This window comes from Fluviispira multicolorata (assembly GCF_009208585.1).
Taxonomy (GTDB): domain Bacteria; phylum Bdellovibrionota_B; class Oligoflexia; order Silvanigrellales; family Silvanigrellaceae; genus Silvanigrella; species Silvanigrella multicolorata.
The window spans coordinates 115,344-173,014 of the sequence record NZ_WFLN01000008.1 but is presented as its reverse complement, the minus strand read 5'-3'; the positions used below and the strand labels follow the sequence as shown (position 1 = coordinate 173,014).

Annotated in this window: 53 protein-coding genes, 2 tRNA genes and 2 pseudogenes (2 of these 57 cut by a window edge); 27 read left to right on the top strand and 30 right to left on the bottom strand. The window is 31.3% G+C overall.

What is annotated here, in order from left to right; all coding sequences use genetic code 11:
* On the bottom strand, nucleotides 1-1,851 hold the 5' portion of the coding sequence (locus tag GCL57_RS11625; RefSeq protein WP_152213520.1) for a TonB-dependent receptor. The gene continues 303 nt to the left of window position 1, outside the view; 1,851 of the gene's 2,154 nt are visible here — the first part of the coding sequence; the start codon lies at nucleotides 1,849-1,851; its stop codon lies off the left edge, out of view.
* A gap of 264 nt (nucleotides 1,852-2,115) precedes the next feature.
* A complete protein-coding gene (locus GCL57_RS11620) occupies nucleotides 2,116-2,349 on the bottom strand; it encodes a hypothetical protein (protein ID WP_152213519.1) in 234 nt (77 codons plus the stop codon).
* A 259-nt stretch (nucleotides 2,350-2,608) separates the two neighbouring features.
* Between GCL57_RS11620 and GCL57_RS11615 the strand changes: the two genes are divergently transcribed.
* The 3 genes from GCL57_RS11615 (at nucleotide 2,609) to GCL57_RS11605 (ending at nucleotide 6,490) form a co-directional block, all read left to right on the top strand.
* On the top strand, nucleotides 2,609-4,177 hold the full coding sequence (locus GCL57_RS11615; protein WP_161597735.1) for an aminotransferase-like domain-containing protein: 1,569 nt from the start codon (nucleotides 2,609-2,611) through the stop codon (nucleotides 4,175-4,177).
* The gene (locus tag GCL57_RS11610; RefSeq protein ID WP_161597734.1) at nucleotides 4,174-5,382 is read left to right on the top strand and encodes a coproporphyrinogen-III oxidase family protein; all 1,209 of its coding nucleotides are present in this window, start codon (nucleotides 4,174-4,176) and stop codon (nucleotides 5,380-5,382) included. Before GCL57_RS11615 ends, GCL57_RS11610 begins: the two co-directional genes overlap by 4 nt.
* A gap of 70 nt (nucleotides 5,383-5,452) precedes the next feature.
* Entirely contained in the window at nucleotides 5,453-6,490 is a 1,038-nt protein-coding gene (locus GCL57_RS11605; protein WP_152213516.1) for a hypothetical protein, read from the top strand.
* Here the strand turns inward: GCL57_RS11605 and GCL57_RS11600 are convergent.
* Nucleotides 6,487-7,443: a hypothetical protein gene (locus tag GCL57_RS11600; RefSeq protein WP_152213515.1), complete on the bottom strand. Its 957-nt coding sequence runs from the start codon at nucleotides 7,441-7,443 to the stop codon at nucleotides 6,487-6,489. The genes GCL57_RS11605 and GCL57_RS11600 overlap by 4 nt on opposite strands.
* Before the next feature lie 267 nt (nucleotides 7,444-7,710).
* Between GCL57_RS11600 and hxpB the strand changes: the two genes are divergently transcribed.
* Nucleotides 7,711-8,370, top strand: a complete 660-nt coding sequence (hxpB, locus tag GCL57_RS11595) for a hexitol phosphatase HxpB (RefSeq protein WP_152213514.1) — start codon at nucleotides 7,711-7,713, stop codon at nucleotides 8,368-8,370.
* Here hxpB and GCL57_RS11590 read toward each other — a convergent pair.
* The 7 genes from GCL57_RS11590 to dut all read right to left on the bottom strand — a co-directional run bounded on the left by GCL57_RS11590 (nucleotide 8,351) and on the right by dut (nucleotide 12,772).
* The gene (locus GCL57_RS11590) at nucleotides 8,351-8,932 is read right to left on the bottom strand and encodes a hypothetical protein (protein WP_152213513.1); all 582 of its coding nucleotides are present in this window, start codon (nucleotides 8,930-8,932) and stop codon (nucleotides 8,351-8,353) included. The two genes, hxpB and GCL57_RS11590, sit on opposite strands and share 20 nt — an antisense overlap.
* Nucleotides 8,932-10,005: a type I phosphomannose isomerase catalytic subunit gene (locus GCL57_RS11585; protein WP_152213512.1), complete on the bottom strand. Its 1,074-nt coding sequence runs from the start codon at nucleotides 10,003-10,005 to the stop codon at nucleotides 8,932-8,934. The genes GCL57_RS11590 and GCL57_RS11585 overlap by 1 nt, the downstream gene beginning before the upstream one ends.
* Nucleotides 10,002-10,913 (bottom strand): J domain-containing protein, encoded by a 912-nt coding sequence (locus GCL57_RS11580; protein WP_152213511.1) that lies wholly within the window; start codon nucleotides 10,911-10,913, stop codon nucleotides 10,002-10,004. The genes GCL57_RS11585 and GCL57_RS11580 overlap by 4 nt, the downstream gene beginning before the upstream one ends.
* A gap of 16 nt (nucleotides 10,914-10,929) precedes the next feature.
* Entirely contained in the window at nucleotides 10,930-11,430 is a 501-nt protein-coding gene (locus GCL57_RS11575; RefSeq protein WP_152213510.1) for a type II 3-dehydroquinate dehydratase, read from the bottom strand.
* Nucleotides 11,431-11,445: 15 nt separating this feature from the next.
* Nucleotides 11,446-11,685 carry a hypothetical protein gene (locus GCL57_RS11570; protein ID WP_152213509.1) on the bottom strand — a complete coding sequence of 80 codons (240 nt, stop codon included), beginning with the start codon at nucleotides 11,683-11,685 and terminating at the stop codon, nucleotides 11,446-11,448.
* Between the two features lie 189 nt (nucleotides 11,686-11,874).
* On the bottom strand, nucleotides 11,875-12,213 hold the full coding sequence (locus tag GCL57_RS11565; RefSeq protein WP_152213508.1) for a hypothetical protein: 339 nt from the start codon (nucleotides 12,211-12,213) through the stop codon (nucleotides 11,875-11,877).
* Nucleotides 12,214-12,316: 103 nt separating this feature from the next.
* Nucleotides 12,317-12,772, bottom strand: coding sequence for a dUTP diphosphatase (dut, locus tag GCL57_RS11560; RefSeq protein WP_152213507.1), 456 nt, complete (start codon nucleotides 12,770-12,772; stop codon nucleotides 12,317-12,319).
* A gap of 89 nt (nucleotides 12,773-12,861) precedes the next feature.
* Here dut and GCL57_RS11555 point away from each other — a divergent pair.
* A tRNA-Trp gene (locus tag GCL57_RS11555) sits at nucleotides 12,862-12,937 on the top strand.
* A gap of 154 nt (nucleotides 12,938-13,091) precedes the next feature.
* On the top strand, nucleotides 13,092-13,796 hold the full coding sequence (locus tag GCL57_RS11550) for a substrate-binding periplasmic protein (protein ID WP_161597733.1): 705 nt from the start codon (nucleotides 13,092-13,094) through the stop codon (nucleotides 13,794-13,796).
* A gap of 1 nt (nucleotide 13,797) precedes the next feature.
* Here the strand turns inward: GCL57_RS11550 and GCL57_RS11545 are convergent, their stop codons facing one another.
* Nucleotides 13,798-14,067 (bottom strand): (2Fe-2S)-binding protein, encoded by a 270-nt coding sequence (locus GCL57_RS11545; RefSeq protein WP_152213505.1) that lies wholly within the window; start codon nucleotides 14,065-14,067, stop codon nucleotides 13,798-13,800.
* Entirely contained in the window at nucleotides 14,064-14,891 is an 828-nt protein-coding gene (gene panB / locus GCL57_RS11540; RefSeq protein ID WP_281349663.1) for a 3-methyl-2-oxobutanoate hydroxymethyltransferase, read from the bottom strand. Before panB ends, GCL57_RS11545 begins: the two co-directional genes overlap by 4 nt.
* A 118-nt stretch (nucleotides 14,892-15,009) precedes the next feature.
* On the opposite strand from panB, the gene htpX reads away from it, so the two are divergent.
* The 5 genes from htpX to GCL57_RS11515 all read left to right on the top strand — a co-directional run bounded on the left by htpX (nucleotide 15,010) and on the right by GCL57_RS11515 (nucleotide 20,170).
* The gene (gene htpX, locus GCL57_RS11535; RefSeq protein ID WP_152213503.1) at nucleotides 15,010-15,909 is read left to right on the top strand and encodes a protease HtpX; all 900 of its coding nucleotides are present in this window, start codon (nucleotides 15,010-15,012) and stop codon (nucleotides 15,907-15,909) included.
* A 97-nt stretch (nucleotides 15,910-16,006) separates the two neighbouring features.
* Complete coding sequence (locus tag GCL57_RS11530; protein ID WP_152213502.1) at nucleotides 16,007-17,128, top strand: hypothetical protein; 1,122 nt, start codon at nucleotides 16,007-16,009, stop codon at nucleotides 17,126-17,128.
* Nucleotides 17,125-17,847, top strand: a complete 723-nt coding sequence (locus GCL57_RS11525) for a hypothetical protein (protein ID WP_152213501.1) — start codon at nucleotides 17,125-17,127, stop codon at nucleotides 17,845-17,847. Before GCL57_RS11530 ends, GCL57_RS11525 begins: the two co-directional genes overlap by 4 nt.
* Before the next feature lie 83 nt (nucleotides 17,848-17,930).
* Nucleotides 17,931-18,758 (top strand): nitrilase-related carbon-nitrogen hydrolase, encoded by an 828-nt coding sequence (locus GCL57_RS11520; RefSeq protein ID WP_152213500.1) that lies wholly within the window; start codon nucleotides 17,931-17,933, stop codon nucleotides 18,756-18,758.
* A 2-nt stretch (nucleotides 18,759-18,760) separates the two neighbouring features.
* Nucleotides 18,761-20,170, top strand: coding sequence for a DHA2 family efflux MFS transporter permease subunit (locus GCL57_RS11515; RefSeq protein WP_152213499.1), 1,410 nt, complete (start codon nucleotides 18,761-18,763; stop codon nucleotides 20,168-20,170).
* 3 nt (nucleotides 20,171-20,173) lie between these two features.
* Here GCL57_RS11515 and GCL57_RS11510 read toward each other — a convergent pair whose 3' ends face one another.
* Genes GCL57_RS11510 through GCL57_RS11500 form a run of 3 tightly spaced genes read right to left on the bottom strand, consistent with a single transcriptional unit; the run spans nucleotide 20,174 to nucleotide 21,746 of the window.
* Entirely contained in the window at nucleotides 20,174-21,160 is a 987-nt protein-coding gene (locus GCL57_RS11510) for a YeiH family protein (RefSeq protein WP_161597731.1), read from the bottom strand.
* A gap of 18 nt (nucleotides 21,161-21,178) precedes the next feature.
* The gene (locus tag GCL57_RS11505; RefSeq protein WP_152213497.1) at nucleotides 21,179-21,424 is read right to left on the bottom strand and encodes a DUF6952 family protein; all 246 of its coding nucleotides are present in this window, start codon (nucleotides 21,422-21,424) and stop codon (nucleotides 21,179-21,181) included.
* 1 nt (nucleotide 21,425) lies between these two features.
* A complete protein-coding gene (locus GCL57_RS11500; RefSeq protein ID WP_152213496.1) occupies nucleotides 21,426-21,746 on the bottom strand; it encodes a thioredoxin family protein in 321 nt (106 codons plus the stop codon).
* A 217-nt stretch (nucleotides 21,747-21,963) separates the two neighbouring features.
* On the opposite strand from GCL57_RS11500, the gene GCL57_RS11495 reads away from it, so the two are divergent.
* The 3 genes from GCL57_RS11495 to GCL57_RS11485 all read left to right on the top strand — a co-directional run bounded on the left by GCL57_RS11495 (nucleotide 21,964) and on the right by GCL57_RS11485 (nucleotide 24,722).
* Nucleotides 21,964-22,046 (top strand) — tRNA-Leu (locus GCL57_RS11495).
* Nucleotides 22,047-22,225: 179 nt separating this feature from the next.
* Complete coding sequence (rny, locus tag GCL57_RS11490; protein WP_161597730.1) at nucleotides 22,226-23,800, top strand: ribonuclease Y; 1,575 nt, start codon at nucleotides 22,226-22,228, stop codon at nucleotides 23,798-23,800.
* Nucleotides 23,790-24,722 carry a TIGR00282 family metallophosphoesterase gene (locus tag GCL57_RS11485; RefSeq protein ID WP_152213494.1) on the top strand — a complete coding sequence of 311 codons (933 nt, stop codon included), beginning with the start codon at nucleotides 23,790-23,792 and terminating at the stop codon, nucleotides 24,720-24,722. The genes rny and GCL57_RS11485 overlap by 11 nt, the downstream gene beginning before the upstream one ends.
* On the opposite strand, the gene GCL57_RS11480 is transcribed toward GCL57_RS11485, so the two are convergent.
* Nucleotides 24,719-26,572, bottom strand: a complete 1,854-nt coding sequence (locus GCL57_RS11480; protein WP_152213493.1) for a hypothetical protein — start codon at nucleotides 26,570-26,572, stop codon at nucleotides 24,719-24,721. The two genes, GCL57_RS11485 and GCL57_RS11480, sit on opposite strands and share 4 nt — an antisense overlap.
* A 78-nt stretch (nucleotides 26,573-26,650) precedes the next feature.
* Here GCL57_RS11480 and GCL57_RS11475 point away from each other — a divergent pair, with 78 nt between their 5' ends.
* The 6 genes from GCL57_RS11475 to GCL57_RS11450 all read left to right on the top strand — a co-directional run bounded on the left by GCL57_RS11475 (nucleotide 26,651) and on the right by GCL57_RS11450 (nucleotide 33,934).
* Nucleotides 26,651-27,394: a hypothetical protein gene (locus tag GCL57_RS11475; RefSeq protein ID WP_152213492.1), complete on the top strand. Its 744-nt coding sequence runs from the start codon at nucleotides 26,651-26,653 to the stop codon at nucleotides 27,392-27,394.
* Between the two features lie 55 nt (nucleotides 27,395-27,449).
* On the top strand, nucleotides 27,450-28,967 hold the full coding sequence (gene rfaE2 / locus GCL57_RS11470; protein ID WP_152213491.1) for a D-glycero-beta-D-manno-heptose 1-phosphate adenylyltransferase: 1,518 nt from the start codon (nucleotides 27,450-27,452) through the stop codon (nucleotides 28,965-28,967).
* 94 nt (nucleotides 28,968-29,061) lie between these two features.
* On the top strand, nucleotides 29,062-29,436 hold the full coding sequence (locus GCL57_RS11465; RefSeq protein ID WP_152213490.1) for a RidA family protein: 375 nt from the start codon (nucleotides 29,062-29,064) through the stop codon (nucleotides 29,434-29,436).
* A 185-nt stretch (nucleotides 29,437-29,621) separates the two neighbouring features.
* On the top strand, nucleotides 29,622-30,500 hold the full coding sequence (locus GCL57_RS11460) for a hypothetical protein (protein WP_152213489.1): 879 nt from the start codon (nucleotides 29,622-29,624) through the stop codon (nucleotides 30,498-30,500).
* Between the two features lie 252 nt (nucleotides 30,501-30,752).
* Nucleotides 30,753-32,273, top strand: coding sequence for an ABC transporter substrate-binding protein (locus tag GCL57_RS11455; RefSeq protein WP_152213488.1), 1,521 nt, complete (start codon nucleotides 30,753-30,755; stop codon nucleotides 32,271-32,273).
* An 8-nt stretch (nucleotides 32,274-32,281) separates the two neighbouring features.
* A complete protein-coding gene (locus GCL57_RS11450; protein ID WP_152213487.1) occupies nucleotides 32,282-33,934 on the top strand; it encodes an ATP-binding protein in 1,653 nt (550 codons plus the stop codon).
* Here GCL57_RS11450 and GCL57_RS11445 read toward each other — a convergent pair.
* Nucleotides 33,926-34,486, bottom strand: coding sequence for a hypothetical protein (locus tag GCL57_RS11445; protein ID WP_152213486.1), 561 nt, complete (start codon nucleotides 34,484-34,486; stop codon nucleotides 33,926-33,928). The genes GCL57_RS11450 and GCL57_RS11445 overlap by 9 nt on opposite strands.
* 312 nt (nucleotides 34,487-34,798) lie before the next feature.
* Between GCL57_RS11445 and GCL57_RS11440 the strand changes: the two genes are divergently transcribed.
* Nucleotides 34,799-36,319 (top strand): ABC transporter substrate-binding protein, encoded by a 1,521-nt coding sequence (locus GCL57_RS11440; RefSeq protein ID WP_161597729.1) that lies wholly within the window; start codon nucleotides 34,799-34,801, stop codon nucleotides 36,317-36,319.
* A 16-nt stretch (nucleotides 36,320-36,335) separates the two neighbouring features.
* On the opposite strand, the gene GCL57_RS11435 is transcribed toward GCL57_RS11440, so the two are convergent.
* The 5 genes and pseudogenes from GCL57_RS11435 to GCL57_RS15085 form a co-directional block, all read right to left on the bottom strand.
* Nucleotides 36,336-37,634, bottom strand: coding sequence for a lanthionine synthetase C family protein (locus tag GCL57_RS11435; protein ID WP_152213484.1), 1,299 nt, complete (start codon nucleotides 37,632-37,634; stop codon nucleotides 36,336-36,338).
* A gap of 25 nt (nucleotides 37,635-37,659) precedes the next feature.
* Nucleotides 37,660-38,178, bottom strand: a pseudogene (locus GCL57_RS15215) (thiopeptide-type bacteriocin biosynthesis protein).
* A 44-nt stretch (nucleotides 38,179-38,222) separates the two neighbouring features.
* On the bottom strand, nucleotides 38,223-39,380 hold the full coding sequence (locus GCL57_RS11425) for a thiopeptide-type bacteriocin biosynthesis protein (RefSeq protein ID WP_152213483.1): 1,158 nt from the start codon (nucleotides 39,378-39,380) through the stop codon (nucleotides 38,223-38,225).
* A 39-nt stretch (nucleotides 39,381-39,419) separates the two neighbouring features.
* A pseudogene (locus GCL57_RS11415) lies at nucleotides 39,420-40,649 on the bottom strand (lantibiotic dehydratase).
* 184 nt (nucleotides 40,650-40,833) lie between these two features.
* Nucleotides 40,834-40,959, bottom strand: coding sequence for a hypothetical protein (locus GCL57_RS15085; protein ID WP_281349661.1), 126 nt, complete (start codon nucleotides 40,957-40,959; stop codon nucleotides 40,834-40,836).
* A gap of 264 nt (nucleotides 40,960-41,223) precedes the next feature.
* Between GCL57_RS15085 and GCL57_RS11410 the strand changes: the two genes are divergently transcribed.
* Nucleotides 41,224-42,060 (top strand): substrate-binding periplasmic protein, encoded by an 837-nt coding sequence (locus tag GCL57_RS11410; protein WP_152213480.1) that lies wholly within the window; start codon nucleotides 41,224-41,226, stop codon nucleotides 42,058-42,060.
* 28 nt (nucleotides 42,061-42,088) lie between these two features.
* On the opposite strand, the gene GCL57_RS11405 is transcribed toward GCL57_RS11410, so the two are convergent.
* From GCL57_RS11405 to GCL57_RS11370, 8 genes are all read right to left on the bottom strand, one after another.
* Complete coding sequence (locus tag GCL57_RS11405; RefSeq protein WP_152213479.1) at nucleotides 42,089-43,147, bottom strand: squalene/phytoene synthase family protein; 1,059 nt, start codon at nucleotides 43,145-43,147, stop codon at nucleotides 42,089-42,091.
* A gap of 12 nt (nucleotides 43,148-43,159) precedes the next feature.
* Nucleotides 43,160-44,608, bottom strand: a complete 1,449-nt coding sequence (locus tag GCL57_RS11400; RefSeq protein WP_152213478.1) for a CRTAC1 family protein — start codon at nucleotides 44,606-44,608, stop codon at nucleotides 43,160-43,162.
* 6 nt (nucleotides 44,609-44,614) lie between these two features.
* Nucleotides 44,615-45,583, bottom strand: coding sequence for an aldo/keto reductase (locus GCL57_RS11395; protein WP_152213477.1), 969 nt, complete (start codon nucleotides 45,581-45,583; stop codon nucleotides 44,615-44,617).
* Between the two features lie 48 nt (nucleotides 45,584-45,631).
* The gene (locus tag GCL57_RS11390; protein WP_161597728.1) at nucleotides 45,632-46,702 is read right to left on the bottom strand and encodes an AI-2E family transporter; all 1,071 of its coding nucleotides are present in this window, start codon (nucleotides 46,700-46,702) and stop codon (nucleotides 45,632-45,634) included.
* A 51-nt stretch (nucleotides 46,703-46,753) separates the two neighbouring features.
* On the bottom strand, nucleotides 46,754-49,819 hold the full coding sequence (locus GCL57_RS11385) for an NAD-glutamate dehydrogenase domain-containing protein (protein WP_152213475.1): 3,066 nt from the start codon (nucleotides 49,817-49,819) through the stop codon (nucleotides 46,754-46,756).
* Between the two features lie 161 nt (nucleotides 49,820-49,980).
* The gene (cydB, locus tag GCL57_RS11380) at nucleotides 49,981-50,997 is read right to left on the bottom strand and encodes a cytochrome d ubiquinol oxidase subunit II (RefSeq protein WP_152213474.1); all 1,017 of its coding nucleotides are present in this window, start codon (nucleotides 50,995-50,997) and stop codon (nucleotides 49,981-49,983) included.
* Between the two features lie 17 nt (nucleotides 50,998-51,014).
* Complete coding sequence (locus tag GCL57_RS11375) at nucleotides 51,015-52,367, bottom strand: cytochrome ubiquinol oxidase subunit I (RefSeq protein WP_152213473.1); 1,353 nt, start codon at nucleotides 52,365-52,367, stop codon at nucleotides 51,015-51,017.
* Nucleotides 52,368-52,473: 106 nt separating this feature from the next.
* On the bottom strand, nucleotides 52,474-53,463 hold the full coding sequence (locus GCL57_RS11370) for an NUDIX domain-containing protein (RefSeq protein WP_161597727.1): 990 nt from the start codon (nucleotides 53,461-53,463) through the stop codon (nucleotides 52,474-52,476).
* Nucleotides 53,464-53,569: 106 nt separating this feature from the next.
* Between GCL57_RS11370 and GCL57_RS11365 the strand changes: the two genes are divergently transcribed.
* From GCL57_RS11365 to GCL57_RS11345, 5 genes are all read left to right on the top strand, one after another.
* Nucleotides 53,570-53,929, top strand: a complete 360-nt coding sequence (locus tag GCL57_RS11365) for a cyclic di-GMP-binding domain-containing protein, MshE-related (RefSeq protein ID WP_152213471.1) — start codon at nucleotides 53,570-53,572, stop codon at nucleotides 53,927-53,929.
* Complete coding sequence (gene rimM, locus GCL57_RS11360) at nucleotides 53,926-54,486, top strand: ribosome maturation factor RimM (protein ID WP_152213470.1); 561 nt, start codon at nucleotides 53,926-53,928, stop codon at nucleotides 54,484-54,486. Before GCL57_RS11365 ends, rimM begins: the two co-directional genes overlap by 4 nt.
* Entirely contained in the window at nucleotides 54,483-55,229 is a 747-nt protein-coding gene (gene trmD / locus GCL57_RS11355; RefSeq protein ID WP_152213469.1) for a tRNA (guanosine(37)-N1)-methyltransferase TrmD, read from the top strand. Before rimM ends, trmD begins: the two co-directional genes overlap by 4 nt.
* A 96-nt stretch (nucleotides 55,230-55,325) precedes the next feature.
* Complete coding sequence (gene aspS / locus GCL57_RS11350; RefSeq protein ID WP_152213468.1) at nucleotides 55,326-57,137, top strand: aspartate--tRNA ligase; 1,812 nt, start codon at nucleotides 55,326-55,328, stop codon at nucleotides 57,135-57,137.
* A 28-nt stretch (nucleotides 57,138-57,165) separates the two neighbouring features.
* Nucleotides 57,166-57,671, top strand: the 5' portion of a protein-coding gene (locus GCL57_RS11345; protein ID WP_152213467.1) for a type 2 periplasmic-binding domain-containing protein. It continues 280 nt past the right edge of the window; only the first 506 of its 786 coding nucleotides appear in the window; it begins with the start codon at nucleotides 57,166-57,168; its stop codon lies off the right edge, out of view.

The following is a 57,671-nucleotide window of genomic DNA, read 5'->3' as shown; positions in this document are numbered from 1 at the left end:
ACTAAAAATATGGCCAAGTGAAATATTTTCGATGGAAGTCGATGCATTAAAATAGTGACGAGCAGAACGTGGAACATCAGTTTCTTCACCATTTTTATGCATTTTTGCGAGTAAATATTGGTAAGAAAAACCTATATTCCAAAATTTTGTAAGATAATAATCTGTGTATAAAAACATGCCATTACGTGAACTGTCTTCTATGTTATCGTATTGAAAAGTTGTCTGTGAAATTGCTTTTAAAAAAATAAGATCGGTATCTTTTGCATAAAAATAACCAATCTCTCCAATTGGAAAATTAAAACCTGTTTCTACTTTTTGACTGCTTTCAGGAACCAAATTAACATTTGGAATAACTCCATCAGGTGAACCGTAAACTTCAGATAAATAAGGTCTGCGCTGTGATTTTACGTAGCGAATATAATGGACCATTTCATAAAATTTATTTTGCAACGAAAAAGTATAACCCGAAACTGGTTTTTCGCGATCACTTTTTTGCAGCGAAGAAGAACTGTCTACACTAGGATAACTCTCAACCATATTAGCATTTGCACCAGCAAAAGAAATCCATGCATTGACATTGCTTGAAAATATCCACTGTTCGGTTATTGGAAAGATAACTGCTTCAAATAAAGCAGAACGAACTTCAGTTCTATTTACATTTACATGACTGTTCATTTGAGAAGAACTATTTGGCACTGTTGTATTCGTCTCTTGTTCAGAACGGTTAAAATCTAAAGAAACACCTGTTTGCTCATGACTTATTAAATTTGACGGTAAAATAAGAAATGTTTTAACTTGTACAGAAGTATTTGTTGAATTAGCCGCCTGCGATGCAAAATTAGAATTGCTATTAAAATTTTTATTATCAGCGGTGTTGTATAAAAAACCGATTTGATTGTTCCACTGTAAGCCATTTTCAGCAAATATTTTTTCTGAACTCAAAGTCGTTAACAAAAGATTTCGATTGAGCCTTTGCGTACCTGCTTGAGACCCCACTTCGGCAGGCACACCTTTATTTTGAAGCCCAAAAGCCAAATCAAATTTAATTTTTCCAAAAAATTCATTATAACTTGAAAGACCAATACCGCCGCTCGTTTTAGAAAAATCATTATTCTGTAATTTTTCATAGGTTCCAATATCTGCACTTAAAGAAGAATTGTTATTATTAAAGACCGAATAATTTTCTTGGCTTGTTATATAATCTAAAGTAGAAAATATTTCTGTATGCTTACTGATCTTAATAGAATGAATGACCGATGCCTCTTTATATCCAAAAGATCCAATGCGAGTTGATAATTTAAATAAATTTGTAAAGGCATTTTTCCCGTAATAAAAGCAACTGATACGTCGACATGATTTTATATTTATATCACCACCAATTCCCATAGAACTTAACCAAAAAGGAGGAGCGTCGGGATAAACATTTAACTGTCCAACAAATGTATTTGGTAAAAGACTTAAATTTTGTTCACCACTTCCTGCTCCAGTAAGGACAAATCCATTGAAATAGTACGTAGGTTCAAAAGCACGTGAGCCTCGTAAGCGCACACGCAAGGCACCTGCTTCTCCACCAAAATGCTCTACCTGAGCAGATGTTACTTTATCTGTGAGATCTGCAATACTTTTTGGCGATGGAGCACTTCCCGGTAAAGTTTGTACTGAAACATTTTCTTGATTGACATTTAAACTGGCAGGATTCTCAACTGAGTCTTTAGCTGTTTGATTTTTACTTTTAGAATCACTTGTTTTTTCATTCTTTTCAGTATCTGAGATAACTGGAATTGACATTGAATTTTGTGCATAAATAAAATTCGGAAACACTCCGCACAATACGCCTATTATTTTATACATTTTTCATATTCTTTTTACAGTAAGATCCTTTCGAATCTCGATCTATAAACACTTACAAAGAGTGTATGATGGTAGGTCATCGAACTTAAAAGTAATTTATACTCATAAATGTAAGGAATCATGTTTTCTGCAAAAACCATCAACGAACAAAAATTGTCATGATTTAATAGTATTGTCAAATTATTAAAAAAAATATTCGATAAGAAAGTAAGGTCATAAAAAATTATAATTAAATTATTTAAATCAAATATTATAATTCTTTATTCATTTTAAAAATTTAATAACTCTTCTCACAGCCCCTGTGAATGCTAATTTATTAACTGTATCTTTAGCTAATTTTGCATTTTTTGGACTCTCTGATTTAAAATTGCAATGAGTACTTCCATCAAACCGTGCTTGCCCGTCTGACACTCCTTCAATTCGCTCCCAATTTGATGCTTCATTAAAACTATTCTTTATATAAAAAGAATGAAGATCGTAAATATTTTTGTCTTTCATAAAATTCTCCTTCAAAAAAAATCTCTAAAATTGAAATAAAGAGTCAATTTTGATTCATTTATTGGAGACTCATAATTTCAACTTTATATTAATTTTAATTTCGGTTGAGAGTTAGATACAGCTTAGCTCAGGATCATTGAACTGTACCTATGACTTTATTGCAACTGTACTGGTTAATAATTCACAAATATGCTACAAAGACTTCGTTCTAAGCAAGTATGATTTAAAATATTCCCTACAATTTATGAGGTTTAGAGTAATGGTTGCTTTTCAAAAGGTTCAAATTGATCGAATTAAAAAACAATCTTTTTCTGACCAAATAGCCGAACAATTTGAAGCCGCTATTAAAAGCGGTACACTTTTAATTGGAACAAAATTACCTAGTATCAGAGATTTGTCGGTTCAACTTAAAATAAATAAAATTGGCGTTATCACAGCATATGAGAAACTGAGTGATCATGGTTATATATCTCCAAAACAGGGAAGTGGCTATTTTGTAACTTATAAAGTAAAAAGAAATTACAAAACAGACATAAAATCATTCAATGAAATATTAGAAAATAAAAATTTTAATACATCTAATTTTGATTTTTTATCTGAAAAAAAACCAAACCTATTAGAAAAATCTTCTGCTTTAAGTCAGCTACAGATTAAAGAGTGCTTACCAAAAATAATACCATTTACAAATTCATTTAGTGAAGGAATTACATATCTTGGTAATGGAGAACCAGCAAAAGCCTTGGGTTTAATGGAAGACTTAAGAGCCATTTCACGTTTTGTTTTATCAAGCACACACACCGCTATTTTTTCTTATCCATCTTCACAAGGTCTTCCAAGTTTGAGGGAAGTTCTTGCTTTTGAGCTCGAACAATTAGGCATGCCCGTCTTAAATGCATCGCAAATTCTTATTTCAAATGGAGCATTGCATGCCTTAAATATTGTTCTTGATACTTACTTAATGCCTGGCGATAACATTGCCATTGAAGTGCCAAACTTTGCTATTCTCTTTCCTATTCTGACAAACAGAAGGTTACAAATTATAGAATTGAATAGAAATAGCGCACAGCTAATAATATCTGATGAAAAAAAGAAAGAAATTAGAGAGAAAAAACCTAAAATTATAATTACTTACACAAACTGCCACAATCCCACTGGCGGCATTTTAAGTTCTATTGAACGCCACACTCTTTTAAATTTAGCTTTGGAAATTAATGCTATTATTATAGAACTTGATATATTTAAGGGACTCAATTTCGATGAATTTTTACCTCCATTGCTTTCCGTTATGGACGGATTGAAAAAAACAATTTATATCTCGAGCTTCTCTAAGACTTTTGCCCCTGGGATACGTCTAGGATATATTGCTGCAAGTGAGGAAAATATTCAAAAATTGATTCTTTCAAAAATGACAACTGATATCTCTACTTCAATACTAGATCAACAAATTATTTATGAAATGATAATTAGAGGAATACTCAAAAAACATATTCAAAAAGTAAAAGAAAGTTATCGATCAAAAAGAGATACTTTAATTGCAATGTTAAAAAAGCTTTCTCCACAAAATTCGCAATGGAATTACCCTGAGGCAGGCCTTTTTTTATGGTTTAAATTTCCTGAAGGAGGAGATTTAAATACGGTTTATGAAAGAGCACTTGAAAAGAAAATATCCATAGCTCCTGGACATATTTTTTATCCTTACGGAACTAAAAGCAATGAAATGAGAATAAATTTTGCAACACTTGAGCCTGTTCAAACATATAGTGCACTTGAAAACGTATTTACAATTTGGAGAAACTCTTCTTCAAGAAAATGGATTTTAAAAAAATGATTTCTCATCTAATACAAAAATCTCGTATAGGAATTTATTTACATATTCCATTTTGCCCCCATATATGTCCTTACTGTGATTTTGTAAAAACCTCTCAGTTTTCAAAAAAAGATGTAAACGCATTTTTTTCTGAACTCTCCCTTCAACTTGACTATTTTCTAAATCAGTTGCCAAGTCCAATAAGTAAAGACCATGCTACTGTTTACTTTGGAGGAGGAACTCCTGGTTTATTTGAAGCATCTTTTTATCAGCCTCTATTAAATAAAATTAGAGAAAAATATATTTTAGAAGAAGTGACTCTGGAAACAAATCCCCTTACAAATATTGAAAGACGTTTCTTTAATTATTTAAATGTTGGCTTTGATAGAATCACTTTAGGAGCTCAATCCCTGTGTCCAACGACATTAAAAACACTTGGGAGAAAGCACTCAAAAGAAACAATTATAAAAAATATAAAATGGGCGCAAAAGGCTGGATTTAAGAATATACAAGTGGATCTTATTTATGGTTTAAAAAAAGAAATACGTACACTAAATGTGGAAGATGAAATTCAACAATTGTTTGATGCAGGTGCAACAGGAATTTCTGCTTATGCACTTTCCATTGAGAAAAGAACTCTATTTGCAAACTCTGATTTTGCTTGTGACGAGAATGCAGCAAATGAGTATTTACAAATATTAAATAAATGCAAATCACTTGGTTTTAAACAATTGGAGACGAGCAATTTTTCTAAACTGGAAACACGCCATAATCATATATATTGGCATGGCCTCCCTTATATTGGAGTAGGTACTGGAGCTCATGGACTGTTACCTCCAACAGATCAATTTCCTTATGGAATCCGCTACAGAATTGGGGAGGAAAAAATAAAATCATTTGCTCCGGGGAATGATGAACTGATTTTTTCCCAACAAGATCAAAGGATGAAAAATTTTTCTATTCATTACGATCCGCCTCGTACAAAAAAAGAATATTTAGAAGAGATGATATTCACTTTATTAAGAACACCAAGAGGAATCCCTATCAAATGGCTCATTAAAATGACTCAAAATGAAAATATAATTCAGCAAGTGAGTGATCAACCAAAAATCAAAAGAGGAATTATGGAAGGCAAAATTATCCTAGATAAAGAATCCATTTTTCTCTTAGATGAAGAAAAAATTCGCGGAGATTTATGGATCAGTGAATTTATTACCTTGATTTAATGCGTAACAAAAAATATAATTATTTTAAGAATATCAAAATTAATAAGGATTCTTGGAGATCTTCTTTTTTATGAGGAAATTACTGAAAATATTTATATTTATATTTTTAATGAGTTTTCTCACAAATATATTTCCTCAAGAAGATCCAACGATTCCCATTTCACAAAGGTATCTTAATAACCCCCTCATAAATGACACCACTCGCAACCCAATTTCTTATGAAAATCCTTTTATAGACTCAAAAGGATCAAATAAAATTCAAAACGACAATTTAAAACCAACTGATGGTGTTAAGCCTGAAAAAAATATCATTACAGAACCCAAAAATCCGCCAGCTGAAATCGTAAAAAAGGTTGAACCTGCTAAAGATGAGAAAAAGGAAAGTAAGAGTACTGAAAGCACAGAAAAAAAAGATGACTCGAAACCTAGTGAAGACGATGGGCTATTTGGTCCGATTCGCTTTGGACCCATGGTCGGCTTTGGAATTTTAATGGGACCAAATATAAGTATTGAATCTAAATTTTTTAAATATATTGGATTATCTTTTAGCTATGGAGGCTATAATAATCTAAATCTATTTATTTCTCCACAATTAAAATCTCTTTTAAACAATCAAAGTGACAGTTTTTCTATTGATACGCTTAAAATGACTTATAGACAATATGAAGCAAAATTAAGTATTTTTCCATTTGGCTCTTCTTTTTTTATTGGTATTGCTTATGGACAAAGAAACATAACTTTAAAAGCTAATGCAACTATAATTGCAACAATTACAGGACTCCCTTCAAAGTTAACAACCCCAGTTGAAGAAGAAATTAATATTTCCTCTGTTTACTTAACTCCTCAACTTGGATGGCTTGCAACTTGGGGAGGTAAATTTGGATGGTTTGCAATTGGGACAGAATTTGGTTTGCAATATTCTTTAAAAAACACGGTTAATTTAAAAACTACTTTTACAGATCCTGCAGCTATTCCATACTTAAGCTTATTAACAACAACACCAGAATACTTAGCGCTTTATAGCCAATTACAGACAAGTTTAACTGATAATCTTAATAAATACCCATTGCCTTACTGGAATATCTTAAAAATTGGATGGCTTTTTTAGTTTATAGGATTTGAATTTTCTAAAAAACCATTCATTTTTATGATAGGGACACCATATTTTCTTTTAATTTTATGTGAATATTTTTCTATAGCTTCGTATTCAGCATCCGAAATTTTTACATTTTTATCGATAACGTTTATCACGCCAATTACTTTAATTTCGCTTGAAACGGGAAAGCGGGGATGAATGCTCACACCAATTCTACCACATACAATGACTTCTGTATTCTGTAGAATAGTATTTTCAATAACTTCCGAAGGTGTCATAAGCCTCGAACTTTCATCTTTACAGCAATAAGTTGATATAACATTTTGCTTTGGTACAGATAAGATAAGAGACACTTTTTTGTAAAAAAATCTATGCCTAGAAGAGACAACACTTGTAAGAAACGCATCATTATTTTTAAAACTCTCTTCAATTTTTATAAATTCTTTTTTATTATAATTTTCTTCGGGAATAGGATGAACTAAAAATATAAAATTATTGGCATCAATATTCTTAATATAATTATTAGGATCGGTAAAAAATCGGGAGTCCCAATAATTTACTTTATGAATATCAATTGGCTCTACACAGTTTGTACATTTATAAAGATTTGTCATAACTTGATCGATTGATTTAAGCTTTGATAAATTAGAGGCAATAATAAACACATTAAAACAAATACTTTCAATATTTCGTTCAGGATGAATGCCTAACTCAAGTCGAATTCTAAATAAAAAATAAAGTTTTAATGTTTTATCAAGATATAAATTGTCTTTACAGTAACGCTTTAATTTATTATAATATTTTGCAATAACTTTATACTCTACTTTTGCTAGTGAATTTAACCAATCGATTAATGATTCCCATAGAGAAGTATCAATTGTTTTAAAATCTAGTGCTCCAAATCCTCTAGAAAAATCGTATTTAATATCGGTAATAGAAGATTTTCCGCTCATTACTAAAGACAATTTCTGTTTCCTTTATTTAAATTATATAAAAATATAAAAATTTTAAGTATAAATTTATATAATATTATTAAATTACGCTTAAACAAATTTATTCAAAAAGATTTTTATTTAAAAATCTTTCTGAATAAAAATAATATTTATTATATTTTTTAACAAGGTGATATTGAAAAAAATTCTTTAATAGCTTTAATTAAATATCAAATTATTTGATATTCAATTTATAATCCTTATAATACATATTTTAGATATTTATGAAAGGAAATAAAGATGATAAAGCATGTGATCTTTGATATGGATGGGGTGTTAATAGACTCTGAACCACTTTGGCAACTAGCTGAAATAGATATATTCTCCACTGTTGGACATGATCTGAATTCTGAAATGTGCTCTCAAACCACTGGAATGCGGATGGAGGATGCTATAAATTATTGGTACTCTAAGAAGTCTTGGAAAAATAAAAGTAAAGAAACAGTTTCGCAAGAAATTGTAGAAAAACTGATTGTTCTTTTAAAAGAACAAGGAGAAGCGATGCCAGGAGTTATCGAAATATTAGATATTCTAAAAGATCATAAAATTACTATTTCTCTCTGTTCTTCTTCATCACTTAAAATAATACAAGAGGTTGTGAAAAAATTAGATATAGTTGATTATTTTGAATGCATTTACTCTGCAGAATCTGCTAAATATGGAAAGCCACACCCAGAGGCATTCTTAACTGTTGCAGCAAAAATGAACACAGAACCACAAAACTGTTTAGTTATTGAAGACTCTTTTAACGGAATGATAGCAGCAAAAGCAGCTCAAATGAAACTTGTAGGAATTCCAGATCATAAATACTACAATTTATCAAAATTTGATTTTTGTGATTTAAAATTAAGATCTTTACGAGAACTCAATTTTGATAAAATTAAACAAATTTTCGAATAATTTTATCAGTTATTTTTTTAAAGGTTTTCATCACCCCGACACCTGTATTTGCTATTGCTTCAATACAATCTTCCTCATTTAACAGAAAGTTTTTCTTTAAAGTTGCAAAAGGTAACGCATCGGGTGAGTCTGAATGATTAAATTGATATACAAAAGGTATACTGTGAAAATCCAATTGCAATGAATCCATTAATTTTTTTATATATTGTATTTGATATTCATTTTTATCAAGAAAACGCACACGACTGTCAATGACATTTACGATTCCATCAACCCCAAGCATAAGATTTATATTTACACTCGGCCATAAAGAATGGGCTGGTAAAGTATAAATATGCATTCTCGAGTTTCTTCCACCCACCTCATCAAATGAAAGAGGTAAAAAATCAAAAAATGTATTTCTAGGTACATTTTCTAATAAAAATGTACTTTCTTTTTCACTCAAATCAGAGTGTGTTTCACAAAATAAGGATTGAATATTTGCTGTTTTACCAGCACTTTGGCTTCCAATATAAAGAATTTTAAAATGGATGTCACCTGTTGCTTCATTAATAAACGCCATCAAAGAACCTCATCATTTAAAGCAAAAAAAGCAGCACAAGGTTTATCATTTCCATTTTGATTTAAATGAATTGTTACTTGCCTTGCTTCTGATGATACAAGTGCACTTTCTCCACCACGCATTATGAGAGTATCTGAATCGCAATTTAAAATCACTTCTCCCGACCAAACTGTGACAATTGAAAATGCATCTTTTAATAAAGGAGTGTAATTTTTCTGTCCTTTTTCACAAAAAACCTGCAGTGCAAATGGATTATTTTCATCTCCATAAAACGGAATATTGCTTTTCATTTTTCTAACGAGCATTTCTTCAATTTTTTTTCCTCGCGGCAATTCCCAATTGATTGCATTCAAAGACTCTTCAACATGCAACTCCCTCGAAAATCCATTAGAAGATTTTATTCCATTTTCGTCATAGAGTCTGCGCCAATCAGAAATTCTCCAAGTTTTTCCTGATTTTTGTGGCAGAACATATTGGGGCTCAGCTACAAAAACCCCTGTTCCAACTGCATGCACACAGCCAGCTGGAACAGAAATATAATCTAAGACATTTGGTTCAAAACGATGAAGACATTTTTCAGGCTCATCATTTAAAAGATGCTTTATAATTTGTTCTTTTGATAATCCTTCTTGAAAACCTAAATAAACATAACCGCCTTTATCAACATCAAGAACAAGCCAACTTTCTGGCTTTCCACACTCATTGCTTTTTAAAAGAGGATTTCCATTTTTGGGGTGAAGCTGGACGGAAAGAAGATCGTCTGCATTCAACCATTTTAGGAGAAGAGGAGAATGCGCACCATATTGAGCCGCAACTTTCTTGCCTAAAATTTCTTGTGAATTATGTAATAACAAATGATTGAGTGTTACTTTTTCATTATTTTGCAGATAAACAAAAGAAGGAAACTGCTCGTCTGTCGATATTTCCCAACTTTCACCAATAATTTGAGGAATATTTTCTTTACTTTCAGGGAAATATTTCTGCTTGAGCAAAGGAATTTTAGTCCCCCCCCAAGGAGTGCGTTTAAATGGAACAAAATTAAACGCATCCATTTTATAGAATAGTTGTTTCATCGAGCTAGGATCTCTCTTAAATATTCATAATTTTCGCGCGCTTCACGAAAAGAATCATGTGCACCCCCTACATCGGGGTGATATTGTTTTGCCTTTTCAAGAAAGCGTTTGCGCAACTCAACAGTACCCTTCTCTTTTAAATCTTCAAGACCCGAAAAGCTATAAAATTTTAATAAAAACTGAACTCTTTCATGGGAAATAAATGGAATATGTTTAGTTGCATGAAATGCTTTAAAATGTGCAAAAAAGCTATTCACAAGTTTTACTAATATCTCCTCATCAAATTGTGAAAAGTTAGAAGGATCCACATAAAATTGAGAAAGCTTTGCCTGTACAGAAGCTTCCTCAGTTATATTTTTAATCCAAAATTTCTCTTGCATATGGTAATGACAAAATGTGCCTTCAGCTCTATTTTTACAATATGGAATATTATACGCATCAAATGCTCTACAAGAATTAATATCTCTTAAAACAAAGTGGCAACCAACGGCAGAAAAACCTAAGATAGGTAAACGCTTTGTATTTCCCCAAAAAGGAGGTAAAAGCATTTCAAAAATATGCTCAAAATCATCAATAAAAGAACCGCCAAAAACTTTTCTAAATTCACTCTTTGTTTGATGAAAATAAGGATCTTTATTTTGTTTCAATGCAGCCAAATGAAACAATGAATTTAAAGCTAATATTTTATGACGAAGAGCAAAAATAAACGCAAGTAAATTGAGATGCCCCGAACCAAACATCTGTGAAGAAAGATCTTCGGGTAATATTTTACGTAACAAATCTGCATCAGATATTTTAATAACTTTAGCAGATCTTAAGGCAAACGTCTCATGATGAACACTGAACTCTTGATAAAGATCTTCCTCTTTAAATGAAAACATAAGATCTTCATACGAAATTAGATTCAATAATTTTTCCAACATATTACGCCAACTCTATTATTTTGTGAAGAGCTGCGGTGTATCCAAATGAACCAAGCCCTGAAATGACTCCTGTCGCAATAGGGCTTACAAATGAATTATGACGAAACTCTTCACGAGAAAAAATGTTACTCAAATGCACCTCAAAAATCGGAATATTTTCTTCTGAAAAAACTTCGAGAGCGTCACGAATGGCAACACTTGTGTGTGAATAGCCTGCAGGATTAATAATTATTCCAGCAATTTTAGATAGTTTTGCGCAACTTAAAACAGATGAATTTTTGACATCTGCTTGAGAAAAACTATCTAAAAATTCTTCATTTAAAAATGAAATAATATTTCCTTCAATATTACTTTGAAAATCTTTTATGATAAATTCTTTTTTTTCAGCAATATTTTTTAATGAATTAATTATTTGTGGTAACGATTCATTCCCATATATATTAACTTGACGTTTACCTAATATATTTAAATTTGGTCCATTTATAACTAGAATTTTTCTCATACACAAACCTAATAATTATTTAAAAGTATACTTTAAATGAAGAGATTTCTCCTCAATTCTCTTAAGTAATTGAGTTAACATCTCAAGCTTTCTCAGACGTTCTAATTCTTTCTTCTTATAATTATAAATATTTTCTTGAATTTTTATAATTGTATTATCTTCAAAAAGATTTGCACTTAAGTCTTTCTGAAAAAGCTCATTTATGTTATTTATTCTATGAAAATTCTTTATTTTTTTGTAAGTCTGTTCTTTCATATAAAGACTCTTTCAATACAAACAAGAATTCCATTCATCATAGATATTCTACATTCCCAAAATTAAAGAGCAAGTCAGTGCATGTTAAATCAATTTAACTTTTTTAAGTGAGACAGCAAAATGACGAAATATGTTCTCATTTTAAAAGAGCAATAAAAAAAGCTCTCAATCGAGCTTTTTTTATTGTAATTATGCTACCTGATGAGGGTTATGTGCTTTAGATGGGAAATGAGTATTCAACTGCTCAATAATATTTGGGTTAAACACTTTTGCCCAATGTACAATATATTTTCTATCTTGAGGTGATGTAAGTGGGTGAAAGATAATTTTATCAATCTTACCTTCTTCAAGCAATATTAAAATATCTTCAAAAGATTTGCATACATTTTTTAAAGCTGAAAATACATACTGATTTGTAGGAACAGTGTTAGGAATGTAATATACTGTTCTTTCTAGACTAATTGACTGATCTTTAAAATGAAAAGAATCTTGATTTTTATTTGTAGTCGTACCCGAGGGGTCATCCATTTGATATAAGCTCCTAAAAACATTAAAATAAAATATGTTTATTATATGCATTGCCCTTAAACTGCATAATATTAACGTACTTTGACCAATCAGTCAATAAAAATTAGCTTCTTCCACTTGAACCAAATCCTCCCACGCCACGCTCAACATCTTTTACTTTAATGTTTGGGATTTGAATAGCAATTGAACAGATTCCTTGGGCAATCCTATCACCTTCTTTAATTTCAAAATCAACTTCCGAATGATTTATCAGTGTGACCATAATTTCTCCTCTATAATCCGCATCAATCGTACTTGGAGAATTCAAGACCGTGACACCATACTTTAAAGCAAGTCCACTGCGAGGTCTAATTTGGATTTCAGGCACACCGTAATACTCATCTGTCCCTATTTTTATAAGCTTTGTATCAATAGATTGAATGATTTTTAGCCCCGTCTTTACTAAAGTCCACGCCTTAGATTTTAATACAAGGGTCTGATTTGAACAAATATCAAATCCTGCAGATTGTTTTGTTGCATAAAAGATTTCACCAGTACCCAAATGCTCTAATTTTAACATAATACACACCTAATTCTAAAAATTTTAACTGTAAAGCTCCTTGAGGCTTGACCAATTCCATACCAACTGGTAACCACAATAACTTGTGTAGGTCAGTAGCTCCAATGGTAGAGCGGCTGATTCCAAATCAGCTTGTTGGGGGTTCGAGTCCCTCCTGGCCTGCCACTTTCTTCTCTTTACCTCATTCCCATTTCTCTACAAGAAAAATATAATAATTTTTTCTGTCAAAAATATTATTTTATATTTTTTAAATACTATTTTAAAATGTATAATTGAAGATCTCATATTCTCATACTCTAGGTCTCAAATGAAATTCTTTATGAAGTTTTTTATTTGCTTTCTTTTTCTCACAAGTCTTAATACTTTTGCTATTGAACAAATCGTTTTTGTTTATTTTAATGATTTTCCCCCTTATAGTTTTTCATCTTCACCCCAGCAAAAGGATGCAAAAGGTATTTTTCCTGAATACATAAAAAATATATTTTCAAAAATAAATATTAAAGTTTTAAATGAATCATATCCGTGGGAAACAGCACAGTTGATGGTAAAAAAGGGAGAAGCTGATGGATACATTACAAGTCCAATTGATGATAGAAGAGAATATGCATATTTTACTAAAAATGTATCCTTTATAGTAAAGAATTTTTTAGTTTATACAAATAAAAATTTAGACCTACAAATAAAAAAAATAAAAAAAATTGATGACCTAAAAAAATATCGTATCTGTGATTACAAAGGAGACTCATGGAGTCAAAAGAATTTGCAGGATATTTATTTAGTAACAGTAACAAGAAGGATGGAATGTATAGAGAAACTTAAAAAAAATAATATCGATTTTCTAATTGCTAATATTGGATTTTATAACCTTATTAAGCGAGAAAATAAAGAAGCTAAAATATTTGATATACCGTTTATCAATAAAAGTTCAACTCATTTTCACATTGGCATTCGAAAGAGCTACCCCCAAGCAGAGTCAATTATTGAAAGTTTAAATCATTATATAAGCTTAGAAAGTATAGAATAATTTAAAAATTAAGATCGTCATCTTCTACTTCAGTCTGATAGGGTTCAAGTATTATTTTGCCTTTACTTTCTACAAGCTTTTTAATAACTGGACCACAACGCGTAGCATTACAACCTCCACTGCCACTGCCAGTTGCTTGATTGACTTTATCAACTGTATCTGCACCTTTTAAGATTGCATCACATATTCTCGATTGTTTAATTCCTTTACAAATACAAACAATTTTTAAGCGTGCTTTAATTTCTTCAATTGTTAACTTTTTATCATTCATATCGATTCACTTTTAGCACTCTTCACATCACCACAATAATTATTTACAGCATTTTTTATAGATTCTTCTAGATCTAAAAAGTGCTTTAAAAATTTCGGTTTAAATTGCTTATTCATTCCAAGCATATCTTGCAACACAAGAATATTTCCATCACAAAAATTCCCAGAGCCAATCCCAATTGTGGGAATCGCAAGAGCTTCACTTATGAATTGAGCTGTTTTAGGAGTTACAAGTTCAAGAACAACTGCAAAACAACCTGCTTTTTGCAACTCTTTTGCCTCATTCATCAGTTTTTCTTTATCTTCATCATTTTTACCTTGTATTCTAAACCCGCTAAGTGCGTTCACACTCTGCGGCATCAAGCCAATGTGACCCATAACAGGAATACCATGTCTTATTAAGAAATTAATATGGTCACAAATTTCTGGAGAGGCACCTTCAATTTTAACAGCTTCAGCACCCGCCTGAATGAGTATTCCAGCGTTATGAGTTGTTTCAGAACGGCTTAAACCTGCACTGATAAAAGGCATATCTCCGACAAGTAAAGGCGTTTTCAATGTAGAAGAAACGCAACTCACGTGATAGGCAATGTCATTTACTGAAACTTTGATTGTTGTGTTTTTGCCCTGTATGACGTTTCCTAAACTGTCCCCCACTAAAACTAAATCGATATTTGTAGACTCAATTATCCTTGCAAAGGTTGCATCATAACATGTTATTGACGAAATTCTTTGCGAATTTTTCTTCATTTCCATGATGTCTAAGATCCTAATTTTTTTCTTTTTTTCGTCATTTTTCGGTTTCGATGCATTTGAATAAACCATAAAATTTGTAACCTTCAAAATTGGCATTAGAAAAAGTTCAATAATTATAAAGAACATTTGTTCATTTTCATTTATATAGTATAATTAAAATGAGTGCGATAGAGGAGGAAATAACGACATGGCAAAACGCATTATACTTTTTATACTTGTAAATATACTGGTAATGGTAACCATTAGCATTATTACATCTGTTCTAGGTGTAAATCATTATATGACAGCACGAGGAATCAATTACTCAAGCTTGCTTGTGTTTTGTTTCATTTGGGGTTTTGGTGGTGCATTTATCAGTCTTGCTATTTCAAGGTGGATAGCAAAGTTTTCAATGAATATCACCCCTATCGATCCTAATAATTGCAATATAAAAGAAAAGGATCTCTATAACCGCGTAGCCTCATTGGCACAAAAAGCGGGTCTACCCGCTACTCCCGAGGTTGGTATTTTTGAGAGTTCCGATTTAAACGCTTTTGCAACTGGCCCTTCAAAAAAGAGATCACTCGTAGCCGTTTCAAGCGGACTTCTTGAAAATATGGACAACCATGAAATCGATGGCGTCCTTGCCCATGAAATTTCTCACATTGCTAATGGCGACATGGTAACAATGACTCTCATTCAAGGCGTTGTGAATGCATTTGTTATGTTCTTTGCCCGCATTATTGCATTTGCAACAACTCAGTTTGTTAAAGAAGACATACGCCCCATTGTTAATTTAATAGTTATTATTGTCTTAGAAATTCTATTTAGTATCCTAGGATCTATAGTCATTGCATGGTTTTCTCGTCAAAGAGAATTTAAAGCAGACAGTGGAGGCGCAAGACTTGCGGGCAAAAATAATATGATTTCAGCTTTAAACGCTCTCAAAAGAGTTTATGATAAACCGCTTGAAGAAGGAGAAAAAGCTCCACAAGCTTTAGCAGCTTTCCAAATTTCAAATAAATCCAGTTTTTTAGAGTTATTTTCAACCCACCCTCCACTTGATGTAAGAATACAAGCGCTTAAACAAAACAATCAAATTTTATAATTTATCAAATAAGATGAGAAAACTCTAAATTAAGTTCCCTTTTTTTTATCCGATATTTTCTTAGAACCTTGAAGGAGTCAAGGAAAAGGAAATATCCATGGATGGGTTGAACAAGTTATATTTTAAAAAAATAATTTTTTTTATAATATTATTAATTGAATTTTTATATTTCCAAAAAATAAATTCACAGGAATTACAAAGAGAATATCGAGCTGCTCGCTTTTTAGGAAGAGGTGATACAGGTATTGCCGATTCAAATGGAGGAGATTCCATTTTTTATAATCCAGCAGGGACAGCGCAAACAAAAGGAATTTTAAATGAAATTGCTATCGTTAGCCCACAGGTAGAAGGAACTGATAATATAAAGTCTTTATACGACTCCGCCCAAGGTAACAGTAATGCTATTGATATTTTAGCAGCAAATCAAAATAAAGTATTCAGTGCTGCTGCACAAAATTATACAGGTATCGTATTTAGAAAAGTTTCACTTGCCGTCATGGATAGATTAAATGCAAACGCTTATGTGGGAATTGATCCCACAACAGGTATACCGACTGCTAATATTTATGGTGTGAATCGAGCCGGCGTTTACTTAACATTGGCTCACGATTTTTTTGATCAACATCTTTTAATTGGAATTAACGGTAAATATATTCAAAAAAGAGAGGCTGATTTAAAAATATCTGCTCTCAATGTAGAAAGTCAAATTTCAAATAGTTCTCTTAAATCAATTATTGAAAATTCAATGAAGCAAGGAAGTGGAATAGGAGCAGATATTGGAATGCTGTTGGTCTTACATAAAGAAAGTTCAACACAAATTGGTCTTGTTTATAGAAATCTTGGCATGCAATACAGGTGGGTTGTTCCTGAAGGAGCTTCTGCACCTACTTCAGAACCAACTGTCTTAGATGCAGGTTTTAAAACATCATTTGGCACAAAAAAAAGCCGAGTTGCACTCTTTGCAGACATGAGGGATATAGCAAATGTTGAAAACACAGACGTTGGAAAAAGAATGCATTTTGGAATTGAATACTCTTTTTTAAATTCTTTTGGAATAATGACTGGTATAAACCAAGGATATTCAACATTTGGAGCTTTTGTAAGTACAAAAATAATTAAAGTAGAAGGTGGTGTGTATACCGAAGAAATTGGAGAAAGAGTGGGAACCCTACCCAGTCAGAGATTTTTTGGAAGAATAGTTTTTGGATGGCTCATATGAAAAATAAATATATCTTAAAATATATATTCTCAATTTTTATTCTATCAACAGCTCCTCTTTATTTTTCTTGTGGCACTGATAATCTTTTCTCATCTTTATCAAGTAAAAGTCAGAAAAATAAAGCTCAAGACAATATAATTGAAGGAAACTATTCTGCTGCAATTTCAATATTAGAGCCTTACGTAACAAATAATCCAAATGACACCCAAGCAATCGGTATGCTTGGGACGGCGTATATGCTTTCAGCTGGTTTTAATTTACTAAATATCACAGTTGATATCTCTAATTCTTCTAGTAGCTCCAAAAATAATTTCCAAGCTATTTTAGCTTCTTTGCCAAGTGGAACGGCAAGCAATATTTCATATATGACAAAAGCAGTAAATATTTTAAGCACAATTTCATCTGCACAAAGGAGTTCAGAGCAAAATTACCAATTGGCTCTTGCTCAAGCTGGGCTTGCAATCTTAATTGTAAAGTCTGATTGCCTAGATAGCTCAGGAAAAATTTCTACGACTCAGACCAATGCTATGAGTGCGAGCGATTCAACAAGTGTATATACGAATTTACAAAACGCACAAACAAACTTAGCAAGCGCAGGTATTTCTCCCGGAACAACTTCAGGATCTGCAATGCTTGCTAATTTATTCACACAAATTAGCAACACTGCGGGTGGCTCAAATAATCTAAAAGTCACAAATTTTATCATTGCTCAAGAGTGAATTTAATAACCCCTTATGATATAAATAGCCACATCGCTCTAACTAAGTAAAAGCGGTTGAATCTATACTAAGGAGTTTTTTCAATGCGTATTTCATGTCTTCAATTAAATCCCCAAAATGATGTAATAGAAAATATTAAAATTGCTTTAAATTATATTGCAGAAGCTGCAAAGCAAGGCTCAGAAATAGTTGTTCTTCCAGAAATGTTTACTTATATGGGAAACGAAAGTCTTAGAGTTAAGACTAAATCAAAAATAGGTGAAGGAGTTTTCTCACAAATTCAATGTGCAGCCAAAGAATATAAAATAAATATAATTGCCGGAAGTCATTCCGAAGAAATAAATAACTCTTCAAATAAAGTGTATAATACATGCGTAACATTTAATAAAAATGGAGAAATAATATCAACATATAGAAAAAAACATCTTTTTAATTTAAGAGATAAAAATGGTAACCCTCTCTATTGTGAAAGTGATTCCTATGAAGTAGGCGAAAACCCCCAAGCTTATAACCTTGAAACAAGCGAAGGGAGCTGGAACGCATTTAATATTATTTGCTATGATCTCCGATTTCCAGAAATTCTTCGCCTACCCAATGGCTCAAATAATTATCATGATATTGTATTTATTCCAGCCGCTTTTGTTTGGCAAACAGGCAAAGATCATTGGGAAGTATTATTGAGAGCAAGAGCTATCGAAAACCAATGTTATGTAGTAGCTTGTAATCAAACTGGCACTTTCTTGAATGATCAAAAGAAAAACTACGGGAATAGTATGATTATTGATCCTTGGGGAAAGATTATTGCTCGTATGAACGAAGAGACAGGAATCCTAACCGCAGAGATACATAAATCAAGCATTGATGAATCTAGAACAAGACTTCCTGCATTAAAGGATAGAAAGATTTTTTAAAAATGAATTCTGAGTTTGTAAATAAGAAGGTTGTTATTTGGATTTTAGCTAGTATTATGTTTATAGAAATGCTTGATACAACCATAATAAACACTGCAATTCCAGATATTGCAAACTCATTCAAAACTCATCCTGTAAATTTAAAATTTGCTGTCACAAGTTATCTTCTAAGCCTAGCAGTTTTTATTCCCATAAGTGGTTGGGCAGCCGATCGCTTTGGCACAAAAGTTGTACTTTCTTTTGCAATAATAATCTTTACTCTCAGCTCTGCTTTGTGTGGCTTCGCAAGCTCTCTTATTGAGCTTTCCGTATTTCGCTTTTTACAGGGTTTTGGAGGCGCTCTCATGACACCTGTAGGAAGATTAATTATGGTTCGTATTTTTCCTCCAGCAGAACTGATTCGTGCAACTATGCTTATATTTTTTCCTGCTCTGCTCGGCCCCATTGCAGGCCCTTTATTAGGAGGGGTAATTACAACTTATACTTCATGGCGACTCATTTTTTTTATTAATATTCCCATGGGAATTGCTTCTTATTATCTTGTACAAAAATTTATCCCAAATGAAATCGGAGAGCAAAAAAAGAAATTAGATCTAACTGGATTTTTATTGTCTGGTATTTCTCTTGCATGTTTAACAGTGTCACTAGAATCTATCGGGGAAAATATCATTCCAAGTAAGCTGCATACTTTTCTTTCTACAATTGGTTTTTTTTGTTTTCTTTTATTTATATATCATGCCTTAAGAATGAAAGAAAAATCAATATTAAATCTATCCCTTTTTAAAATTAAAACTTTTAGAATTGGTGTTATTGGTAATTCAATTACATATATTGCTACAGGTGGTGTTGCTTTTTTACTCCCCCTTTTATTTCAACTACAATTTGGAATGACGCCTTTAAAATCAGGTCTATTAGTCGCACCAATGGCTGTTGGAGCAATTATAATGCGTGGAATATCTCCTAGAATTTTAAAAAATTTTGGCTTTAAAAGAGTTCTTTCTTTAGCTCCTATAGGAATTTTTCTTGCACTTATATGTATTTCAAATATAAATCAAACGAGCAGCTTAGTTTATATTATTTTTTCGACTGCACTTTTAGGATTTTTTAATATTCTAGCATTTTCTAGCAATGGTCCCATGATTTACGTTGATGTTCCAAAAAATATTTCTGCTACTGCAACAAGCCTTGATGTTACTATAAGACAATTTTCAAATAGTATTTCAATTGGTTTTTCATCCTTTATTTTACTCAGTTTTCTTAATTATTATTCATTTCCAATTCATAATCCAAATGCTGTAATCTCATTTCATTTTACATTTATTATTTTAGCTTTTTGTATTCTACCTGTTTCAATTTTAAGTTTAGTTTTGAATAAGACAGATGGAGAACATGCGACTAAGGACATTAAGTAAGAGTCAAAATTTAATAATATTTAAATATATTGCACATAAAGTGCATGTAGCCATAATAAACCAAAGCAAAAATCCCTGAATAAAAGGACGAAAGCCTACACTTTTAATTGCCGCTCGAGAGAGGTTTGCTCCAATACAAAATAAAGTAACTATTAGCATTTTTTCTGCTACTGTCCGAATGATTTGACCGGGTTCTCGTAAATAAGGGATCCAAGTTACTAGAGCTGCGGCAAGTAGAAACCCTAATATAAACCAAGGTTTTTTAAACTTCTGAATAGTATCCGAATTCTTTTGGTGGAAATATTTCGCATAAAAAATACCAACAATTAAGGTAATGGGAACGATCCAAAGCGCACGCGCAAGCTTGACTGTGGTTCCAACTTCTAATGAATGCACTCCATAAACAAGCGTAGCACCAATAACTGAACTGGTATCGTGAATTGCCAAAGCACTCCACAAACCAAATTGTTCCTGTGTTAAATTTAAATAACTTCCTAATGGAGGAAAAATAAACAAAGCCATAGCATTTAATACAAAAATAATTGCTAAAGAAACAGAGATATCATGGTTATTGGCCTTTATAGTGGGAGCTAATGCTGCAATTGCACTGCCACCACAAATAGCTGTCCCAAAAGTTATTAGCACTGACATATCTTTATTATTATTTAATATTTTTCCTAATAAAATTCCAAGAGAAAAAGTTAAAAGAATTCCAATTATGGTATATCCAATACCATTTATTCCTACATTTGCTACAGTAATCAAATTCATTCCAAAGCCAAGACCTATAACTGACCAAGTTAATAATTTTGATGCAATTAACTCTGTATGTCTTTTATATGGATTCTGAAAAAAAATTGACAAAATAATTCCAGATATAACAGCTAACCCTGCACTTAATCTTTCAAATAAAGGACTAAAAAAAGGAAGAGTTATTAAAAGAAATGCAATCAATGGATATAAAGTTTTAACAATAATATTTTTAGTCAAAATTAAAAACTTCTCTAATTATGATAAAACGGCTCGAATTCTTTTTGAAAATTCTCTCACAGCTTCATTTAATGAAATACCTTTGTCAAGCATCTTCCTCACTTCACCTGCTTGAAGAAAATCACTCATGAGCTCATTGAGATCAGATTTATTTTTACACTCTGGACAATTTGTTTTTCCTATGTTTTCAAGTTCATCTGCAAAATAAGACAATTCTTCAACAGAATATTTTTGCGACAATTCTTTTATCATTTTTAAATCCATTTTAAACACCTATTCCATGTGATTTTAAAAATTCACGTAAACCTTCTTCTTTTGTTGTGCAAATACTTGCGATCATTCTGTCATCTTTCCAAATTGCAACAGTCGGAAGATTTTCTATGGCAACCAGTTCACGTAATTTTTCATTTTTTTCAGCATCAATTTTAAATATAGGTAATCCAAAATCAGTTGCTACCCTTTTTATCATAGGGGCGGCCATTCGGCAGGATCCACACCAAGAAGCGTAATAATCAATTAAAGCTAAATTTACTTTTTTGAGCTCACCTTCACCGTTTGTATCATTTATTTCTATAAATTCAGACATATTTTTCTCCTTAGCACTCTAGGACTTAAAATTCTTTTTGAGATTAAACTTGAAAAGAGTCTATGACAAATGAATGCTTAAAAAGCTTATAAACAAGGTGCATAAATCAATATAACAATATGAAAATACTAAATTTAAATCTTTTCCCTGCTTTTTTTAAAATTCCCTTAGGAAAAAGTTGACCTTTTAATTTTCATAAGGTACTAACCCCCTCACTGCGGATGTGGTGAAATTGGTAGACACGCACGTTTGAGGGGCGTGTGCGCAAGCATGGCGGTTCGAGTCCGCCCATCCGCACCATTATTTTTAAAAAGGCTGGCAATTTTTATTGCCAGCCTTTTTTATTTCCACATATTCTATTACTGGTAAAAACCTATACGATGTTCTAAGGTCGGAAACTGTAAAATGTCGGTATGTCCCTAAAAGGATTTACTTAGACATAAAAATTAATGAAATTATATTTTTGGAGTTATAAAAACATGGGTGTTTGGGAATATGTACTGATCATAGCTATCGGAATAGCTGTGGCCGCCCTTGCGTTTTTGGGTGTTCATACCATGAACATGCGCGCCCTAACGCAGGATTTAAAGATCAAACATGAGGAAGCAGAAAAAAGATTAGCAGAAGCAAGATCACAAGCCGATGATCTTGTAAAAAAAGCACTGAGAGAAGCAAAAGAATTAGCAATCAATGAAGGCCGAGATTTTGAACGGGCTCAACGAGAAAAAAATCTTGAAATAAAGAAAATTGAAACTCGCATTCAAAAGCGCGAAGAAACCATTGAAAAAAAAGCTCAACAACTTGAACAAAAAGAGAAAGAATTAAAAAGAAAAATAGACTCCATCGAAGTTGAAGAAAAAAAAGTTCTGGAAGCACTTAGGAAGGCTGAAGACACTGTTGAAGAAAGCAAATCTCGTCTAGAATCTGTGGCACGTCTTTCTCAAGAAGAAGCACGAGAACAACTCAAAAAAGCAATTGAAGTTGACGTACGTAAATCAGCAAGTGCAGAAATTCGTGCAGCAGAAGAAGAAGCTCGAAAAGTTGCGGATGAACGTGCAAGGGGTATTATTTCAACTGCAATTCAACGGATTGCCAATGAGTTTGTAACCGATGCCACTGTCTCCGTAATTACACTTCCAACAGATGATATGAAAGGCCGCATTATTGGCCGCGAAGGGCGAAATATACGGACAATTGAGCAAGCTACAGGAGTTGACTTAATCATTGATGACACGCCCGAAGCTGTTATTATTTCCTGTTTCAATCCAATCCGTCGAGAAATTGCAAAGACAGCTATTGAGCGCCTCGTCGCTGATGGACGGATTCATCCTGCACGTATTGAAGAAGTCGTCCAAAAAACACGTTCTGAATTTGAACAAATGATCCGTGAAGCTGGTGAAAGATCCTCATTTGATTGTGGAATAACAGGCTTACATCCTGAAGTGATTCAAGCTTTAGGCAAGTTAAAATACATGACAACAGGAGGACAATCTGTTCTTCAACACTGTATTGAAACAGCTCAGATTGCAGGAATTATTGCTGCCGAGCTCGATCTCAACGTCCGATTGACAAAAAGAGCTGCATTGCTACACGATATTGGTAAAAGTTTAGATGAAGAATCAGAAGGAAATCACTCTCACGTAGGTGCACTCTTTTTACAAAAATATGGAGAATCTTCTGAAGTTGTTGAAGCAGCAGCAAAACATCACAACGAAAACTTACATGGTTTAAATGCAATCACAGTGATAGTTCAAACAGCAAATGTGTTGAGCAATTTTCGTCCTGGGGCACGCAAAGAATTTCTTGAAAAAGCAATCGATAGACTGCGTGATATGGAATCAACAGTTGAAGGCTTTGAGGGCGTTGAACAAGCATATGTCATTAAATCAGGCCGTGAAGTACGCGCCATGGTATCACCAACAGTCATGGATGATGAAGCAGTAACCTTACTTGCAAAATCTGTTGCCAAACGCCTACGTAGCGAACTTCATCAAGCAGGAAATATTAAAGTAACCATGGTTAGAGAACAGAGAGCGACACATCTTGCAAAATAAATTTACTGCCCATTCGTTTTCTGGAGATTCTTCATTTTCTTCAATTGCACAGCTCCTTAAACCAAGTCATGAGAGTATAAAAGTTCTTATGATTGGTGACGTTTTAGGTAGAGGCGGACGAAGAATTTTAAAGAAAGTTATTCCGCAATTAAAGCACGAAATTCAGCTCGATTTTATAACAATTAATGGAGAAAATCTAGCGGGTGGCTTTGGAATTACCGAAAAGATATTTGATGAAATAAAAACAATGGGAATAGACGCTGTCACAATGGGAAATCATTGGAAAGACAAATCTGATGTCCATAATATTAGGAAAAAACATAGAGATCTTGTTTTACCACAAAACCTTATTGGAATTTCACATATAGACAAAGCTCCCTCTTTTTTTATTAAAGAACGCAATAAATCCATTCATATTATTAATTTGATGGGCAATTTTGCAATGCGTGAAGAATACAAAAGCCCATTTGAATTTTTATTAAAAGAAAAAGAAAACTTTCTTGATAAAGTTAAATCAGGCTCTCATATTGTCATTGCAGATATCCATGCAGAAGCAAGCTCAGAAAAACAAGCAATTGCTTGGATGTATGATGGCATTTTAGCAGCACTTATCGGAACTCACACTCACACACCGACCAGTGATGAGCGTTTAACAGAAAATGGCACTGCATTTTTAACAGATATTGGTATGACTGGACCTTATGACAGTGTCATTGGAATGAATAAAGAAAGAATTATCAATCGATTTTCAAATCCAGGTATTAAAATGGCACATGAAGTTGCAGAAAAAGATTTATGGTTTAATGGGTTTTTAATCGAAATATGTCCAAAGAAAAATTTGGCTTTCGCTTGTCACCGCTTGCAATATCGCTCAGGATATGAAGAAAATTGGATAATAACTTCATTGAATAAAATAAATTAATTTATTTTTGCTGTAACGTTCGTATTAACGCCACTTGCCACACTAAACTCCTGAGCTGATAAAACAGCCCCTGTTACAAGTGAAGTTACGACTAATCTATATTTTCCAGGAACAATCCATAATTTTTTTTGAATATTATTTGAAAGTAAAAGTTCATTTTCGGATCCTAAAACTTCACTTTTAAATTGCTCAAGTTCTTTTGAAAATGCTTTTTGCAGACTCACTGGCACACGAAATGAAATATCAGAACAATTTTTTGCTATTGTGGATTTAATAGCGAATTGTCGAGCAAGTTCAATTCGTGTCTGTACATCCCAAACTCCTCGAATGGATTCTGCATTAATAGCAATCTGAGGGGCATCTCCTATATCAAGACCAATTTTTCCATTATTTGCTTTACATATTTCATCAAAACTCAAATCCATTTTTTTAGCAAAATACTGTCCATCAAGAAATATTGAAGTCAAAGGCTTTTCAATATTACTAGGAATATCACTTAAACTCGTTGCACTCATTGAGGAGAGCTGTGCAGTTTCAATATTAAAGTTTAAAGATGAATCAATTAATTTAATTTGTGCACGAACCACAGCTCTTGGCTGCATATTAGATATATTTAATTGAATTCCAACCAATGATTTTCGACTTTTATCTAATTCAAAATTATTTTCAAGCTCATTGATAGCCGTTTTAACTAAAAGAGAAGTTATTCGAGGCCATAAAAATGAAATTGTATCATTATAAAATAAAACTGTATCTGGAGAATAAGCCAGATAATAAGGTAATTCTTGAGAGTTTTCTTTTAATAAATTTTTTACGCTATTTGCAATAATTACAAGTTTACTCGCTGTTGAATCTGCATCTTTTGCAGAGAGATGTCGATTCAAACTTGAACAAAAATGAGACATATTAACAATTCTTCTATATGCAAGATAAGAACTTTGTGGCATATAACGAATCATTTTATTATTTAAACTTGAAGCATGCAACGCACATGAGACGAGAGATTTTCTTAATATATCAAATTCATTTCGCATTGAATTTAATGATGCAAACCATCCAAAATCAATTAATGTTTCTGAAATTGTTTTTGTCAATGTGCTAAATTTATCTTGTTCGATTCTTGCAAATAAAAGCTCATTTCCACCTTCAAGAATTAATTTTCCGGTATTTAAAAATCCATCTTCATCATATTTTAAATCTATATCTGAATTATTAATAAAATAACCAGAAAAAGGTATAAAAGTTTTTGTTGATTTATTTTTTGCATCTTTAGGTTCAAAATAAAAAAAGCGCATTGAACTATTGATAGCAATATTACTTTTACTTTTATTTAATAATGCCGGAATAACTCCTTGCAAGGTCGCACCAGAATCCTTATCAAGTTCTAAATTAGAATTTTTTTCTTGCCGCCAAATATTTTGAATTTCTTTAAAAGATCCATTTACTGTTTTTGATAAAAGTGTTTGCTGAAACTTAATATGTTCCTCTTGATCAGACTCTATTTCACCTTTTAATATTGATAATAATGGAGAAGAACCAATTCGACTGACAAATTGTAGTGAGTACTGTGTTGATATTCCTGTTTTTAAATTATCTGTTCCAGCTACCAATAAACCTATAGGAATATTTCCTAAATTTATAACATACCAGGCATTGTATTTTGAAGGTGTGGAAGGGTTATCTGGTGATGGAAAATCTTTGAATTCTTGTGCAGCATTTGCAGTATTTACTTGCGAAATACCGGTTTCAATTTGAAAGTCCTTTTTTCCCAGAAAAATAATAGCTATGGATGCACTTAAAGCTGACAAGCCAAATAAACTTAGAATAATAATCTTTGATTGTTTGGACATAATATTCCCCATAGGCTAAAAACAGTACTGTATAAACTGTTAGCTGTTTAATGGCTACGGTTTATTGGAAAGAATAACATGAATCGCATTTCAAATAAAAATAGACTTAACAAAGTTTTGAATTTCAATATTCCTATTTTTCTATCATTGCTCATTCATGGTGCATTTTTTCTTTATTTGTTCTTAACTTTTAGGGAGAATAAGATTGAAAAAAAAACCATAATAAATAATTATCTATCTGTAACTTTAAACAGATCTTATTCTCTTCCACCTCCTGAAAAAAAATTACTAAATATAAAAAGCCTAAATAATCATGAAAAACAAAAAAAAGTTAAACAGAAAAACATCATAAAAAAAACTGACAAAAACGCTTTATCTGAAAATGAAATCAGTAAAAAACCAAGTATAAATAATATAATTAAAGAAGAAGTAAATATTGAAAATCAAGAAATAAAAAGTAATTTTATACAAGAACTACCAATAATAATTAAAAATCCCTTTGGCTTTTTAAAACTTCCAACAAGTCTGCTTGGACAAAATTTTTTTCCAAGAAAATATGAAGTTTTTATAAAAATATCAAAAACAAATACTGAGATTATGAATCTCGATTTAATTAACCTCATTCCTTTGCAAAGTAAAAAAACTTTTCTAGATGAAACTATAAAGAAAACCTTCGCAAACCAATTAAAGCTACTCTCAAAAAAACAAGTCACAGACTTCCTAAGAAGTGCTTACAAGCAAACTCAAATTTCTACGAACCTTGCGCTCTTAAATGAAATAGATACCATTCGCTTAGTCCTTGAATTTCATGAACCAAACTGATAACCCATTGTCAAGTATGTGATTGTTACACCTCCCTTTTTGGAGCACTTATCGTATGACATCTTTCTTTAATCACACAACGCCTCAGGATATTCTAACTCTAAAAGAAACAAGAATATTTATTGTTGGAGATATTATTCTCGATACTTATATCGAAGGAAAAGTGAGCCGTATATCCCCTGAGGCTCCCGTACCGGTGGTTCTTGAAAGCAATAGAAGAGCCGTTCCTGGAGGTGCTGGAAATGTTGCTGCTAATGTTGCTTCCATGGGCGCAAAAGCCTTTCTTTGCGGGCGCATTGGCAAAGACTCCGAAGCTCATATCTTAAAAAAAGTTCTTGAAGAACACTGCATTGAAACAAATTCTCTCATCGAATCAAGCAAAGTGCCAACTACGACAAAAATGCGAATTATGTCAGGCAATATGTCTGCCTCAGGAGCACAACAAATTGTTCGAGTAGATAAAGAAAGAAATGAAGATATAACTCCCCAAGAAGAAGAAAGTGTTATAAAATTTTATAACAAGTTTATAGAGGAAAATGAAAACTGCTGTCTTGTTCTCTCTGATTATGGAAAAGGGTTTTTGACTAAGAATTTGATTCAAAATCTTATATCTTTAAGCAATGAAAACCACATTCCAATTGTAACTGATCCAAAGAGTGAGGATGTGAATCGATATGCTCAATCAACAGTTATAAAGCCAAATTTAAACGAAGGTAAATCTGTATTCAAAGTGCAAAACCCAGGACTTCTATTAAATACATTTGAAGAAGAAATAGAAGCTATTGCTGACTGTTATTTAAAAACAAGTGAATGTAAAAACCTAGTTATGAGTCTCTCAGAACACGGTGTGATGACTCGAGGTCTTAATATAGAAGGAACTTTGAGAATCGCCTCTAATGCACTGCAAGTCTCTGATGTTTCTGGGGCAGGAGACACATTAATAGCTTTTATTGCAATGTGTTTAGCTGCTCGCTTTTCACTCGTGAGAGCAACTGAACTTGGTAATATTGCAGCAGGAATTGTCTGCGGAAAATTAGGAACAGCAACCCTCACTCCTTCAGAGTTTTTATGCGTCTTTAAAGAAAAAAGTGAAGCCACTCACCCAGAAAAAAAATTAGATTTAGATTCATTATCATTACTTTCAAAAGATTTTAAATCTCAAAAAAAACGAACTGTTTTTACCAATGGTTGTTTCGATATTCTTCATGCAGGACATGTAGAATATCTACAAAAAGCACGTTCACTGGGTGATTTACTTATTATTGGGCTCAATTCCGATAGCAGTGTGAAAAGACTCAAAGGATCAGCTCGCCCTGTACAAACTGAAAATGATAGAGCAAAAATATTAGCTTCGCTTGCCTGCGTTGATTATGTTGTCCTTTTTGATGAAGACACCCCTCTTGAAACCATTTTAGCAATAAAGCCTGACGTTCTTGTTAAAGGTGCTGATTATAATATTGAAAATACTGTTGGGGCAAAAGAAGTCGCATCTTGGGGAGGCAGCGTAGAGCTCGTTGCGCTTGTTCCTGGGAGAAGCACATCATCCATCATTCAAAAAGCGCAACTCAGATAAATTTCATTTGCAGAGCAAACTTGTTTGTTCACAATTTTTATTTTAAAACACTTTCGGTATGTTTATACTGTCTAAATTCAACGAGGAAAATTCAATGAAAATTATTGCTACAGATAATGCCCCTAAAGCTATCGGTCCTTACTCTCAAGCTATCGTTTTAGGCAATATGGTTTACTGCTCGGGTTCCATACCGTTAAACCCCTCTAGCATGAAAGTTGAAACCAGTGACATTGAAGGCCAGACAGAGCAAGTCTTTAAAAATATGTGTGCCATTCTAGAAGCAAGCGGGTCGGCAATAGAAAAAGTTGTTAAGACAACCGTTTTTCTTAAAGATATGAATGATTTTCAAAAAATGAATGGTGTTTACGAAAGACTTTTTAAAGGTCACTCCCCTGCAAGATCAACTGTGCAAGTAGCAAAACTCCCACTCGATGTCATGGTTGAAATTGAGTGTATTGCTTCTCTTTAATGTTTTTAAAAAATAAATAAAATAGTTTTTACTAGAAATAATTTTAATGTATTTTATTTTTAAAATACCATTCTCTTCAAAATATTGTTGCCAAGTTTATATTTGAGCTGATTCTTTTTCTATTTTTTTTGACTCATGACCAACGACAAGTATAAGATAGCTCAGCATGCGACAAGGAGGTCTCGATGAACATGAAAACCATGCAAAAGACAGCTATAAAGCCTATTCCTTCTGCAACAAATTTTAATGCACCACAAAAATCTTCTTTTTTAACACGACTTTTTGGCCTTGAAAGCCAAAAAATTGCTGCTAATTTAAGAGCCGAAAACCAAGAACTCATTCTTATGAATCAAAGAAATATGGAAGCAATAAAAACTCTTTCAGATCAGCTTGCAGATAGCTTAAGCTTTCAACAAGAGCATTTTAAGCAGGTTTCTGAGCGCCTTAAAATAATGGAAGCATTGCCCGAAAAACAAGAAGCGCTCCACCAAAAAATAATGGATTCTTTTGATCGTGCCACATTCTTTATTCAAAATGCTTCACAAGATCTTATTCAGTCAAAAACAGCTTTATTAACTACACAAAATGATTTCATTGAAAGTGCTGGAGCAATTGAAATTGCCGAGTTCATGAGAACCTTCTTAATTACAAATCTTCTTACAAAACAAATTCGATTCGTTATTCAACTTTTTATTGAAGACAAAGCCAATCCAAAAGATGCAGAACCACATCTCATAAAACTTCAGAAAAACTTACAAATAGTCCAACATCAAAACTCTCAAATAAATTTTAAATTAGAAAAATATAATTTAAGAATAGAAGAGAGCGTATTTAAACCATACGCGCCTGAATTACAGACCGCTGAAGTCACTGAAAACTGCTCACAAGATGAATTCTTCCAAATTATTAAATATTCACAAAAGGTGGGTATTTTTGAGGAAGGTGAAAAAATTAAATCTTTAGTTATTTCTGAGTCACTCCCGGCAATTTCATTTTTTAATAGAGAAAAATCGACTTGGTCCGTTAAACGCAGAGCAAAAGTTGTAATATTAAAACCACTCTAATTAATTTTTTAAATTGATAAAATTATTAAATATTAATAGAATACAAATCAAGCAGTAGCATACCAAAATATTAATTGAAAAGTTAATTAAAAACGTTATACAACTTTCCAATACTCAGCTATTATATCAACTCGTATTTAGATATTTGAGGAAATAATCGTGAGAATTAAATACATTTACATTTTTATATATATAATACTATTAAGTATAATTATAACTATTATTACTATTAAAAACAAAAGGAACGTCACAATGTATACCAATTCTGATATTTATAGCGACAGCAAAACACTTACCATAAACTTATCTGAAACTCCCCAGATACCTTGGAATCATTTAGATACCTCAACAAATGTTATTGAAACCTTTGCTTCCGCTGTTTTTGGCAATCTTATAGATTCACAAGAATATAATTCAAATAGCAATTCATTTAATTTAATTGATAATTATTCATGTAAAGATAAAAAGTGCTCTATTCAGTTAAAAAAGAATATAAAGTTTCACAATGGCAGAAATGTAACAGCATTCGACATAGAATTTTCTTTTACCCGTTTTTTAACGCAAGAGCGAGAAAATAATTTTGCTTTTACTATTCTCAATGATATTGAAGGTATCGAAAAATTAAATCCAGCAAAACAAATAGAAAAAAATGGAATATCTTATTTCTCAGGCATGCTAAATGGATTAAAAATCATTGATAATTATAATTTAACAATTGATTTAAAGCAAAATAATCCTCATATATTTGAAAAATTAAATTCAGGAAGACTTCCTATTGTGCCCATCGAAGAACTCAAATCAGATTATATTCACTGGAAAAACCTACCTGTGGGTTTTGGCAGATATAAAGTTGTTGAAGTAGATTTAAAAAATTATGAATTTATATTAGAGAATATGAGTAATGAAAATATTCCACAATACATTCGTATTATTTTTAGCAATCAAGACATTGGAGATCTTAGGATATTGTCTCATATGTCCGACTCTCAGTTTGATGGAGATGTCGTATTTCCAAGCGTCTATGTAAATGGTGGTTTTCTATTTAACTTTAGTACAAAACTTGGAGCAAACGAAAACTTTCGCATGGCAATCTCTCTTGCGCTCGATAGAGAAAAAATAGCAAATACAGCTGAAAGCAATGAATTAATCGCTGAAGATCAAATGCTTCCCCTCTCCTCTGTATTAAAAAAATATCGGAAAAGTGAAGCTATAACATCTCAAAATATCTCTTTAGCAAAAGAACTCCTTAAAAAGGTACCAAAAGAATTATGGGAAAATAAAATCTTAAATGTACATAGTTTTTGGACATTAAAAAAGAACTTCAATGAGTTAAAATATATTCAAGAAATAAAAAAACAATTATCTGAAGTTGGCCTCAATCTTGTTTTTCACAATACAGATTTTAATTATACAAAATTTAACAGAATCGATGAAAATGTATTATGGTGGACTGGTTTTGATACTTTAACAAATGATCCAAACCGTAACTTTGGCTACTTTATGAAAGGATCATTTTTTAATCATATTTATCCAGAGAATAATAGTCAGTTTGAAATTTTGTTTAATGAATCCGCCCAACAATATATAGAAAATCCAGAATCCACACAAAAATTAAGCGCTTATTTTAAAGACAATAATTATATGGTTGTTATTTTAAACGTTAAAAAAAGAATGGCATACAAAAAAGAGAGAGTTGAATTTATTGAGCCCCAAAATAATAGCGTTAGAATAGAGTTATGGAAAATTAAATTAAAAAATAACAATATATTTTAGGAAATAATTTGAAAAATTACTTTAATAATTTATCTTTTTATTCATTTATAAAAATTGAATTATTCTGCTTAATACTACTCAGTTTAGTATTAGTAGAAAATTATATTTACTATAAAAAGAATATGAATGAAATTTTTTATTCAGGTAGCGGATATATTCAGCATTTATCTAAATTTAATAATAGTGACGATATATTAACTAGGCTCATAGAATTTTCTTTGTCAATTTATAACTATGAAAAAAGTAATTCCAATAATTTTTCAGTTGATATTTGGAATTGTCAAATATGTGGTGAAAAAAATAGCCCCATTTGGAGCATCACAGATATAGAAATAAACGAAGTAAGAAAAAATATAATAAAAGATAATTTAAAAAGCAATAACTCATTTATTATTTTTAATAAATATTTATATATAGCAAATATTTATGAAACAAAAAATAAAGAATACAAAGTCGTTTATTATAAAAAATTTATCTTCTTTTTTGGCTTACCATTTATATTTTCATTAGTTTTTTTAAATATAATATTCTTTTTCTTTTTAACTTTTTTTATAGCTTTGCCATTAAGAGTTTTTCATGCTCGAAAACAAGACAAACTTATTAGTAGAATTAGAGTAAATACAATAAATAATACTGTAAATTTAATTAAACACAGTTTAGACAATCAATTTAACGTTTTAAACTCAACAGGCAATAAAGATGAAATTGTTAAACGAGCAATTCATTATAATCAACAAGTTGCAGAATTAATAGATGAATCCAGTTTTACAAGTATCAATCCAGAGGAGTTCATTAAAAGCTTTGCAAAATTTTCGAATATAAATATTCAGGTAATCATAAACATAAATACATTTAATGAGATTAACTATATAAATAAATATTTAGAACATGCTATTATTGTACTTATTGACAATGCTTTACATGCAAGTGTTCAGGCAAGCCAAATTAAAATAAATATTCTTCAGAAAAAAAACAATTCTAAAGTTACTATTGATATTACAAACAACGGCACCCCCATAGAAGAATCTATTAAAAATAAAATATTTAGTGGATTTACCTCTAAAAAAGATGGGCATGGAAAAGGTCTTTCTAACTTAAAAGAAATGTTAAATAGATCATCTGCTGATATCATTTTACTAAAAAGTAGACAAACAACTTTCAGAATTACTCTACCTTGTTTAAAAGACTCAAGATGTCGGATAATAAAAAATATGACTGAGCAAAAAATCCCAAAAATTATTTTAACAGAAAACTTTAAAACGAAAAAGAGCGATCCACTTGTCATTTTGCTAGAAGATGAAACTTTATTCTGGAACAGTTGGAAAGAAAAAATGACTGATGCGCAAATTCTTTGTTTTGAAAATCCAGATTCGTTTTTTTCACATACGATTGGAATGAGAATAAAAAATGAGCCCTTTTTGTCAAAAATAGATCTTATAATTTGTGATTTTAACTTTGGTGATTACGATCTCATTGATAGCGAATTTTTCAAAGATATTTATAAATATTCTGATGATTTATTTACAGGAAACATTATAATATGTTCATCGTTTGAAAATAACGTAAAAAATAGGGTTCCCTCAGAGTATTTAAAATTAATTAAAACATTTCTACCTAAAAAACCAATAAAATATGAAGATATTATTATAAAATTAGCTTAAATTACCCTCGATATAAAGTTTAATATTGTTCACTGATTCGTTCTCATATAACTTTTTAGAAATTAAAAAAAGAGATGTATCATAAAAACAGTCTATGTCTACATTATTTTCTAATATAGTGAGCATTAGCTTAGATAATTTTCTATAAGAATCTTTTGACAGTTTTTCTTCATAAATTTTCATAGTTTTAATAAATGATGATTGATTAGCAATGTTTAAGGTTTTTTCATTCATTATCTTATTTATCAGGCTAATATAATTAATTTTTAAAAATTTGGCTATGCTACAGCAGAGATCAAAATTATTTAATACACTTAATGGATTTTCAAAATATCCTTGCAGCGTCAGTTCACACGAAATATCTAAATTTTTTGTCATTATCTCATGAGATTCTTTAGAAAAAGAAAAATAATATTTCAATGACTCGCTGGGAATTTTATTCTGATTATTTAATATACAATTTTCATATTGTGCTAATACTTCAGAATCACAAATAAGCAAAATATTATTTAACTCATGCCTAATATTCTCTTCTAATAATTTCTTATCCATACACAACACCTTATAACGGATTTAGTTCTAATAATTTATAAAATGTCAATTTTACATAAAAATTGTCAAAATAAAATGATATTATAATATATTTCAAATAAAAAGTATATAAATTATGTTAAAATAATAGATTACCAATAAAAATTTAATTAAAAATTTGAATATTTCAATCTTTATGTATAAATTAAACTCTTTATCCATATAAGGATAAAGAAAGGTTTATGAATGAAAAAAAAACTACTATTTATATTAGTCGCCACAATAATTATTCTTTTATTTTTTATAATACCTAAATTTAAAAAGGAAAATAGTATGTATAGTGACTCGGATCTTTATAATGACAACAATACTTTAACAATAAATTTAGGAGAAACACCTCAAATACCATGGAGTTATATCGATACCGAAACAAATGTGGTCGAGACCTTTGGTTCTGCCGTTTTCGGTAATTTAATTGATTTAGAAGAGGTCAATACCAAGCGAGATCCTTATATACTTGTTGAAAACTACTCATGTAAAAATAAAAAATGTGAAATTAACCTTAAAAAAAATATAAAATTTCACAATGGCAGAACGGTTACTGCCTATGATGTGGAATTTTCATACGCAAGGCTTTTACTTCAAAGCAAAGAAAATAATTTTGCATTTTCAAATCTTGATGACATAGTGGGAATAGATAATTTAAAAGAAGCGAAGTTTGAAAATATTCATAATCTAAATTATCCAAGAAAAATTTTAGATGGTTTTGAGGTTGTAGATGATTTTAAAATTATATTGACACTTAAAAGAAACAATCATTTTTTACTGCAAAAGCTTTCCACAGCTTTTATGCCTATTGTCCCCATAGAAGAGCTCGACGAAAAATATATCGACTGGAAAGGTATTCCAATAGGTTTTGGTCGCTATAAAATACTTAAAGCAGATCTTAAAGACTATCAATTTATCTTAGAAAAGACTTCTAAAGAAGACATTCCGAAATACATCCGAATTATTTTTAGTGATAAAGACATTGGAGATTTACGATTTCTTTCACATTTATCTGAATCTTTCTTTGAAGGCAAAGTCTTATTTCCAAATATTTACATCAATGGAGGATTTTTATTTAATTTTAAGTCTCCCCTAGGAGCAAATGAAAATTTTAGAAAAGCAATCACATTTGCTTTAGATAGAGAAAAAATAGTAAAAACCTCTTCAGATAATGACATTGTCGCAGAAGATCAAATGTTGGCACAGTATTCTTGGCAGGAACGCTATCGCTCAAGAGAGCCAATAACAAAGCAAAATATTGCTTTGGCAAAGGAGCATATGGCAAAAGTCCCAAAAGAACTGTGGGAGAACAAAGTTCTCCCTGTTCATTCTTTTTGGCCAATTAAAAAAGATTTAAATGAAATTGGTTATATAAAAGAAATTAAAAGACAACTTTTAGAAATTGGAATAAATTTAAAGTTCTATAATACTGACTTTAATTATACGAAATTTAAAAAAGATGATGAAAATGTCCTCTGGTTTACGGGTTTTGACACTCAAACAGATGATCCAAATGCAAATTTTGCCTATTTTAAAACAGGCTCCTTTTTTAATAATATATATCCTGAAAATGACGAAGAATTTTTAAAATTATATGATTTATCTGTAAATAATTTTTTAAGTAATCCAGAGCACACTCGACAATTAAGTGAATATTTTAAGAGAAAAAATTATATGATAGTTATGTTTAATCTAAAAAAACGATTTGCCTATCGCAAAGATAGAATTAAATTTTTAGAATCCATGTACAGCGGTGTTAGACTGGATTTATGGAAAATTAAATTAGTAGATTTTAAATTATTTTAAAATCTACTAATTTAATTTATGATATTAAAAATGCTTGATCCCAAAAACATTTGTCCATATATTCTGTGTGAATAAGACTCAATGCAGTTCCAGTGGCACCTTCAATCAATCCGATCTGCTTTAGATCTCCAATTATGCCTTCTTTATTTTTATACTCGCAAAATAAAAATGAATTGCTTTTTGAATAGAGGGAAATTACTTTTTCTTGCAGTCTATTTATAATGTTGAGAATATTTTTATTTTTGCTATCAAAATAAAATCTCTTTGCTATTTGCAAAAGACCTGAATAGCCTTGACAAAATGTCGGAGAATCACAAAACCATTCTACTTCAGGTCTTTTTTCAATTGTCAAAAATGCTTTTAGAGCAATTTCTTGTAATTCAAAATCATTTAGTGCAGTGCCAGCTAAATAGAGTGCTCTTGATACTCCAGGGGTTCCATAGCACCACGCTTGCCGCTGAGTTCCTTCCTTTCTATGATAATACTTTCCATTTAACTCATCTTCTAAACTGATTATATTTGGCCAGTAAGGGCCCCATTCATCTTCCTGAGTCCATTTTAATATCCAATTCTTAATAGAAAATATTGAACTTTCTAAATCACTCATCTGAATATTATTAATTTTTGAAATACTAAGAGCTAATAATATTCCACTGACTCCATGTGAAACTCCTACATTAAAACTTTCAACTGGGTTATTTAACTTCCCAAGTCCAAATATATTCTCATTTTTTGAAAGTAACCAACTTGGAACTGAATAATGATTATATTTCATCAATGAACTTATTTTTATTAAAATTCTCAGAGATTTTTTTAGATATTCAAAATGTTTATTTTCATGTTTTCTTAAGATCAAATACCTTACAACACCTGATAGACCTTGAATGACATCGTAATCATTTGGACTAAAAAGCTCTTTGTTTTCTATTACTTTAAATTTTTTATCTAAGACTAGAAACAAGATTGAATCTATTTTTCCTAATAAACCCTGATACTGCCTTCCATTTTCAGATGAGACCCAAACTGTAAAGCAGAGGCCAGTTATGCCACTGAAAAAGGAAGAATTCGTGTTCAATGTATTGCCATGAAATCTTGCAATTGATTTTTCTAAATACTGATGACTCAATTTTTTAAATTTTAACTCTGGATATATGGAATTAAGCTGTGCATAAAAAAGAGCAATTGAAGGAAAGCCATTTGCTAATGTTGTTAACTCCAGTTGAGCTGAAGCATTATTAGAATTTTTCAATATATTTTCTACATATTCAATATCTTCTAAACACAATGCAAGCTCGAAAATTATTTCATCTATCATAAATTAATCCATTATAAAAAAAATATTATTTTTTCAAGTTATTATATTTTAAACTATTTAAAGTATGCAATATAAATGCATTTGATTTCTCTTCTAACTCTTTATTAATTCCCAAAATTCTATTGCATAGCATATGAATAAAACTGTTTATTATCCTTTTTTTTGAACTATAAATGAGCGAATTTGAAATATTTTTTTCTAATAAACTATTATACTTTATAATTTCTTCACTATGCTTTAATATGTTTGAATTTAAATAGTCAAAAGATTTATCATTGTACCAGCAATAATTATTTCTTTCAAATAAATTCACTACATTTTTTCTTTTTTCTCTGAATTCATCAATAAATTTATTTTTTGTAGTGGTACTATCAATTCAATGCAATTTATCGCTATAGTTTAATCCAAAAGCATCTAGGACTTCAATTGAAAGAAATGCGCAAACATATACTAATGAATAATTTTATTCAATCATTTTTTTATTCTTTAATATCAAACAAGCGAGTTCGCTTTCATGCATAAATATTTTTTCAGCAAGAGGCAATAAATCTGGCCCCCCATAGCGCTCAATTTCAGGCTCATAAGAATCTATACATGTCGAGTTTTAATTCCCTTTTTATGTAAAAATGTGAAAACAAAATTTAACTTATTAAGTAAAATTGCGTATTGACTTTTATCTTTTAATAAAACTCTGAATCTAATATGTTTCTTTGGATCTTGGTATCTTATAAAAAACCAACTTTCAATTTTTATTTCATTCTTAATTTCATTTATAAATTCAGAAAGATAATTTGAAATTAACTCTTCTTCACGCATATTATTTACATATATCTTACAATATAACCATTCACTACCTGGATAAAAAATTTTAGGATAATTTTTTGATATACATTTTTCAATCAATTTTAATGAAGGAGTTTTTTCTTTATTCGCTTTAAAAGGAAGGATAACTTCTTCATTAAAAATAAGATTATCTAAACTCTGTTCAGAAAAATTTACTCCTAAATTTTCTTGTAAAATTACTTTATTATAGCGAACTAAATCTTTCATTATTTCATGGACATGCAGATCAATGCTTAGATCTAAAAGTATTTTATTATCAATTTGAACTAAATTTATAATTCTTGGAACATTCCATATTCTCTGCCAAGCTTTAAATTGAGTCATAAAATCATTTTTAAAATTAAAATTCTCTTTTAATAGTTTTAATGAATGTAAAGTTAAATTCCATGTCCTTGGTGAAACTATAATATTTTGATATTCTATTCTAGGCACAAATGTTAAGCTTGCTAATTCATCAATATAAAAGCTATTCCATAGAACATATTTTTCATAACTTATTTCACGCATAAATCGGATTATATTTGGAGCATTTTGAAAATTTAATACGTGTGAAGCAACAAATACCACCTCTTTTTGAAATTTTATAGATTTAAAATAAAGTCTTTTAAAATCAGCGCAAACCACAATATCTTCTAACTTCAGTGTGGTTTTAGCACATTCCTCAAATGTATCTAAATACAATCGATACTGCCAATAACTTTCAGACAGTGCAACATTCGCATTTCGAGCAAATGGGGAAGAATACAGAAGTTCACAAAATAAAGTATCTGGATACTTTTGTTCAATATCTTTTACAAAGGTTTGTAAATCAAGCTTATTTTTATCTTTAAAAATTTGTGCATATATTTCAATAGAATCTGGCATTAATTCTGAATCTATTTTATCTATTTCTAATACCTTCAACTCATGCTCAGTAATCTGAATTGAATCTGAAAATGATCTTTAACATTCCATAATTTTATCTAAAAAAATATTTAATATTTTTTCATTTTTTTTAACATTTTTTTGTATTTTACGATAACTTTGTGGATATTTATAACCAGCTAGCGCACCAAGTCCGATATTTTCATCAAGCAGTTCTTGAATGGATACTTCACGGTCAACACCATATTTATCTAAAAACTCATTATGATATTCACGAATATGCGGAAAACCATTTTGCTGAGATGCGATTGCAGCAAGGAAATTAATAGATTCTTTGACTTGATTAGCTAGATCTAACTCAATTGATTTAAAATTATCATTCTCTAATTTGAGATCAATTTGTAATGAATTTTTAGTATGGCAATATTTTTTCATTTCATTAATTATTTTGTTTTAATGAAAAACTCCAGCACCAATTTTTATTTTTGAATATTCATTCATTTTAAACTTTAGATCAGATAGATATTCATAATTTTGCTTTTGAGAGGGAAAAAAAGATAACTTTTCTATAATTTCAGAAAAAATATCTGTCTTGCCAATAATTGGCTTTAACTCGGTTATAATAAAACTCTTATTAACTAAATCTTGTAAAAGTGAGTTGATTTTAAAATCTTCATTTATTGAAAATTTAACTTTTATTCTATTCACTAATTCAATTAATTTTAATTCTTCTTGTAAATTTTTCCTAATAAAGTTTATAAGTGAATTATTTTTTATTGATATATTCTCATTTATTGCATTTTTATTTTCTTTTAGTTGAAGAATATTAACAGATGAATATGCTAATAAAATTCTGTCACCATGTTCAAAAATAATAGGATTCATTTTTAATTTAATTTCAGGAACTAAATCAATATTTTCTTCAATTCTTTTTACAAAACTTTGAATCCACTCCATATCAGGACGAATTGATTTTTTGAATTGATATTCACAGTTTGAATTTGAAACAGACTCATCGAAGTAATACTCCATTTTTACTGCCGCAAAGTAGCCATAAGGAGTTGCTCTGGATGTTGCTCTAGAAAAATATTTCAAAACGCCAGATCTAATCTGATCTAGTTTTCTTATATCTTGTATTTTATTATGTTCATATAAGATTAAAGTATCATATAATGATTTACTCGATAATAAAATTGCTTCTTTAAGAATTTCATAATAATTTTTCTTGGGAAGAAAAGTTAAGATATCTTCCTTATTATTTAAATAATCAATAAAAAAATTTATTGGAAATATTGGTGTTCTTAACATAAAGAATGGATTTGGGGAGTACATTATCTATTCACAAAGTTTGCATGTAAATGACAAACTAAGGCTTTCCTCAATTTCTACAGTAGTTACCAAAAAATCAATATCAAAAATATCTTCATTTTTATTTTCATAAATAAATGACATAATTATACACCTTATATAAATGATACGTAAATATAAATTTTCATTCCATGCAAAGACAAGTTCCAACTGAACGACACGACATCAATTCATCATTCACTTCAATAGTAGATGCAGTGAAATTAATGTCAAAAATATCTTCGTTATTTTCTTCATTTATAAATGACATAAAAAACTCAATATTCAATGTTTTACAAAAATTACATTAATAATATTTAATCTTGAAAGTTTATGAATAAAAAAAACTATGTCAATAGTTCGCTAATTTTTTTTGACAGTTCTAAATATTCCATTTTAATAAACTCTGAGAACTTATTTTTATTTCTAAGAAGCTATACTCATAGAATATGTCTATTCTTCTTATTGACATCAGAAATTTTTCTTCTTATCATTAATAATCAATTAATATTTTTTAATTTTTTGAGAAATTATCATGAAAACTATTTTTTTATTTATTATAATCTTATTTCAAATAAAATTATTTGCATGTGAGAAAGAAATTATAAAAGTAGTTTGGGAAAATTTCCCGCCTTATCAAATTGGCGACATTTCTCTGAATACTCACCCTAAAGGCTCTTCAGTTGATTTACTGCTTGCTGCTGCGAAAAAAATTGGTTGTTTAAAAAATATCCGTTTTGAATATCTTCCTTGGAAAAGAGGACTGTTTGAGTTAGAAAAGGGCCGAGTTGATATCATGTTCAATGCTTTAAAAACTCCAGAAAGAGAAAAATATGCTTATTATAAGCGATATTATAGCAAAGGCCGCAATGCTATATTTGTAAGTTCAAAAGACTATGATAAATTATCTAAGCTATCTTCTGAAGAACTCATGAAAGAGAAAAATTTTATAATTGGATACTCTAACGGTTATAATTACGGAAAGATATTTGAAAAAATGCTGGCCAAATATCCTAATAAATTTGAAATGGCACTGCATGATGATTTATCAATTATAAAAACCTCAAATAATAGAGTGAATGCCTTTATTGGCGATGTCATACAAACCAATGAACTCATCAAAGAATTAAAACAAAATAAAAAAATAGATAAGAAAATAAATTTTAAATTTCTCTCCCTCTTACTAGATGAATCTCCTCCATTTACCTATTTAATGTACAGTAAAAAGGGTATGTCTGAAAAGTTAGTTAATAAATTTGATGACGCCTTTGTTCAATTATATAAAGAAGGAACTACAAAAAGAATATTCTTAAAATATATTCCTCAAAATTTTATTAATGAAGTCGTTGTAAAACCAGATTTTGAAAAATAAATTGATAAAAATTTTAATGAAGCCATATTTATTTTAATTTATAAATATGAGAGGCTGATTTTATTAAAAAATTATTACTTAGAGCACTTAAAAAAGATAGTTTCACTATAGTTTTTACCTCTCCTCTTGAAACTTTAATCGTTTTCTCTGGTGTGAGTAAATTAGGTGCATTTTTAATCTTTTTAAGAGTCGCAAATGCCATTAAAAGTGGGAAAATACAGAAAAATCGAATTCGAAAATTAAATTTAGAAATTCCTTTGATGTAATTTAATGATACATTCAAATTATCATTCGCAATATGCATTATTTCCTTCACCGCTTTTTCGTTTTGATAATAATAATTATTATTTAAAATAAATTCATGTGAAGAACCGTGTTTAGCTAAAATATCTTGAGGTATATAAATAGAGTTTTCATGTTTAGCGTCCCAAGCAACATCTTTTAAAATATTTATTGTTTGTAATGCTTCACCAAAAATTCCCGAATATTTATTAAGTTCATTATATTTTTTTTCAGTTATTCTACAGCCATATTCTTTCCATAGATCTGTTAATAAATAACCAACAGTTCCTGCAACATAATAGCAATAGCTTTTATATTCTTTTATATTTTGAATTCTTATACCATTAGGTTGTTTTGAGATAAAGAGAATCATACCTTGGCACATTTCAGTCACCCATTTTTGCAATACGTTCCTTGTATTTTGTGATAATGTAAAATACACATCGAAAACTTTATGAGTGTTTTGCACCAATTCAAGATGATATTTATCACCTTTTAAAAGCTCGCTTATTTTTGAATAGGAATAAGAATTCTCTATATTTTCAAAGCAATTCAAAAAATCTCTTAGATACTTTTCCTTAACTTGAGTTTCAAGAGTCTGATCGTCTTCAACAGTATCAATTATACGACATAATAAATAACCAATTAAAACGCTTTTTTTAATTTCTCCTTTAAGTAAATTAATACCTAATGAAAAAGAGCGAGAAACATGATTAATAATAGTTTCGCAATATTCTAAAGAGTTCACTGAAACAGGAGTTAACATTTCCTTTGAGATTTGAGCATTTTGCTTTAAAAGATCCATTTAATAACTTTCTTAAGAATTGGGATGCGGAACTTGTATAAATGTATTCAAATTTATATCTTTTCCAAGTAGCTTTCTTTTAGGAGGAGTTTCCTTACCATTACCTGGCCAAGTTATTTCTATATAGGATATTTCTGGATTATCAAGACCAAAACCAAAATGTGCAACAGGTTCCATCTGACAAAGATATCCACTTCCAGAACATATAAATTTAGTTTGATTTTTATTCTTTTTAGAAATAAGTCGAACTTTAGCACTCAATGCTGGAAATCCATTTTGAGTCAAAGGCTGAATTCTTAACCACGAGTTATCATTTTGGATACCCAAAAAGAGTTTATTTTTTTGTAAATGTCCTTCACCAACTGAAATAAAAATATCAAGAAACCCATTGCCAGTGAGATCACCAACCGACGCACCTGTACCTTGTAGACCTTTACAAGCAAGTGGCCCTATATCAATTTCTTCCCAGTCATTGTTACCTAAATAACGAAACATCCGGTTTCGTTGCCCGATGTTATTAATAAAGATTTCTTCATTTCCATCATTATCAAAATCAGCCACAATAACACTGCGTATGCGACGAGGTTCACAAAAAAATCCAGGAGAGAGATTTTCAAATATTCCTGGTTTTTTCTGCATAAAAATTGAATTTAATCCCTCCCAAGTCCCTACCACAATATCTGCAAATCCATTCCCATCAAAATCTGCAATGGCAACTCCACGGGCATTGTTTCGTATATCTGTAAGGTTATACCCTGAAGCAACTTCTTCATATTTTCCTGTCTTATCTTTTTTAAATAAGGCATTAGGATCTTCTTCATTTCCAACAAAAATGTCGATTGCTTTTTTGCTGATAATATACTGCGCTAAAATGCTTCTTCCCCCAGCATATTGGCGAATACCTAATTCTTTGGATTTTTCTTTTATAGATTTTTCATGATTATCATATGTATAAAATAAGCTAGGAGCATCATAATTAACTACATAAAAATCGTGTTTACCCTGTCCTTCTGCATCTACTGCAGCTACACTTCGTCCAGAGTATGGATTGCTCATTGGAGAGTTCGTGCCTAAGTATTCTTTAAAAGTTAATATATTTTTCCTATTCGATTCTCTTACAAACACACTGTCATATTGGGTTTTTATTCCCTCTAATGTATCTGCGTGTAGCATGTAAACAGCTTGTGAACCATTTCCTAAGAAATCACCAATACACAGACTGAGAGTCGCTTTGTCTGATTTTTTAAAATTATCAGGTGCTACATTATAAAATTTCTGCTTTTCTTCATTATATTTATATATGATATTTTCGCTAAATGCATTTGCAATTAATATTTCATTTTCATGATCACCATCGATATCAAAAATTGCAACACCATACGACTGCGAGGGAAGATTATTATCTAATGTAAACGAAGCATCCCTAAAAGCAATTTTATTTTTTTTTACCTTAAAAAACATACAATTCTATACTCTTATCTTTTTAAATTGCACAGAAAGCTTATCTAAAATATGCTTTGCCTCAGCTGGTATTGAATATTGAATTTGATTTATAAGATCATCAAGTTGCTCAATAGATTTTGCCCCACATAAAGCAACTCCAACTTCTTCATGGGAAAGCACCCAAGCAAGAGCCAACTGCGCAGGTGTTAAAGAACACTCTTTTGCAATTTGAAAGAAGGATTTAAGCAATGGAGATAGCGAGTTATAAAGATCTTCAAACATCTTTCCTTTTAAGCTTCGCACATCAGATGAATCAAATATTTTATTATTTGAAAATGAGCCTGAAAGCATTCCTTTTGCAAGGGTTCCATAAGCCATAAAACCAATATTTCTTTCTTTAATAAAAGTAAATAGCTCATTTTTAGCTGTAATATCTAACATAGAAAATGGATTTTGGAGAACATCCACATTCCCTACATTTAAGGCTCTACTTAATTGAAATTCATCAAAATTACAAACTCCAATATTACGGATAAGACCTTCTTCTTTAGCTCTTAAAAGTGCTTCCATGGTTTTTTCCAGAGGGTTCTTAGCATCTGGCCAATGAATCATATATAAATCAAGATAATCTGTTTTAAGATTCTCTAATGATTCTGAAAGCATGCGTTTTACTGAGTCAGGCGAGTTATCGAGAATTCTCACTTTCTCTTTATTCCAAGTTGCCCCTAGTTTAGAGACTAATATGATTTTTTTTCTTATTTGAGACACTCCAGAAAGACTTCTTCCTATTCTTTTTTCAGAATTTCCAAACCCATAAATGGGAGCCGTATCAAATAAAGTCACGCCTTTTTCATAAGCATATTGCAGAAGGTCATGAGCTTTTTCATCAGAAATTTTTCCAAAACCATAGCCGCCCTCATCTCCACTCAACGCAGCTCCTCCAAATCCTAGAGCAGAAACTTGCAAATTCTTACCAAGAGAACGATAAATCATATCATTGCATCCTTATTTTTATTTTAAATCCTAAAATGAATGTTACTATTAAGGATTTGGAACATCTTCTTCATGGATTGTCTTCTGCCGCATTTCATCTAAAGTTTTATTTGCAGCGACAAAAAGAGCAAAACAAACAGGACCTAATACAGCACCTGATACTCCAAATTGAGACATTCCCCCTACAATGGCAAGGAAAATCCAAAAGAAACTCAATTCAGCCCCACCTTTCATAAAAAATGGACGCAAAACATTATCTGCAAAGCTTATAATAACCGCACATATTAAAATACCAATTGCCGCTCCAACTCTACCTTCACTCAAATAGCACCAAGCTGCTGCACCAATCATGACGGGTGCAGTGCCTATAACCGGAATAAAAGATACAAAGAAAGCAATTATACCAAGTAATGCAAAACGAGGAACTCCAAATGCAACAAGCACAGTCGTAATAAGAATTGCTTGAATACAAGATACAAGAACATTTGCAACGATGAGTGCTTTTAAAACCGATGAAACCGTTTTTGCAACTATTTGCCGTTCTCTTTCCCAAGGAATAATTTTAGGTAAAACTGTATTTCTATATTTTTTGCCGTGGATTAAAAAAAAGCACCAAGTTAAAATTAAAACAGAAACTTTAACAATATAACCCGGTGTTGCTGTAAGAGCTGTACCCGCATTTGAAGCAATAAGAGAGGCTGCTTTCTTCAGAAAATCTATTCCTTTATCAATAAGCTCTGCAATTGAATATTCAATTCCAAATTTAGATAAAAATTCACTGATATGTTTAGCGGCACTATCAATATGCATTGGATTTTTAAGCTCACTTTCCATTACAATTAAAACTGCACTCAGCTCTTGAATACCAGTTGTAATTAAAGTTAAAATTGGGCCTAGAATTGAAATAAATGTTAGAAAGATAATTAAAATCGAAATAATCCATTTCCATATAACTTTTTTTAATTTAAAATAATGGATTAATTTATTTAAAATAGGTTCAAAAAGATATGCAAATGTTATACCTAAAACAAGCGGCAATATAAAAGGATAAATCACATAAAAACAGAGAATTGATACCAAGAGAAAAAAATTTTGTTCGCGAGTGAAAAAAGAACGCACGGTAACCTCCTTGTTTGAGGTTACCGTAAGCCTCTTAATTTAAGAAGAGTTTTAGAGTCGATGGGAAGCAAGATGCTTCGCACCAGCAGCTTTGAGAACCTCAGCAATTTCATTTTTAAATGAGATATTGCTATTTTCAAGCTCGGCAACCATTTTCTCGATGTTACGTTCTGCATCCATATAATCAAGCGCTACTTTAAATATTTGATCTGGATGCATTGATTCTAACCAGTTCAAACCTTCTCTATAAACTAAATGGCTGGCCATATGAGCACTTAATATAGCAATTTTATGTGCACGCGGCAGACGTTCTAAAATTCGCGAACGATATTTTTCTACTAAAATTGTAGGACAATGCTTTAATAAAACAAAAGTATACTTACTACCTGAAAGCTCTTCATCACTTAATAAATTTAATTTATCTAGCAAAATATCTTTAGCAGAGTTAATTTCAGTTGATATTTCATAACTTAATTTAACGAGATCTGTTCCTGATTTATTTTTTTGCCATTCACGGAACAAAAGTTTTGCTTCTTGATCGGCATTAAACCTTATAATACGTAAAACTTGTTTAACATAAATATCTTTTATTTCAGAAAACTCTTCTGGTAATATAGTAAGACACGCAATTATTTCATATGAAGAGCAGCTTACTCCTGCTTTATTAGCGGAGCTATCTTTTATTACGACAGCGCCAGAGTCTACAATTTTCTGTCTAGCTTCTTTTGTAAAAAAGATATTTGCGCCTTCTACGATTGCTAACGAACTTGGTTTTCCATTTGGCAATAAATACTTATCCCAATTACTCTCTTTTACGGTATATGGACGACCACCTGCTGGAATAAATATTTCAGCTTCCACAACTGCATAAAGTGTATCGCGGATTTTCGTATTTTCTTTCGTATTTGCAGAGATAACAAAAGCTTTACTATCACCACTCAGTTTATCTGGATTAAATTCAACTATTGATCGAGATTCTGTATATAGACGTAATAATTCTTGCCAATTTAAACCTTTTGGATCGAAAGCAGCTCCAAATCCATCACCAATAGAGACAACACGACAGCGCTCACCATATTCTCGATAAAGAATATTTAACTCATTTCCAGCAACATCTCCATCTGGACCTCCAGTCATTTTAACTCTAAAAGTAGAATTTTGCAGACCAAGGTAACGAAGAACGTTATCTACATAAACATTAACACCTTCAGAAGTAACACCATAAACTTTATGATTTATACCAAAGTCAGGCTTTGAAGACATAAATGCATAAGCATATTTATATTTACGATGCAAAGCATGTTTAATAATCCAAAGGATAAGATCATCAGTTAGATTTTCATCTGGTCCTAAGTAAACTATTTCTTCTTTACCATGATAATCAATAATACCATCTTTTAGCGCGCCCGAAATTGGATCCGTTACTATTAAATCTAATAATCCTGATATTGCAGCTTTAACAGCTTCATTTTTATCGCCTCCTTGACGGACAACCATAACGCATTTACTGCCACCTTCAGGAATATCTTTATTTTTTAACTGTTGCGCCGAAGCTAAACCATTTACTTCATCGAAAATTCCAGCTAATGCATTCTCATAATCACCCGAAGAACGAGGCATAACGACTCTCATTCCTCCGCGCGAAATATCACGATAACGGACTTGAAATGCTCTAAAGTTTCGTCCAATCATGTAGAAAATACCGAAAGGTGTCTCAGGATAATAATGCTTATCAAGAACAGAAGGATCCATTCTAAAAGTCAAACCACCTTTTGAAATTAAAAAATAATTTGTTTTTAAAATATGGGTTAGAAAGTTTAATCCCTCTTTTAAAATATTTTTTTCTACAACATCATTTAATTCAGCAAAAGCTGCTTTTATTTGATTGTAACAATCTGATATAGAATGATTACGCTCACCATGAAAACGAGGATCAAAACGTGCTCTAAAATATTTGATACTCAAATCCATATAATGAGGATTATTTACAATAACTTTGGAAACTCTATCGATTGAATAATAATATGGGTTTTGTTTAGTTAAGAAAATATGTACCCAATTCGCTAATGCACGGACAAGGTTAGTTTCATTCAAACTAAATGGATTTTCCCCTTGTAATAAATTCGTGAATTCATCACCATGATCGACATATGAAAGGGTTTTTAAACTCTTTAAAACTTTACCCCATGATTTCATATGTTCCGTTATAACTTCGCCTGTTGGAGTTCCAGAAATAAGGTGCATTACAGTAAATTTTTGTTTATCTTCTGTACAAATTTCTGTAGCTAATAAACGTCTAACTTGAAAATTATATCGATTAAAAATACCGATAATATTTTCCATCGCGGCATTAACCGGAAAATGCTTTAAACAAATATCAACTCTTACTCTTGCATCTTTTGTAATTTCATCGACAATTGTAGTTAAATTAACAAATGAATTTTCATTCTCAGTACAATATTCAATCGCATCAAATGCTAAAGACATTTGTTTTACTGTAGAAACATCAACATAATCTTTATCAAGGGATGCAATGAAATCATCTACTCTTACTTTTGACTTATTTCCAAGTAATTTTTTTAAAGATTCGAGTTTTGCTTGATTTGCTTTACTAAGCCAAGCTGTTTCTGTATTATATGGAGCTTGATATATTTCACAAAGTCCAATTTTTTTATCTAAAGAATTAAAAAGACGAGCAAGCTTACACTGAAAGCGAGAAAGCTCTGGAGCAATGCGCACCGAAGCAGTAGAGTGCTCACCAGCAGCTATTAAAGTTACGGTTTGGGAAGCTGCGCAGACTCTTTCAGCAACCTGTTTTTCAGTTAAAACCTTTCCAGAAACAATTTCAATAATATCATCCATAACCGCTTTTTGTGAGGTTGACCACAAATAAAGGGGTGGCATTTGAGATAAAAACCAAGGAACTGTGTGTTCGAGTTCTTTAGAAATATCATTTAAAATACCATTTGTTACATTTGAGCATGCTTTGGAATCAGAAATTCCGGCAAAAAATTTACCAATATTTGCTGGAATAAGAGATTCTGAAGGTTCAATATCAGAATCAAGCAATTCAACTTCACTTAACCACTTATGGCTATGTATTTTTGGCAATGTCATGATTTACTCCAAGTCGGTATCACTACATGAACAAACAAATAGTTTATCAAAGGATAAACTTAAAATGTAACTAACACATCAAAATTGACTTGCAAATTCAGTAACCATTTTTTATCGGAAAGGAAAGTAGATTTTAGAATATAAATGATCTTATAAAAATTTTAATAACTGAATTTTCCTAATTTTACCTTACCCCTAAAGACCCAGTAGATTATGAGAGTGTATGCAATAACAAAAGGCATCCCAATAAAGGCTATGATCTTCATCAAGTGCAGAGTTTTATCTGAAGAAGAAGCATTATAAATATTTAAGCTATATTCAGAATTTAAACTTGATGTAATGAGATTTGGAAAAAGAGCAACTCCAAACAAAGCTGTAAAAGCAATGAGGGTCGCTGATGAAGATAAAAAGGCATATCCTGGTTTTCCTAAAAATAAAGCGCGCGGAATATTTCCTATTGCAAGTACATTTAATATCACAATAGACCATAGCCATGGATGATGTTCAAAATTATATATTGCATGTGGAATAGTCACCAAAGTATAAATTGTACAAAAAATATAACAAACAACAAAACAACCAAATGTATGCCATAACCATTTATGAATTCTTTCTTTAACTTCTCCTTCAAGCTTTAAATAAAGAAAAATAGAACCGTGCATTGCAAAAGTTGTAATAGCTAAAATGCCAATTGAAATTGCATATGGATTTAATAAATCTGCCAAAACACCTGAAAATTCTTTATCATCTCCTACAGGAATTCCTCGTAAGCAATTTCCAACAGCCACCCCAAATAAAAATGTTGCAAGTGAGCTTGCAAAACAAAAACCCCAATCCCAAGCACCTCTCCAGACTAAAGAGTCATGTTTACTTCTAAATTCAATAGACACGGCTCTAAAAATAAGAGCCCAAAGTAACATCATAAAAGGTAAATAAAAACCAGAAAAGGCTGTTGCATAAGCGTCTGGAAAAGCTGCAAATAAAGCCCCACCAAAAGTAACAAGCCAAACTTCATTGCCATCCCAAAAAGGACCAATTGAATTTAAAAACAAACGTTTTTCATTATCTGTCTTTGCTAAAGGATAAAGAATTCCAACTCCAAGATCAAATCCATCTAAAACAGCATATCCTGCCAATAATATACCTAAAGCAATAAACCAAAAAATATGTAAATCCATTTTATTCTCCTATTATCTTATTTTAATTTTTGAATTAAATCATCCGGACCATGTTTTATTTTGTTATTAACAACAAAAATATAGGTTATAAATAATAGAATATAAATAATAGAAAAAATAATAATTGAAATTAATATTTGTTCAGATTTAACTGATTTTGAAAGTCCATCTGGTGTTCTTAAAAGTCCATAAACAATCCAAGGCTGACGACCTACCTCAGTTGCAACCCAACCCGCTTGATTTGCAATAACAGGAGCAAGAATTGATACACAAAAGATTTTCATCATCCATTTTGACTCAAACAATTTATTTATTTTTAATAAGAAAAGTGAAAATGAAGTCAATGTTAACATGTATATTCCAAGAAAAATCATTAAATGATATGATTGAAATGTAATTCCAACAGGCGGTCTATCTTCTTTTTTAAATTGATCAAGAGCGACTACAGGTGTTGTAAAATTACCATGTACTAAAAAACTCAACCCCCCCGGAATTTTTATTCCATAATCAACAGTCTCTGTTTTGTTATTTGGTATTCCAAATAAATATAATGGAGATCCCCCTGTCCCCGTACGGTAATGACCTTCCATTGCGGCTAATTTTGCAGGTTGAGTTACAGACACTCTTTCTGCTAAAAAGTGTCCTGAAGTAGCGGCTAAAACAGAACCTATAAAACCAAGAATCAAAGCAATTACAAATGATTTTTTTGCAACTTCTAAGTGCCGTTTCTTTAAAATATAATAAGAACTAATGCTCATGACAAAAAATGCCCCCATGAGCCAACAACCAATAACACAATGAACAAGCATACGGACACTTGAAGGGTTAAACACCATCGTCCAAAAATCATCAATCACAGCTTTCCGATGCAGTCCTTCACCAATAATATGAAATCCAACAGGGGATTGCATCCACGCATTTGCAATCACAATCCAAATTGCTGAAAATAAAGAGCCGAGTGCAACCATAATTGTAGATAGAAAATGGATTTTTGGTGAAACCCGATCCCAACCAAAAACTAATATTGCTAGAAAACCTGACTCCAAAAAAAATGCAAAAATACCTTCTGCAGCAAGCGCTGAACCAAAAATATCACCTACAAACCTTGAATAAGTGGCCCAATTTGTACCAAATTGAAACTCCATAACAAGCCCTGTTGCAACACCCATAGCAAAATTTGCTGCGTAAATTTTTACCCAAAACTTTGTGATTTTTTCATAAATTGGATTTTTTGTTCTAATAAAAATTCCCTCCATAATAACCAGCAGCAATCCTAGTCCTATGGAAAGAGGAGGAAATAAATAGTGAAACATTATTGTAAGTGCAAATTGCAGGCGGGCTAATATTTCGGTCGCTAAGAATTCAGTCATTTCTGATTCTCCTTTTCATTGAAATTCGTCTACACATTAATGTCATAGAAGAAGTCTCATTAAAGGGAATGCAGCAAAAGGTTGCGCACGTAAGAAATTGAAATTATTAAGAATCAATACTTAAAAAATCGGCTCTTTTATCTATAAATGCTTTTACTCTTCCTTTTACACTATCTGAAAATTGCTCTGAGATTAATATTTCATGCAAATTAAAATATTTAACAGTTTGTACTTCATCGCATTGAATTCGTGGAGGTTCATCTTCCATATATTGACTTTCATCTGGTATAGCTAAATAAACAAAACCCTTAATTGTACCTTGTTTCCATTGTCTACATACTTCTTTATATGATTTTATATTCCAGCCAACTTCTTCTTTTACTTCTCGAAGCATAGTAAATTCAGGAAATTCATTTATATCAGAATTACCACCAATAAAATCCCAAGCAAAATCAAAATAATTTCTTTTCATTAAAAGACATTCCCACTCTTTTGGATTTTCTCTTGCATTATTTATAATTTCTTCAAGTGTGTATTTCCAAATCAAATGTCTTTTTTTACTATCTCTAGTTCTTAAGAAAAGTGCACAACCAAAATAAGATGATTCTCTATGATGTATTTCAAATGTATACTCTTTTTTAATGTTTGAATAAAGCGAAGAAGTTTTCTGAAAAAAATCTAAATCCGAATTTTTATATAAATCTTCTATAGATAAATGATTTAATTCCCACGAACATTTATCAAGATGAATTTCTTGATAGTATCGAGGAATAATATGCCAATGCAAATGATTTGCCACATTGGCAAATTTAACAAAATTTATTCGTTTGCACTTTGTTACTTTCATAATAGCTTTCTCAAGACATACCAAGCTTTGCAGAGTGTCTAAAAGATCACTCCCGCGAATTTGCGAGTGCTCATAAATATGTCTTTTGTAAACAGCCATCAGTGCCCCTGGCCATTTTTGAGCAAAAGGGCTTTTATAGACTAAAAAATTGTGTCCTCCATTAAAAATAAATTCACTTTCATTCTTAGCATTTGAAAGTTTTCGACATAAAACACAATCATCTCTTAATCTTACAAATGACGAGAGCATTTGACACATATCCTTTCTTCTGACTCATATTATTCTTAAATATGTCGACATAAAATAGAAGTAAACTTAGACACCGCTATTCACCGTGAGGGGCTGAGAGGTTCATATGCTGCTTTTTGGATCCTATCTTGTTAAAAAGGGTTATATTACGCCAGGGCAAGTCATGATGGCTCTTGACATTCAAAAACAAACTTGGCTTCCGATAGGTCGCATTGCGCTAAATGAAGGCAAACTGACTGTTGAGCAAATTTTTATGATTCTAAACAGACAATCAGAAACGGCCAAACCTTTTGGTGAAATTGCTGTAGCTATGGGTCTCCTCACACAAGAGGATGTCACACATTTACTCGAAATTCAGCAAAAAAACATTCGCCCTATTGGACAAATTTTTGTAGAACTGGGATACATCACTCAGTCTGATATGGAGTCAGAGCTGAACGCATTTTTAAAAGATCCGGAATCATGACCAATAAATTAGAACATTTAGATGAAAAACAACTCTCTTCGCGAGGGTACATTCAGTTTGCGCAGGTGGGCCGCCCTCATGGTTTGAAGGGCGCATTTTTTTTAAAGACAGAGGATAGACGCACAGAATGGGATGGCTATAAAAAACTGCTCATTGAAACACCCAATGGCTTTCATGAAAAAAAGGTGCTTAAAGCTTATCTTAGCGGGAATGCACTTGCATTAGTCCTTGAGGGCTTTGAATCTCGTAATGATGTTGAACCACTTTATAATAAAAAAATTTATGTTCATAAAAACGAAATATCTGTCGGACAAAATGAATATATTGTTGATACTTTAAAAGGATTTAAAGTTATTGCTGAAAATAAAGGAAATATTGGTTCAATAATTGGAGTCAGTTCCTTTGGGGCTCAAGACAATCTTGAAATTGAGTTAGAAGGTTCAAAAAGGTCAGTCTTATTTCCATTTGTCGATGCATTTATTAAAAATATTGATGAAGAAAAAAGATTTATTGAAATCATATATGTTCCTGAGTTTTTTGAGGATGAAGATCAGTGAATGAGAAATTGCGCTTTTCTGCCCTGACCCTGTTCCCTGAAATGTTTGAAACAATAAAAAATGAAGGTGTCATAGCAAGAGCGATTAAAAATAATATCATAATGCTTGAAAGCCTTTATTTAAGAGATTTTTCTGACAACGTGCGAAAAAATGTTGATGATCACCCAATAGGTGGCGGTGATGGAATGGTTTTGCGCCCTGATATTACTGAAAAAGCAATTTTATCTGTTAAAAATGAGTCTACTTATATTATAAATTTAACACCATCAGGCAAAATTTTTAATAATCAAATAGCTAAAGATCTTGCACAAAAAAAACATATTCTTTTATTATGCGGTCGCTATGCTGGTTACGATATGCGCGTTATAAATAAATATTCTCATTTAAATTTAAGCGTTGGTGATTTTGTCCTGTCTGGTGGAGAGTTGCCAGCTATGTGTATCATAGATACCGTTGCGCGTTTTCTCCCTGGTGTGCTTGGTAATAAAATAAGTTCTCAACAAGATAGCTTTGAAAACGGTCTCCTTGAGGCTCCTCAATACACGCATCCTGAAACTTTTTCAGAAATGAAAGTGCCTGAAATTCTTTTCTCAGGAAATCATAAAAAAATAGCTGAATTTAATAGAAAAGAACAGATTAAATTGACCGCACAAAACCGCCCTGATCTCATTCTTCAATATTGGGATTCCTTAAGCAGACAAGAAAAATCATTTGTCGAAAAAATTTGGAAAAGTGGAAAATAAGAGTAATACCATAACTTTCGACTTTACTAGGCTATGAACCCTATTTATGGTATGTCCCTTTTGTTCTCTTGTTTTTCTCTTGAAAGGTGCTTGGAAATGCAAACTTTACGTACACATACATGTTCTGAACTCAGCACAGAACATATCAATTTGGATGTTTGTCTTATGGGATGGGTTCATTCCAAACGCGACTTGGGCGGACTCATTTTTATTGATGTGAGAGATCATTATGGTATTACACAAGTTATCATTCCTCCAAATACCCCTTTTTTTACAGAAGCAAGTCACGTTCGCCATGAATCTGTTATACAAGTAAAAGGTAAAGTCGTTAAAAGAGAAGGCGCTATAAATAAACAAATATTTACTGGAAAAATAGAAGTTCTAGCTTCAGATTTTAAAATAGAATCTCCGGCAGAAATTCTTCCATTCCCAATAGCACACAATCCAAAACAAGAAAGCGATGACACACGTCTGACTTATCGATATCTTGATTTACGCACAGAAAAAATGCACAAAAACATATTGTTTCGCTGCAATGTTATTCGCTATATTCGCGAAAAAATGCATGCTCTTGGCTTTAACGAATTTAGCACTCCCATACTCACGAGCAGCTCACCTGAAGGAGCACGGGACTTCCTTGTACCAAGTCGTCTCCATCCAGGCCACTTCTATGCACTTCCTCAAGCTCCACAGCAGTTTAAACAACTTTTAATGTGCTCTGGATTTGACAAATATTTTCAAATTGCACCTTGTTTTCGTGATGAAGATCCTAGGGGAGATCGTTCTCCTGGCGAGTTTTATCAACTTGATGTAGAAATGAGCTTTGCGACTCAAGAAGATGTATTTAATATAATAGAAGATCTCATGTTTGGATTGTTTGAAAACGAACAGTTTACAAACAGAAAAGTCATGCCGTTATTAAATTATGACGCGAAATACATTCATAAGAATCGAAAAATTCCTTGCATCCCTTGGCATGATGCTATGGATAAATACGGAATTGACAAACCCGATCTTCGCTTTGCTTTAGAAATGCAAAATGTGGAAGAAACTTTAGCACACACACAATTTGCTGTATTTAAAAATATACTTGACCAAAAAGGCATCATACGCGCTATTGTTATTCCAAATGCAGCAACACAAAGTCGTAAATTCTTTGATGAAGCTGATGCATTTAGCAAACAAACTGGACTTGGCGGTCTCCCTTGGCTTGCTGTTAAAGACGGTGAGTGGAAAGGCTCAATTGCCAAACAGCTGAGTGATGCAGAAAAAAAAGGCTTAGGCAGTCAACTTAATTTACAAAACAACGACGCAGTTGTTTTTATCGTCGGAATCAATAAACTTACTACCCAAACTTTAGGTGGAAAGGTACGCCTTTACCTTGGTGAAAAATTAAATCTAAGAAATAAAGACACTTGGGCTTTCGCTTGGATTGTAGACTTCCCAATGTTTGAATTCAATGAAGACGAACAAAAGATTGATTTCTCTCACAATCCTTTTTCCATGCCTCAAGGTGGTATGCTTTCTTTACAAGAGAAAAATCCACTTGATATTTTAGCTTACCAGTATGACCTTATTTGTAATGGCGTTGAACTTTCATCAGGAGCAATTCGCAATCATCGTCGCGACATTATGAAAAAGGCATTTGAAATAGCTGGATACTCTGAAAAAGTAGTAGAGAGTAAGTTTGGTGCCCTTTGGAATGCTTTTGCTTATGGTGCGCCTCCCCACGGTGGCATTGCACCTGGTATCGATCGTATGGTCATGCTTCTTCTGGATGAACCTAATATTCGTGAAGTTATTGCATTTCCATTAAATCAAAAAGCAATGGATCTCATGATGGGAGCGCCTGGGACTGTATCTGAACGTCAATTGAACGATATACATATTCAAATTAAAAAGCTTTAATTCATTTAAGGCTTTTATCGAGGACGAAGTGATTTTTCATTTTAAAATGCTCGATTACAAAATTCCTTTTCTAAATAAATTAATTATCATTTTCAGATATATTATTTTATTAACATTTCTTATTTCTCTAAGAAACTCTTTTGCGAAAAACACTTTAACTTTAATGACCCCTCCTTCACCTGCAGAGTTTTATGTAAATGTCGCAAAAGAATTATTTAAAATCTCAGATACAGAATACAAACAAGAAATTCATCCACTTCCTGAAATATTTTCAATTATGCAATCCGTGAATTCAAATGATTCTAATATATATTCAACCGTAGCAATACTAAATGAAAAAAATCTGAATTTATTTTATAATACAGGACATATTGCAAATATACAAACCGCTTTTTTTTCATTAAAAGACTCAAATTTAAATATTATTTCACTTGAAAGTGCTAAAAAAATAAATAAAATTTGTGTTTGGCTTGATTCTGTTTTGTATAAATATTTAATTAGTCAAGGCTTCCAAAATCTAGCTCCTGTACCAAC

Coding starts and splice junctions, on each gene's coding strand:
- GCL57_RS11385 (WP_152213475.1), bottom strand. CDS start 49,819: ATGACATTGCCAAAAATACATAGCCATAAGTGGTTAAGTGAAGTTGAA.
- GCL57_RS11525 (WP_152213501.1), top strand. CDS start 17,125: ATGAAAAATAAATATATCTTAAAATATATATTCTCAATTTTTATTCTA.
- GCL57_RS11570 (WP_152213509.1), bottom strand. CDS start 11,685: ATGAAAGAACAGACTTACAAAAAAATAAAGAATTTTCATAGAATAAAT.
- GCL57_RS11620 (WP_152213519.1), bottom strand. CDS start 2,349: ATGAAAGACAAAAATATTTACGATCTTCATTCTTTTTATATAAAGAAT.
- GCL57_RS11505 (WP_152213497.1), bottom strand. CDS start 21,424: ATGGATTTAAAAATGATAAAAGAATTGTCGCAAAAATATTCTGTTGAA.
- GCL57_RS11480 (WP_152213493.1), bottom strand. CDS start 26,572: ATGTCCAAACAATCAAAGATTATTATTCTAAGTTTATTTGGCTTGTCA.
- GCL57_RS11405 (WP_152213479.1), bottom strand. CDS start 43,147: ATGGATCTTTTAAAGCAAAATGCTCAAATCTCAAAGGAAATGTTAACT.
- GCL57_RS11440 (WP_161597729.1), top strand. CDS start 34,799: ATGTATAGTGACTCGGATCTTTATAATGACAACAATACTTTAACAATA.
- GCL57_RS11520 (WP_152213500.1), top strand. CDS start 17,931: ATGCGTATTTCATGTCTTCAATTAAATCCCCAAAATGATGTAATAGAA.
- GCL57_RS11615 (WP_161597735.1), top strand. CDS start 2,609: ATGGTTGCTTTTCAAAAGGTTCAAATTGATCGAATTAAAAAACAATCT.
- GCL57_RS11515 (WP_152213499.1), top strand. CDS start 18,761: ATGAATTCTGAGTTTGTAAATAAGAAGGTTGTTATTTGGATTTTAGCT.
- GCL57_RS11610 (WP_161597734.1), top strand. CDS start 4,174: ATGATTTCTCATCTAATACAAAAATCTCGTATAGGAATTTATTTACAT.
- GCL57_RS11545 (WP_152213505.1), bottom strand. CDS start 14,067: ATGAATGATAAAAAGTTAACAATTGAAGAAATTAAAGCACGCTTAAAA.
- GCL57_RS11375 (WP_152213473.1), bottom strand. CDS start 52,367: ATGACTGAATTCTTAGCGACCGAAATATTAGCCCGCCTGCAATTTGCA.
- rny (WP_161597730.1), top strand. CDS start 22,226: ATGGGTGTTTGGGAATATGTACTGATCATAGCTATCGGAATAGCTGTG.
- GCL57_RS11465 (WP_152213490.1), top strand. CDS start 29,062: ATGAAAATTATTGCTACAGATAATGCCCCTAAAGCTATCGGTCCTTAC.
- aspS (WP_152213468.1), top strand. CDS start 55,326: ATGCAAACTTTACGTACACATACATGTTCTGAACTCAGCACAGAACAT.
- GCL57_RS11475 (WP_152213492.1), top strand. CDS start 26,651: ATGAATCGCATTTCAAATAAAAATAGACTTAACAAAGTTTTGAATTTC.
- GCL57_RS11445 (WP_152213486.1), bottom strand. CDS start 34,486: ATGGATAAGAAATTATTAGAAGAGAATATTAGGCATGAGTTAAATAAT.
- hxpB (WP_152213514.1), top strand. CDS start 7,711: ATGATAAAGCATGTGATCTTTGATATGGATGGGGTGTTAATAGACTCT.
- rimM (WP_152213470.1), top strand. CDS start 53,926: ATGACCAATAAATTAGAACATTTAGATGAAAAACAACTCTCTTCGCGA.
- GCL57_RS11530 (WP_152213502.1), top strand. CDS start 16,007: ATGGATGGGTTGAACAAGTTATATTTTAAAAAAATAATTTTTTTTATA.
- GCL57_RS11435 (WP_152213484.1), bottom strand. CDS start 37,634: ATGATAGATGAAATAATTTTCGAGCTTGCATTGTGTTTAGAAGATATT.
- GCL57_RS11575 (WP_152213510.1), bottom strand. CDS start 11,430: ATGAGAAAAATTCTAGTTATAAATGGACCAAATTTAAATATATTAGGT.
- GCL57_RS11550 (WP_161597733.1), top strand. CDS start 13,092: ATGAAGTTTTTTATTTGCTTTCTTTTTCTCACAAGTCTTAATACTTTT.
- GCL57_RS11500 (WP_152213496.1), bottom strand. CDS start 21,746: ATGTCTGAATTTATAGAAATAAATGATACAAACGGTGAAGGTGAGCTC.
- cydB (WP_152213474.1), bottom strand. CDS start 50,997: ATGGATTTACATATTTTTTGGTTTATTGCTTTAGGTATATTATTGGCA.
- GCL57_RS11590 (WP_152213513.1), bottom strand. CDS start 8,932: ATGGCGTTTATTAATGAAGCAACAGGTGACATCCATTTTAAAATTCTT.
- panB (WP_281349663.1), bottom strand. CDS start 14,891: ATGGTTTATTCAAATGCATCGAAACCGAAAAATGACGAAAAAAAGAAA.
- GCL57_RS11395 (WP_152213477.1), bottom strand. CDS start 45,583: ATGATTTATCGTTCTCTTGGTAAGAATTTGCAAGTTTCTGCTCTAGGA.
- GCL57_RS11365 (WP_152213471.1), top strand. CDS start 53,570: ATGCTGCTTTTTGGATCCTATCTTGTTAAAAAGGGTTATATTACGCCA.
- GCL57_RS11565 (WP_152213508.1), bottom strand. CDS start 12,213: ATGGATGACCCCTCGGGTACGACTACAAATAAAAATCAAGATTCTTTT.
- GCL57_RS11460 (WP_152213489.1), top strand. CDS start 29,622: ATGAACATGAAAACCATGCAAAAGACAGCTATAAAGCCTATTCCTTCT.
- GCL57_RS11585 (WP_152213512.1), bottom strand. CDS start 10,005: ATGAAACAACTATTCTATAAAATGGATGCGTTTAATTTTGTTCCATTT.
- htpX (WP_152213503.1), top strand. CDS start 15,010: ATGGCAAAACGCATTATACTTTTTATACTTGTAAATATACTGGTAATG.
- GCL57_RS11370 (WP_161597727.1), bottom strand. CDS start 53,463: ATGCTCTCGTCATTTGTAAGATTAAGAGATGATTGTGTTTTATGTCGA.
- GCL57_RS11400 (WP_152213478.1), bottom strand. CDS start 44,608: ATGTTTTTTAAGGTAAAAAAAAATAAAATTGCTTTTAGGGATGCTTCG.
- GCL57_RS11455 (WP_152213488.1), top strand. CDS start 30,753: ATGTATACCAATTCTGATATTTATAGCGACAGCAAAACACTTACCATA.
- rfaE2 (WP_152213491.1), top strand. CDS start 27,450: ATGACATCTTTCTTTAATCACACAACGCCTCAGGATATTCTAACTCTA.
- GCL57_RS15085 (WP_281349661.1), bottom strand. CDS start 40,959: ATGTCATTTATAAATGAAGAAAATAACGAAGATATTTTTGACATTAAT.
- GCL57_RS11410 (WP_152213480.1), top strand. CDS start 41,224: ATGAAAACTATTTTTTTATTTATTATAATCTTATTTCAAATAAAATTA.
- GCL57_RS11605 (WP_152213516.1), top strand. CDS start 5,453: ATGAGGAAATTACTGAAAATATTTATATTTATATTTTTAATGAGTTTT.
- dut (WP_152213507.1), bottom strand. CDS start 12,772: ATGTTAAAATTAGAGCATTTGGGTACTGGTGAAATCTTTTATGCAACA.